At 66.8% G+C, this 56,445-nt stretch carries 52 protein-coding genes and 1 riboswitch (1 of these 53 only partly in view); of the genes, 22 read left to right on the top strand and 30 right to left on the bottom strand.

All coding sequences use genetic code 11. The annotated features are described in order from the left end of the window. Window positions 1-179 precede the first annotated feature (179 nt). Genes EJ903_RS11985 through EJ903_RS11975 form a run of 3 tightly spaced genes read left to right on the top strand, consistent with a single transcriptional unit; the run spans window position 180 to window position 3,007 of the window. A complete protein-coding gene (locus EJ903_RS11985; RefSeq protein WP_126615444.1) occupies window positions 180-1,283 on the top strand; it encodes a hypothetical protein in 1,104 nt (367 codons plus the stop codon). 4 nt (window positions 1,284-1,287) lie between these two features. Then, window positions 1,288-2,601, top strand: coding sequence for a hypothetical protein (locus EJ903_RS11980; RefSeq protein ID WP_126615442.1), 1,314 nt, complete (start codon window positions 1,288-1,290; stop codon window positions 2,599-2,601). Window positions 2,602-2,632: 31 nt separating this feature from the next. After that, window positions 2,633-3,007 (top strand): hypothetical protein, encoded by a 375-nt coding sequence (locus EJ903_RS11975; RefSeq protein ID WP_126615440.1) that lies wholly within the window; start codon window positions 2,633-2,635, stop codon window positions 3,005-3,007. Between the two features lie 18 nt (window positions 3,008-3,025). On the opposite strand, the gene EJ903_RS11970 is transcribed toward EJ903_RS11975, so the two are convergent. The 4 genes from EJ903_RS11970 to EJ903_RS11955 all read right to left on the bottom strand — a co-directional run bounded on the left by EJ903_RS11970 (window position 3,026) and on the right by EJ903_RS11955 (window position 6,722). Beyond that, window positions 3,026-3,910: a LysR substrate-binding domain-containing protein gene (locus EJ903_RS11970; protein ID WP_126615438.1), complete on the bottom strand. Its 885-nt coding sequence runs from the start codon at window positions 3,908-3,910 to the stop codon at window positions 3,026-3,028. A gap of 55 nt (window positions 3,911-3,965) precedes the next feature. After that, a complete protein-coding gene (locus EJ903_RS11965; protein WP_126615436.1) occupies window positions 3,966-4,991 on the bottom strand; it encodes a sodium-dependent bicarbonate transport family permease in 1,026 nt (341 codons plus the stop codon). Between the two features lie 146 nt (window positions 4,992-5,137). After that, window positions 5,138-6,040, bottom strand: a complete 903-nt coding sequence (locus tag EJ903_RS11960; protein ID WP_126615434.1) for a DMT family transporter — start codon at window positions 6,038-6,040, stop codon at window positions 5,138-5,140. Window positions 6,041-6,233: 193 nt separating this feature from the next. After that, complete coding sequence (locus EJ903_RS11955) at window positions 6,234-6,722, bottom strand: Lrp/AsnC family transcriptional regulator (RefSeq protein WP_126615432.1); 489 nt, start codon at window positions 6,720-6,722, stop codon at window positions 6,234-6,236. Between the two features lie 135 nt (window positions 6,723-6,857). Between EJ903_RS11955 and EJ903_RS11950 the strand changes: the two genes are divergently transcribed. Beyond that, complete coding sequence (locus tag EJ903_RS11950) at window positions 6,858-7,898, top strand: zinc-dependent alcohol dehydrogenase family protein (protein ID WP_126615430.1); 1,041 nt, start codon at window positions 6,858-6,860, stop codon at window positions 7,896-7,898. A 99-nt stretch (window positions 7,899-7,997) separates the two neighbouring features. Here EJ903_RS11950 and EJ903_RS11945 read toward each other — a convergent pair whose 3' ends face one another. From EJ903_RS11945 to EJ903_RS11935, 3 genes are all read right to left on the bottom strand, one after another. Then, on the bottom strand, window positions 7,998-9,200 hold the full coding sequence (locus EJ903_RS11945; RefSeq protein ID WP_126615427.1) for a CaiB/BaiF CoA transferase family protein: 1,203 nt from the start codon (window positions 9,198-9,200) through the stop codon (window positions 7,998-8,000). A gap of 96 nt (window positions 9,201-9,296) precedes the next feature. Beyond that, entirely contained in the window at window positions 9,297-10,583 is a 1,287-nt protein-coding gene (gabT, locus tag EJ903_RS11940; protein WP_126615425.1) for a 4-aminobutyrate--2-oxoglutarate transaminase, read from the bottom strand. Between the two features lie 26 nt (window positions 10,584-10,609). Continuing rightward, entirely contained in the window at window positions 10,610-12,070 is a 1,461-nt protein-coding gene (locus tag EJ903_RS11935) for an NAD-dependent succinate-semialdehyde dehydrogenase (protein WP_174237289.1), read from the bottom strand. Window positions 12,071-12,262: 192 nt separating this feature from the next. Between EJ903_RS11935 and EJ903_RS11930 the strand changes: the two genes are divergently transcribed. Further along, on the top strand, window positions 12,263-12,829 hold the full coding sequence (locus EJ903_RS11930) for a cupin domain-containing protein (RefSeq protein ID WP_126615423.1): 567 nt from the start codon (window positions 12,263-12,265) through the stop codon (window positions 12,827-12,829). Between the two features lie 46 nt (window positions 12,830-12,875). Here EJ903_RS11930 and EJ903_RS11925 read toward each other — a convergent pair whose 3' ends face one another. The 5 genes from EJ903_RS11925 to EJ903_RS11905 form a co-directional block, all read right to left on the bottom strand. After that, entirely contained in the window at window positions 12,876-13,706 is an 831-nt protein-coding gene (locus tag EJ903_RS11925) for an ABC transporter permease (protein ID WP_174237285.1), read from the bottom strand. Then, complete coding sequence (locus tag EJ903_RS11920) at window positions 13,703-14,953, bottom strand: ABC transporter permease (protein WP_126615421.1); 1,251 nt, start codon at window positions 14,951-14,953, stop codon at window positions 13,703-13,705. The genes EJ903_RS11925 and EJ903_RS11920 overlap by 4 nt, the downstream gene beginning before the upstream one ends. Window positions 14,954-15,146: 193 nt before the next feature. Further along, window positions 15,147-16,193, bottom strand: coding sequence for an ABC transporter substrate-binding protein (locus tag EJ903_RS11915; RefSeq protein ID WP_126615419.1), 1,047 nt, complete (start codon window positions 16,191-16,193; stop codon window positions 15,147-15,149). A gap of 84 nt (window positions 16,194-16,277) precedes the next feature. Continuing rightward, on the bottom strand, window positions 16,278-17,369 hold the full coding sequence (locus EJ903_RS11910; RefSeq protein WP_246015497.1) for an ABC transporter ATP-binding protein: 1,092 nt from the start codon (window positions 17,367-17,369) through the stop codon (window positions 16,278-16,280). 325 nt (window positions 17,370-17,694) lie between these two features. Beyond that, on the bottom strand, window positions 17,695-18,786 hold the full coding sequence (locus EJ903_RS11905; RefSeq protein WP_126615417.1) for a TRAP transporter substrate-binding protein: 1,092 nt from the start codon (window positions 18,784-18,786) through the stop codon (window positions 17,695-17,697). 433 nt (window positions 18,787-19,219) lie between these two features. On the opposite strand from EJ903_RS11905, the gene EJ903_RS11900 reads away from it, so the two are divergent. Further along, on the top strand, window positions 19,220-20,851 hold the full coding sequence (locus tag EJ903_RS11900; protein WP_126615415.1) for a diguanylate cyclase domain-containing protein: 1,632 nt from the start codon (window positions 19,220-19,222) through the stop codon (window positions 20,849-20,851). Here EJ903_RS11900 and EJ903_RS11895 read toward each other — a convergent pair. Next, window positions 20,848-21,780, bottom strand: coding sequence for a LysR substrate-binding domain-containing protein (locus EJ903_RS11895; protein WP_126615413.1), 933 nt, complete (start codon window positions 21,778-21,780; stop codon window positions 20,848-20,850). The two genes, EJ903_RS11900 and EJ903_RS11895, sit on opposite strands and share 4 nt — an antisense overlap. A gap of 148 nt (window positions 21,781-21,928) precedes the next feature. Here EJ903_RS11895 and EJ903_RS11890 point away from each other — a divergent pair, with 148 nt between their 5' ends. Continuing rightward, on the top strand, window positions 21,929-23,371 hold the full coding sequence (locus EJ903_RS11890) for a catalase (RefSeq protein WP_126615411.1): 1,443 nt from the start codon (window positions 21,929-21,931) through the stop codon (window positions 23,369-23,371). A gap of 73 nt (window positions 23,372-23,444) precedes the next feature. On the opposite strand, the gene EJ903_RS11885 is transcribed toward EJ903_RS11890, so the two are convergent. The 5 genes from EJ903_RS11885 to EJ903_RS11865 all read right to left on the bottom strand — a co-directional run bounded on the left by EJ903_RS11885 (window position 23,445) and on the right by EJ903_RS11865 (window position 27,157). Further along, window positions 23,445-24,143 (bottom strand): pirin family protein, encoded by a 699-nt coding sequence (locus tag EJ903_RS11885; protein ID WP_126615409.1) that lies wholly within the window; start codon window positions 24,141-24,143, stop codon window positions 23,445-23,447. 117 nt (window positions 24,144-24,260) lie between these two features. Continuing rightward, window positions 24,261-25,031, bottom strand: coding sequence for an amino acid ABC transporter ATP-binding protein (locus EJ903_RS11880; RefSeq protein WP_126615407.1), 771 nt, complete (start codon window positions 25,029-25,031; stop codon window positions 24,261-24,263). Continuing rightward, complete coding sequence (locus EJ903_RS11875; RefSeq protein WP_126615405.1) at window positions 25,018-25,668, bottom strand: amino acid ABC transporter permease; 651 nt, start codon at window positions 25,666-25,668, stop codon at window positions 25,018-25,020. The genes EJ903_RS11880 and EJ903_RS11875 overlap by 14 nt, the downstream gene beginning before the upstream one ends. Further along, window positions 25,661-26,332 carry an amino acid ABC transporter permease gene (locus EJ903_RS11870; protein ID WP_126615403.1) on the bottom strand — a complete coding sequence of 224 codons (672 nt, stop codon included), beginning with the start codon at window positions 26,330-26,332 and terminating at the stop codon, window positions 25,661-25,663. The genes EJ903_RS11875 and EJ903_RS11870 overlap by 8 nt, the downstream gene beginning before the upstream one ends. Window positions 26,333-26,365: 33 nt before the next feature. Beyond that, window positions 26,366-27,157, bottom strand: a complete 792-nt coding sequence (locus EJ903_RS11865) for a transporter substrate-binding domain-containing protein (RefSeq protein ID WP_126615401.1) — start codon at window positions 27,155-27,157, stop codon at window positions 26,366-26,368. A gap of 179 nt (window positions 27,158-27,336) precedes the next feature. Here EJ903_RS11865 and EJ903_RS11860 point away from each other — a divergent pair, with 179 nt between their 5' ends. Continuing rightward, a complete protein-coding gene (locus tag EJ903_RS11860; protein ID WP_126615399.1) occupies window positions 27,337-28,215 on the top strand; it encodes a MurR/RpiR family transcriptional regulator in 879 nt (292 codons plus the stop codon). Between the two features lie 18 nt (window positions 28,216-28,233). Here EJ903_RS11860 and EJ903_RS11855 read toward each other — a convergent pair whose 3' ends face one another. Together EJ903_RS11855 and EJ903_RS11850 are read right to left on the bottom strand one after the other, a co-directional pair. Continuing rightward, complete coding sequence (locus EJ903_RS11855; RefSeq protein ID WP_126615397.1) at window positions 28,234-30,291, bottom strand: putative bifunctional diguanylate cyclase/phosphodiesterase; 2,058 nt, start codon at window positions 30,289-30,291, stop codon at window positions 28,234-28,236. Between the two features lie 413 nt (window positions 30,292-30,704). Beyond that, window positions 30,705-30,893 (bottom strand): zinc-finger domain-containing protein, encoded by a 189-nt coding sequence (locus tag EJ903_RS11850; protein ID WP_126615395.1) that lies wholly within the window; start codon window positions 30,891-30,893, stop codon window positions 30,705-30,707. A 167-nt stretch (window positions 30,894-31,060) separates the two neighbouring features. On the opposite strand from EJ903_RS11850, the gene EJ903_RS11845 reads away from it, so the two are divergent. Beyond that, a complete protein-coding gene (locus EJ903_RS11845; protein WP_126615393.1) occupies window positions 31,061-32,062 on the top strand; it encodes an ABC transporter ATP-binding protein in 1,002 nt (333 codons plus the stop codon). Then, on the top strand, window positions 32,037-33,059 hold the full coding sequence (locus EJ903_RS11840; RefSeq protein WP_246015488.1) for an alpha/beta hydrolase: 1,023 nt from the start codon (window positions 32,037-32,039) through the stop codon (window positions 33,057-33,059). The genes EJ903_RS11845 and EJ903_RS11840 overlap by 26 nt, the downstream gene beginning before the upstream one ends. Before the next feature lie 9 nt (window positions 33,060-33,068). Here EJ903_RS11840 and EJ903_RS11835 read toward each other — a convergent pair whose 3' ends face one another. From EJ903_RS11835 to EJ903_RS11820, 4 genes are all read right to left on the bottom strand, one after another. After that, a complete protein-coding gene (locus tag EJ903_RS11835) occupies window positions 33,069-33,557 on the bottom strand; it encodes a hypothetical protein (RefSeq protein WP_126615391.1) in 489 nt (162 codons plus the stop codon). Between the two features lie 15 nt (window positions 33,558-33,572). Beyond that, window positions 33,573-35,606: a protein kinase family protein gene (locus tag EJ903_RS11830; RefSeq protein ID WP_126615389.1), complete on the bottom strand. Its 2,034-nt coding sequence runs from the start codon at window positions 35,604-35,606 to the stop codon at window positions 33,573-33,575. Window positions 35,607-35,781: 175 nt separating this feature from the next. Then, window positions 35,782-37,074: an adenylosuccinate synthase gene (locus EJ903_RS11825; RefSeq protein WP_126615387.1), complete on the bottom strand. Its 1,293-nt coding sequence runs from the start codon at window positions 37,072-37,074 to the stop codon at window positions 35,782-35,784. 71 nt (window positions 37,075-37,145) lie between these two features. After that, window positions 37,146-38,288, bottom strand: a complete 1,143-nt coding sequence (locus tag EJ903_RS11820) for an ATP phosphoribosyltransferase regulatory subunit (protein ID WP_126615385.1) — start codon at window positions 38,286-38,288, stop codon at window positions 37,146-37,148. A 258-nt stretch (window positions 38,289-38,546) separates the two neighbouring features. Here EJ903_RS11820 and EJ903_RS11815 point away from each other — a divergent pair, with 258 nt between their 5' ends. Then, window positions 38,547-40,256 (top strand): hypothetical protein, encoded by a 1,710-nt coding sequence (locus tag EJ903_RS11815; RefSeq protein ID WP_126615383.1) that lies wholly within the window; start codon window positions 38,547-38,549, stop codon window positions 40,254-40,256. Window positions 40,257-40,284: 28 nt separating this feature from the next. On the opposite strand, the gene EJ903_RS11810 is transcribed toward EJ903_RS11815, so the two are convergent. Both EJ903_RS11810 and uraH read right to left on the bottom strand, forming a co-directional pair. After that, window positions 40,285-41,205: a LysR family transcriptional regulator gene (locus tag EJ903_RS11810; protein ID WP_126615381.1), complete on the bottom strand. Its 921-nt coding sequence runs from the start codon at window positions 41,203-41,205 to the stop codon at window positions 40,285-40,287. Window positions 41,206-41,343: 138 nt separating this feature from the next. Continuing rightward, the gene (gene uraH, locus EJ903_RS11805) at window positions 41,344-41,694 is read right to left on the bottom strand and encodes a hydroxyisourate hydrolase (RefSeq protein ID WP_126615379.1); all 351 of its coding nucleotides are present in this window, start codon (window positions 41,692-41,694) and stop codon (window positions 41,344-41,346) included. A 180-nt stretch (window positions 41,695-41,874) separates the two neighbouring features. Here uraH and puuE point away from each other — a divergent pair, with 180 nt between their 5' ends. From puuE to EJ903_RS11780, 5 genes are all read left to right on the top strand, one after another. After that, window positions 41,875-42,789 carry an allantoinase PuuE gene (gene puuE / locus EJ903_RS11800; protein WP_126615377.1) on the top strand — a complete coding sequence of 305 codons (915 nt, stop codon included), beginning with the start codon at window positions 41,875-41,877 and terminating at the stop codon, window positions 42,787-42,789. 33 nt (window positions 42,790-42,822) lie between these two features. Beyond that, window positions 42,823-43,335, top strand: a complete 513-nt coding sequence (gene uraD, locus EJ903_RS11795) for a 2-oxo-4-hydroxy-4-carboxy-5-ureidoimidazoline decarboxylase (protein WP_126615375.1) — start codon at window positions 42,823-42,825, stop codon at window positions 43,333-43,335. A gap of 139 nt (window positions 43,336-43,474) precedes the next feature. Further along, entirely contained in the window at window positions 43,475-43,828 is a 354-nt protein-coding gene (locus EJ903_RS11790; protein ID WP_126615373.1) for a hypothetical protein, read from the top strand. Window positions 43,829-43,963: 135 nt separating this feature from the next. Further along, window positions 43,964-44,428, top strand: a complete 465-nt coding sequence (locus EJ903_RS11785) for a hypothetical protein (RefSeq protein WP_246015487.1) — start codon at window positions 43,964-43,966, stop codon at window positions 44,426-44,428. A 114-nt stretch (window positions 44,429-44,542) separates the two neighbouring features. Further along, on the top strand, window positions 44,543-45,706 hold the full coding sequence (locus EJ903_RS11780) for a phosphoserine transaminase (protein WP_126615371.1): 1,164 nt from the start codon (window positions 44,543-44,545) through the stop codon (window positions 45,704-45,706). Between the two features lie 68 nt (window positions 45,707-45,774). Here EJ903_RS11780 and EJ903_RS11775 read toward each other — a convergent pair whose 3' ends face one another. After that, complete coding sequence (locus EJ903_RS11775) at window positions 45,775-46,293, bottom strand: HPP family protein (protein WP_126615369.1); 519 nt, start codon at window positions 46,291-46,293, stop codon at window positions 45,775-45,777. A 120-nt stretch (window positions 46,294-46,413) separates the two neighbouring features. Continuing rightward, window positions 46,414-47,241: an IclR family transcriptional regulator gene (locus EJ903_RS11770; RefSeq protein WP_126615367.1), complete on the bottom strand. Its 828-nt coding sequence runs from the start codon at window positions 47,239-47,241 to the stop codon at window positions 46,414-46,416. 179 nt (window positions 47,242-47,420) lie between these two features. On the opposite strand from EJ903_RS11770, the gene EJ903_RS11765 reads away from it, so the two are divergent. Further along, window positions 47,421-48,197: an IclR family transcriptional regulator gene (locus tag EJ903_RS11765; protein ID WP_126615365.1), complete on the top strand. Its 777-nt coding sequence runs from the start codon at window positions 47,421-47,423 to the stop codon at window positions 48,195-48,197. Between the two features lie 110 nt (window positions 48,198-48,307). On the opposite strand, the gene EJ903_RS11760 is transcribed toward EJ903_RS11765, so the two are convergent. Beyond that, on the bottom strand, window positions 48,308-48,964 hold the full coding sequence (locus EJ903_RS11760) for an energy-coupling factor ABC transporter permease (protein ID WP_126615363.1): 657 nt from the start codon (window positions 48,962-48,964) through the stop codon (window positions 48,308-48,310). A 125-nt stretch (window positions 48,965-49,089) separates the two neighbouring features. Further along, window positions 49,090-49,300, bottom strand: a riboswitch (cobalamin riboswitch). 164 nt (window positions 49,301-49,464) lie between these two features. Between EJ903_RS11760 and EJ903_RS11755 the strand changes: the two genes are divergently transcribed. The 5 genes from EJ903_RS11755 (at window position 49,465) to EJ903_RS11735 (ending at window position 54,915) form a co-directional block, all read left to right on the top strand. Further along, the gene (locus EJ903_RS11755) at window positions 49,465-49,902 is read left to right on the top strand and encodes a DUF2946 family protein (protein ID WP_126615361.1); all 438 of its coding nucleotides are present in this window, start codon (window positions 49,465-49,467) and stop codon (window positions 49,900-49,902) included. Window positions 49,903-49,975: 73 nt separating this feature from the next. Continuing rightward, the gene (locus tag EJ903_RS11750) at window positions 49,976-50,617 is read left to right on the top strand and encodes a DUF2244 domain-containing protein (protein WP_126615359.1); all 642 of its coding nucleotides are present in this window, start codon (window positions 49,976-49,978) and stop codon (window positions 50,615-50,617) included. An 89-nt stretch (window positions 50,618-50,706) separates the two neighbouring features. Next, window positions 50,707-52,791: a TonB-dependent hemoglobin/transferrin/lactoferrin family receptor gene (locus EJ903_RS11745; RefSeq protein ID WP_246015485.1), complete on the top strand. Its 2,085-nt coding sequence runs from the start codon at window positions 50,707-50,709 to the stop codon at window positions 52,789-52,791. Window positions 52,792-52,834: 43 nt separating this feature from the next. After that, on the top strand, window positions 52,835-53,734 hold the full coding sequence (locus EJ903_RS11740; protein WP_126615357.1) for an MbnP family copper-binding protein: 900 nt from the start codon (window positions 52,835-52,837) through the stop codon (window positions 53,732-53,734). Beyond that, on the top strand, window positions 53,731-54,915 hold the full coding sequence (locus EJ903_RS11735) for a methanobactin export MATE transporter MbnM (RefSeq protein WP_246015482.1): 1,185 nt from the start codon (window positions 53,731-53,733) through the stop codon (window positions 54,913-54,915). The genes EJ903_RS11740 and EJ903_RS11735 overlap by 4 nt, the downstream gene beginning before the upstream one ends. Before the next feature lie 39 nt (window positions 54,916-54,954). Here the strand turns inward: EJ903_RS11735 and EJ903_RS11730 are convergent, their stop codons facing one another. After that, window positions 54,955-56,445, bottom strand: partial view of a UxaA family hydrolase gene (locus EJ903_RS11730; RefSeq protein ID WP_126615355.1) — the 3' portion only. 30 nt of this gene lie beyond the right edge of the window; the window shows 1,491 of its 1,521 coding nt (coding positions 31-1,521); the start codon falls outside the window, past its right edge — the gene reads right to left on this strand; it ends in the stop codon at window positions 54,955-54,957.

The following is a 56,445-nucleotide window of genomic DNA, read 5'->3' as shown; positions in this document are numbered from 1 at the left end:
ACACTGCCCCGCATATGGGGAGGATTGGTGGACGGAAAAGAGGCCGCGCGGTTGGGGCACGGGATTCCCGTGTTGCAGCGCCGCGATTTGGGTTGCCATGTAGATTGGATTTAACGCTAAATTCAGGTTAGCTTCGCCCTACTCATTGCATTCTCTTTCGCAGGCACGGCCGGGATCCCATGCGTTCGCTCACGAATTTCGCGCCGTCCACCTTCGAAGAACGCGGTGCCGCCGTGGCCTTCACCACCCCTGTTCTGGCACAAACCCGTGTGCGCAAGGACAGTCGCGAACAGTTGGAGGTCCTGATCCCCAACCTGTCGGAAGGGCGCGGCATCTATGTGGTCCCGTGGAAGTCGCTGCCGCTGGCCTTTCCAATGACCGCACACGACCGGATGCTGCACGATCTGATCGCCAAGGGGGAAGGCTGCTCGCCCGATGACATCCGCAAGGCCGTGCTGTCCGCCGCCCGTTGCGGGCTGGCTGGTCCCCACGCCGTGGAAGCCGCCGAAGCCGCCTTGGGAGACGACGAGGAGCAACGGCTTCTCATCAACTACCAGTTGATTGTCGAGGCCCTGAAATCCGCTGGTCTGGAATCCACCGACATTCTGCGCGCCGGTCTGGCCTCCGCCGAAGGGCAGAAGTTGACGCGCGACCTGATGTCCAAGGCGGCGAGCAAGCTGGGCATGGATCCGCCTGAACTCTACGCCCGCATCGCCGAATTGGCGGGTTACATGGAATCGATCGGCCTGTCCACCTCGCCCAAACCGGCCCGCTTGCGCCGTCTGATGCGCGACCTCAACGGGTTTCGCGACAGCATGACCGAATGGGCGACCGACAACGTGTCCGAAGCCGCCCCCATTGGCGGTTTTTGTGCCGAGGTGGCGGAACACACCGTCAACCACGCCCGCAACGTGATGACCCAACTCGACCAATCGGTCGCGTCCTTTGAAATCCTGCTGCGGCAATGGGATGTGAAACGGGGTGTCGTGCGCAAGGCGACCACACGTTTGTCGTGGTTGCTGGATGGGTGGGAATATCTGATTGTTCTGTGGTCCGACGCCATGACCCGCAGCCGTCACGAGCAGGACATGGCGGTGAACGAGATCTTCCGCGTCATCCCGTTGTTGCCACGGGATGAGGCGCGCGCCGATCTGGCCCTGGCGGCGGAAAAGCTGCAGTCGAACAACCGGCGCTCGGTTCGCGCCTATGTCGATTGGCGCAGCGGGCAGTTGGACGTCGATCTGGTGATGCGGATTGAAACGATCAAGGGAAGGGCGGCCTAGCATCATGGAGATCAAGGACCTGATCGCTCTGGGCGACAAGCTGCTCTACATCGACGAGGCAAAGTTCCGGCAGATCGTGGAGTTGCTGGAACAGATGGGCGACCACCCCGACATCCAGCGCACCATCGCCGTGATCCGCCCGCGCATGGTCGAATTGCGAATCCACCGTCGCCCGACGATGAAGCGGCTGTTCTGCGACCCGTTCGAGGATCTGTTCGAGGTTCTGGAGCAGGGTGCCCCCCTTCCCCTCAGCGTCATAGAGCGGGCGCTGATGAACAGCCTGTGGCCGGTGGTGGAAGCGAAGATGGGCCGGGCCAAGCTGAAGGGCTATCACGGGGCGTTGCAGGACGGCCCCCAGCGCGACAACATCGCCGACGCCTTTTGGACGGAAGCCGCCGAGGTGGTCGCCGCCCTATCCGCCAACTCCGAAGCCGGACGGTTTGAGGAAGGGATGGATTTGCGCCTGAACCCGGATCGCGTCCGGGCCATCGCGGACATCGCCACCATCCTGTCCATCGCACCGGAAATCCGCGACCTCAAGACCGTGCTGTCGCCCAAACCGGTGACGAAGCTGCACAAGGACCACATCGACGGTGTCCGCGATCTTGGCCGCAAGGTGGCTCGCACCCGCCCGGATGCGTTGAAGATCTTCGTTCTGGTCGCCGCCTCGCGCCTGAGCAATCCGTCGGTTCTGCTCGGTGGCCTGCACGACATGGATTTCGGCCAGAAACCGGCCGAACGCAGCAAGCTGCTGATGGAACTGACCGACACCGTGGTCGGCCAGATCGAGGACCGCTCCCGCTCGTTGAGGGCAACACCGGATGGCGTGCCGGACCGGCTGGCGGTGGCCGATCTCGCGGTCGATCTGGTCGCCAGCCTGGACGCCACCCGCAACGCCGTCGAACTCACCCGCAACAAGGCGTTCGACCAGCGGCTGAAGGAGGTGCGCAACTCCATCCACGACATGGTCAAGACCCAGGTGATCGCGGACGCCGACAACGGCATCGTCACGGCGGTGGCCGGTTTGACCGGCGGCACCAACGACAAACCCCAGCTTCTGGCGGCGGAAAACCAGGCGCGCGCGCTGCGCAAATGCGCCACCATCGCCGATTCCCTGGGCCTGCGCGGCGAGTTGAAGACGGTGACGCAAAAGGCCACCGGGTCGCTGACCGATCAGGCGCGCAAGGCGCTGGCGGCGGGACCGACCGGCAGCACCTCGCGCGCCGGTTTCACCGCCATCCGCATGATCGAACTGTTGTCAGGCCCGGCGGAAGCGAACAAGTTGATGGACGAGATCCTCAGCAAGGGTCCGCGTTGACGGAGCGACGGGACCGACGGAGTTGTGTGTCATGACCATGGGCTACACGGGCTGGGAATTGCCCGAAGCGGAACGCGCCCGCCTGCTGGCGCTGTTTCCCGCGCGCTACGCGTGCGTGATCGCCCACCACATCACGCTCGAACACGGCGTCCCCTATGGCCACCCGCTGCCCTACCCGGTGGGGGCGGAGGTGATCGCCACGGTGGACGACGAGGCCGGGATGCAGGCCCTGATCGTTGCCCTGAACGGCGCGACCGACCGGCCGGACGGATCAACCTTTCACATCACCTGGTCGCTGGAACCGGGGCGCCACCCGGTGGAGGCCAACACGGTGATCCATGAGTTCGGCTGGCGTCCGGTGGAGCCGGTGGCGATCCAGGTGTTTCCGAATTTCTTCTTTTCGTAGGCAACAAACCGGCGGGTGTCAGACCGGCGTGGTTTTTTCCAGTGACCGGATGATGTGCTCCGCCAGCAGTTCGACCGCTTTGGAGCCGGACTCCACCCGGCGGTGCAGGGCGATTTCGATGTCGTCCAGGTCGGGCAGGCCGTGTTCGCCGCCCACGATGTGGAAACCGCTCTCCAGCATCTCCTTGGGAAGGATGGTCACGCCCAACCCGGCGGAGACGGCGGCGGTGATCCCGGTCAGGCTGGGGCTGGTGTAGACGATGCGCCAGGGCCGCCCGACGCCGTCCAACGCCTCCAGCGCCCGCTTGCGGTGAATGTCGGGGGGCGGGGCCAGCACCAGGGGAATCGGCGCGCCGGGCGGCAGCAGCAGCCGGTCGGACGCCGCCCAGACCAGCGGCTCGCGCCAGACCTTCGTTCCCTCGCTGGCGGTTCCGCTGTGCGGCTCGCGCTTGCACAGCACCAGATCGAACTCGCCGCGTGAGAAGCCGTTCAGCAGGTTGAGCGTGAAGTCGCATTGGACCTCCAACGACACCTGCGGATGGGCGCGGGAGAAGCGCCACAGCACATCGGGCAGATGGGCGGTGGCGAAATCCTCCGGCGTGCCCAACCGCACGACTCCGCCCACCTCCGGCTCCATCAGCAACACGCAGGCCTCGTTGGCCATGCCCAGCAGACGGCGGGCGTAGGCCAACAGCACCTCCCCCTCCGGCGTCAGGTCCAGGCTGCGCCCGTCGCGCAGGAAGACCCGCTTGCCCAGCCCATCCTCCAGCCGCTTGATTTGCAGGCTGATGGTGGACTGGGTGCGCCCCAACCGATCCGCCGCGCGGGTGAAGCCGCCGTGATCGACGATGGTGACGAAGGTCCGCAACAAATCGAGATCGAAGGGGGGAAGCGGTGTCGGCATCGCGCGATCGGACCTTTCTCCTGCTTCACCCCATCGGTCAGCCCGTCGGTCAGGGTCAACCCAACAGCGCCCGCGTCAGGCCAAGATACAGCGGGATGCCGACCAGGATGTTGAAGGGAAAGGTAATACCCAGCGACAGCGGCAACGACAATCCCGGATTGGCCGTCGGCAACGCGTGGCTCATCGCCGCCGGAACCGCGATGTAGGACGCGCTGGCGCACAGGGTGACGAACAGCGCCGCGTCACCAACCCCCAGGCCCAGCCCCCAGGCCAAGGCCCCGCCAATCGCCGCCCCCAGCAGCGGCATGCCGATGCCGAAGGCGATCAGCCGCGCGTTCAAGGCCATGGCTTCCCGCAACCGCGAGGCGGCCAGACAGCCCATTTCCAGCAGGAACAGGCTCAGCACGCCATCCCACGGGGCGACGAACAGGCCGCCGAGCGCGGTGTATCCGGGCTTGCCGATGATGAAGCCGATCACCAGGGCACCGACCAGCAGCAGAACGGAGTTGTTGAGCAGCGCCTCCCGCACCGCCGCGCCGAAGGACACGCCCTTGCCGCCCGCACCACCGCCCAGCAGCACGGAAACGGTGCCACCGCCGCCGCCCGCCCCCGCGCCAACCCCGACCGTCGCCATCGCCCCGGTCGCCCCGGCCAGCAGCAGGCCGGTGATGATGGCCGGGGCCTCCATGATCGCCAGCGCGGCCACCATGTGCCCGCCAAAAGTGATGCCCTGGCTTTCCAGCAGCTTGGTGGCGGTGACGAACGTGACCAGACTGACCGAGCCGTAATGGGCGGCGATCGACGCCGCGTTGACCGCGTCCAGCCCAGCCGCCCGCCGCAGGATCAGAAAGGCCAGGACCGGCATCAGCAGGCTGGCCAGCGCGGCGGTCAGCAGCAGCGGCAGGACCGAGGCGGCGTGAACCGTGGTCAGGGCAACGCCGCCCTTCAGACCGATGGCGACCAGCAGATAGGCCGCCAGGCCCTTCGCCACCCCATCGGGAAAGGGCGTGCGCGCGCCCAACAGCGCGATCACCGCGCCAAGCCCAAAAAACAGAATGGGCGCGGACAACAGAACGTCCATCTCAACTCTCCTTCGCCATGGTTTGGGGGCGGGCGATGCGCCCAGCGACCGCGACCATAGCGACGGCGTGGATTTAGGAGAAATTGATATGTTTCAGACTATCCATTGAATTTTTCAATGATGAGCGCCGTCGGCTTTCCAGACCCTCAGATGTGATCGGAGGACACTCCGGCGGCGGTCTCCCGCTTCAACCGCTGTTCGCGGTGGAAGATGAACAGGCCGCTGCCAATGATGAGCGCGCCGCCCACGGCGATGCGCAGGCTGGGCTGCGTGCCCCACACCAGCAGGTCCAGGGCCACCGCCCACAGGATCGATACATACTGGAACGGGACCACCACCGCCGCCGGGCTGAGGTGCAGCGACCGGTTGATCAGCGAATGCCCGGCCAGCGCGGTGACGCCCAACAGCCCCAACAGCAGGAAATCCAGCCAACCGGGCGCGCTCCAGGCCAACGGCAAAGCCGCCCCGCCCATCACCAGCCCGCCCATGGTCTGGTAGCTGACCAGCGTCAGATTCCCGGCCTCCCGCAGCAAGCGGGTGAAGATCAGGCCGGAAGCGAAGATCGTCGCCCCCAACAGCGCCACCAACGACGGGACCAGATCGAATTGGCCGGTCGGGTTCAACACGATCACCACACCGACAAAACCGACCAGCACGGCCAACCAGCGCCGCCAGCCGACGGATTCCTTCAGGAACACCACCGACAGCGCGGTGACGATCAGCGGGGCCGACATGTAGATGGTCATCACATCGGCCAACGGCAGGTAATTCACCGCCCAATAGAAACAGGCGATGTCCACGGTGACGAGGACGACCCGGACCAGATGAACCGGCAAGCGCTGCACCGCAAAGACGCGCGCCACCCCTTCGCGCAAAATCCACGGCAACAGCACCGCCATGCCGAACAGGCTGCGCACCGCCAGCAGCATCGCCACCGGGTGTTCCGCGACCAGCCATTTGCCCAGCGCGTCGTTCACGGTGAAAAGCGTCATGCCGCCCAGCATCATGGCGATGCCCAGGCGGTTGTCGGTCGTGGCTGCCGTGGTCATGAACGGATCCGGGGGTTGGTGTGCCGGGAAAATGGCTGGGCCGCGCCGGGAAGACACGCGCGGCCGCTCTGTACTTTTGCGTGTGCCGATATGGCGGGAACAGCGAACAAACGCAAGCGTCACCCGATCCGCGCCCGGGCGGGGCGGCCCTGCACAAACGGAAGGCCACGCCCAACGCGCCGGGCGGCTGGTCTCAGCGCGGCGCGCGATACGGGGCCTCCAGAACGGGCAAGCGGTTCGTCGCCTTCATCTCCCGCAGGGACAGGTTGGATCGGATGCTGGCAACGCCCGGCAGCGTTCTCAACACCGTGTCCACGAAGCGGCTGTAGTCATCCAGGTCGCGCGCCACGACGATCAGCAGGAAATCCGCCTCTCCGGTCGTGTTGTGGCAACTGAGCACCGACGGGCAGGCCAGGATGATCCGCTCGAACGCCGCCGTCACCTCTTCGTCATGCTGGGCGCAGACGATCTGCACGAAGGCCATCACGCCAAAGCCGAGCTTGCGGCGGTCGAGCACCGCCTGATAGCCGGTGATGACCCCGGCCTCCTCCAACCGCTTCTGGCGGCGCCAGCACGACGCCTCGCTCATGGACAGCTGTTCGGCAAGCTTGGCGTTGGACAAACGGCCATCCCGTTGCAGCCGGTCCACCATCGCAGCATCCGTTTTATCAAGCGCGTCCATCGTGATGGAACCTTCCGAAAAGCAATCCGATTCCGATGGACTCTTTCATAGCGTCCGACCGCTCCCCCTTCAATTGAAAGCCCATTTCACGGCGTTTCCCCTATCCTGTCGGTCCCATCCCCATGGAGAAGCCTGATGAAAGCGGTGGTCTACGAAGCCTTTTCCTCCCCGCCCCGGTTGATGACCGTGCCAGACCCGACGCCCGAGGCGCACGGCGTCGTCCTGCGGGTGATGGCGACCGGCGTGTGCCGCAGCGATTGGCATGGGTGGGTCGGCCATGATCCCGACATCCAGCTTCCCCATGTGCCCGGTCACGAGTTGGCCGGAATCGTCGAGGCGGTGGGCAAGGACGTGACCAAATGGCGGGTCGGCGACCGGGTGACGGTTCCGTTCGTCGGCGGCTGCGGGGCCTGCCCGGAATGCCACGCCGGTCATCATCAGGTGTGCGACCGGCAGTTCCAGCCCGGATTCACCCATTGGGGATCCTTCGCCCAATATGTCGGGCTGCATCAGGCGGACCTCAATCTGGTGCGCCTGCCCGACAGCATGGCGTTCGACACCGCCGCCAGCCTGGGTTGCCGCTTCGTCACCTCCTTCCGCGCCGTCGTCGATCAGGGCAGGACCTCGGCCGGGCAGTGGGTGGCGGTGCATGGCTGCGGCGGGGTCGGCCTGTCGGCGATCATGATCGCCAACGCGGTGGGGGCCAACGTCGTCGCCATCGACATCGCCGACGACAAGCTCGCCCTGGCCCGCAGCCTGGGCGCGGTCGCCAGCGTGAACGCCACCCAGGTGACGAACGTCGCCGACGCGGTCATCGAGATCACCGGCGGCGGCGCGCATGTCTCGCTCGACGCGCTGGGCCACCCGACCACCTGTTTCAACTCCGTCAGCAGCCTGCGCAAGCGGGGCAAGCATGTTCAGGTCGGGCTGATGCTGGGCGACCACAGCGCCCCCGCCATCCCGATGAGCCGGGTCATCGCGCTGGAGCTGGAAATCCTCGGCAGCCACGGCATGCAGGCCCACCGCTACGACGCGATGCTGGCGATGATGCGGTCGGGAAAGCTGGCCCCGGAAAAGCTGATCGGCCAGCGGATCACGCTGGAACAATCCATCGACGCCCTGATGACGATGGACCGTTTCGCCGGAACCGGGGTTACCGTGGTGACGGAGTTCTGAAACGGCGCGGAGGAATGGGGGGCGTTCCGCCCCCTCCCCCAACCCTCTCCCCGGTGGGGGCGAGGGCCTTTCAGATCACTTCGCCCGGATCACACCCTTTCAGATCACACCCTTGTCGCGCAGGGCCGCGATGGCGGCCTCGTCCAGCCCCAGCGCCTGCGTCAGCACCGCGTCGGTGTGCTGGCCCAGCGTCGGCGGGGCGGTGTCGTGGACCAGCGGGGTGCCGCTGTAGCGGATCGGGCTGGCCACAGTCGGGACGGTGCCTTGCGTCGGGTGCGGCAGATCCTGGCGGATGTTGCGGGCCTGGACCTGCGGGTCGGCGAAGACCGCCGCCAGATCGTTGATCGGGCCGCAGGGCACGCCCACCGCTTCCAGCGCGCTCAACCAATCCTGGCTGTCGCGGTTGCGGATCAGCTCCTCCAGCACCGCGACCAGCTCCTTGCGGTTGGCGACGCGGGCCGGGTTGGTGGCGTAACGGTCATCCGTCGCCAGATCGGGGCGACCGGCCACGCCGCAGAATTTGGCGAACTGGCCGTCGTTGCCCACCGCCAGAATGATGTGGCCGTCGCGGGTGGCGAAGGCCTGATAGGGCACGATGTTCGGGTGCGCGTTGCCCAGCCGTTGCGGCGCGGTCCCGCCGACCAGACAATTCATCGCCTGATTGGCCAAAACCGCCACCTGGACGTCCAACAGGGCCAAATCGACCTGCTGCCCCTCGCCGGTGCGGTCGCGGTGGGCCAGCGCGCCCAGGATGCCGATGGTGGCGTAGAGACCGGTGAAAATATCGGTCACGGCGACGCCGACCTTGACCGGCCCGGCCCCCGGTTCGCCATCGGGTTGGCCGGTGACGCTCATCAGCCCGCCCATGCCCTGGATCATGAAATCATAACCCGCACGGCTGCGGTACGGCCCGGTCTGCCCGAATCCGGTGATGGAGCCATAGACAAGGCGCGGGTTGATCGCCTTCAGGCTGTCATAGTCCAGGCCATATTTGACCAGACCGCCGACCTTGAAATTCTCGATGACGACATCGGCCTGCGCGGCCAGCTTGCGGACCAGCTCCTGGCCTTCGGGGCGTTCGAAATCGATGGTGATCGACCGCTTGCCCCGGTTGGTGGAGAGGAAATAGGCGGATTGGTCGCCCGCCCAGGGCGGCCCCCAGGCGCGGGTGTCGTCCCCCGCCCCCGGCCGCTCCACCTTGATGACATCCGCGCCCAGATCGGCCAGCGTCTGCGCCGCCCACGGGCCAGCCAGCACGCGCGACAGCTCCAACACCCGGATGTGCGACAAGGGTCCGGCCAATTTTCTCTCCTCCCGAGGGGTGTCCTGTTTGTTGTTCTCCCGCTCTCCGCCCCTCCCCCGGCGCGGGGGAAAGGGCAGGAAAGCCGGATGCGTGCGTTACGCCGCCAACAGTTCTTCCAGAGAACGTTCGATGATGTCCAGACCTTCATCGAGCACGGCGTCCGACACGGTCAGCGGCACCAGCACGCGGATGACGTTGGCGTAGGTGCCGCAGGACAGCAGGATCAGGCCCTTTTCCGCCGCCTTGGCGACCAGCGCCTTGGTCAGATCGGCGGCGGGTTCCTTGGTCTCCCGGTTCGTCACCAGCTCCATGGCGACCATGGCCCCCAGGTTGCGGACGTCGCCCACCACCGGGATGCTGTTGCGCTGGCCCATGGCGCGGAAACGGTCGGCGATGCGCTCACCGATCACGCTGGCGCGCTCGCACAGCTTTTCCTCTTCGATCACGTCGATCACCGCCAGGGCGGCGGTGGTGGCCAGCGGGCTGCCCGCGTAGGTGCCGCCCAGACCGCCGGGAACCGGCGCGTCCATCATCACCGCCTTGCCGGTCAGCGCCGACAGCGGGAAGCCGCCCGCCAGGCTCTTGGCCATGGTGATCAGGTCCGGCTCGACGCCCGCATGCTCAACCGCGAACATCTTGCCGGTGCGGGCGAAGCCGGTCTGGATCTCGTCGGCGATCATGACGATGCCGTGCTTGTCGCACACCGCGCGGATGGCCTGGAGGAACTCGGTCGAGGCGATGTTGAAGCCGCCCTCGCCCTGCACCGGCTCGACGATGATGGCGGCCACGCGGGCCGGATCGACGTCCGACTTGAACAGGGTGTCCAGCGCCTTCAGGCTGTCAGCGACCGAAATGTCGCGGTAGGCGTTGGGGAACGGCACATGGTAGATGTCCGCCGGGAAGGGGCCGAAGCCGACCTTGTAGGGCACGACCTTGCCGGTCAGCGCCATGCCCAGCAGGGTGCGGCCGTGGAAGCCGCCGGAGAAGGCGACGACCGCCGGACGGCCGGTGAAGGCGCGGGCGACCTTCACGGCGTTTTCCACCGCTTCCGCCCCGGTGGTGAAGAAGGCGGTCTTCTTCGGCGTCGGGCCGGGAACCAGCGCGTTCAGCTTTTCCGCCAGCTCGACGAGGCTGTCGTACGGCGTGACCATGGCGCAGGTGTGGGTGAAGCGGTCCAGCTGGGCCTTGACCGCGTCCATGATCTTGGGGTGACGGTGGCCGGTGTTCAGCACGGCGATGCCGCTGCCGAAATCAATGTAACGCTTGCCCTCGACGTCCCACAGCTCCGAATTCTCGGCGCGCTCGACATAGATCGGCAGACCGGCGGAAATCCCACGGGAGACGGCGGCCTCGCGCCGGGCGACGAAAGACTGGTTGCTCATCTGTCTGTTCCTTGATGCTGGGAGCGTCACGCGCCGAGGCCGACGCACAGGTATTTGACTTCCATGAAGTCATCCAGGCCGTATTTGGAGCCTTCGCGGCCGATGCCGGATTCCTTCACACCGCCGAAGGGGGCGACTTCGGTCGAAATGATGCCTTCGTTGATGCCGACCATGCCGTATTCCAGCTTTTCCGCCACGCGCCAGACGCGGCCGATGTCGCGGCTGTAGAAATAGGCGGCCAGACCGAATTCGGTGTCGTTGGCCATGCGGATGGCGTCCTCTTCCGTTTCAAAGCGGAAGAGCGGGGCGACCGGGCCGAAGATCTCCTCGCGGGCGACGCGCATCGCGCTGGTGACGCCGGTCAGGATCGTCGGTTCGAAGAAGGTGCCGCCCAGCGCGTGGCGCTTGCCGCCCAACGCGACCTTGGCCCCCTTCTCCACCGCGTCGCCCATCAGCTCTTCCACCTTGGCGATGGCGTCGTCGTTGATGAGCGGCCCCTGGGTGACACCGGCGTCGGCCCCGTTGCCAACCTGCAATTGGCTCACCGCCTCGGCCAGCTTGGCGGCGAAGGCGTCATAGACACCGGCCTGGACCAGCAGGCGGTTCGCACAGACGCAGGTTTGCCCGGCGTTGCGGTATTTGGAGGCCATCGCGCCCTTGACCGCCTCGTCCAAATCGGCGTCGTCGAACACGATGAAGGGGGCGTTGCCGCCCAGCTCCAGCGACACCTTCTTGACCGTGCTGGCGGCCTGCCGCATCAGCAGCTTGCCGACCTCGGTCGAGCCGGTGAAGCTGACCTTGCGCACGATGGGGCTGGCGGTCAGCTCGCCACCGATGGCCGCCGGGTTGGATCCCATGACGATGTTGAACACACCGGCGGGAACCCCGGCGCGCTGCGCCAGTTCGGCCAGCGCCAGGGCCGACAGCGGCGTGTCTTCCGCCGGTTTCACCACCACGGTGCAGCCCGCCGCCAGCGCCGGGGCGCATTTGCGGGTGATCATGGCGATCGGGAAATTCCACGGGGTGATCGCCGCAACGACACCGATCGGCTCCTTCAGAACCACGATGCGCTTGTTGCTGGCAAAGGTCGGGATGACGTCGCCATAGGCGCGCTTGCCCTCTTCGGCGAACCATTCGATGAAGGACGCGCCATAGGCGACCTCGCCGCGCGATTCGGTCAGCGGCTTGCCCTGTTCGGCGGTCATCAGCCGGGCCAGATCCTCTTGATTGGCGAGGATCAGGTCGTACCAGCGGCGCAGGATCGCCGCGCGCTCCTTGGCGGTCTTGGCGCGCCAGCCCGGCAGGGCGGCGTCGGCGGCGGCGATGGCCTCGCGCGTTTCGGCGGCCCCCAGATCGGCCACCTCGACGATCACCGCGCCGGTCGCCGGGTTGGTGACGGGGAAGCTCTTGCCGGAGTCGGCGGCGCGCCACGCGCCGTTCACATAGCCCTTGGACTGAAGAAGGCTCTGGTCGTTCAGCGACAGCATGTTCGATCCGCCCTGGATTGAAAGTGTGGTGACAATGCGGCCCGCCCGCTTGGGGGCACCGACCGTTGGGATCACGAAAGAAACCCTACCATGTTTAATAAATTAAACAACCCCTGTTTAGCTGTCCATATTTTGATGACGGGATTGCTGGAATCGGGTATTGCCTGGAGTTGAGGTTTCAGGAGTCGGGTGATGGATTTCGACGTTGGCACACGGTTGAAGCAAATTCGCGAACAGCATGGCCTGTCGCAACGGGCGCTGGCGCAACGGGCCGGTGTGACCAACGGAACCATCTCGCTGATCGAACAGAACCGCAGCAGCCCGTCGGTGTCCTCCCTGCGCAAGGTGTTGCAGGGCATCCCGATGTCCCTGGCCGAATTCTTCTCCTCCGACGATCTGCCCCCGCCCGAACAGATCTTTTTCAAGAACACCGAACTGATCGAACTGGCCGACGAGCTGAAGGGCGCGGTCGGTCAGGTCTCGTTCCGGCAGGTGGGCGATCTGCGCGGGCGCAACCTGCAAATCCTGCACGAACGCTACGCCCCCGGGGCCGACACCGGCCGGACGATGCTGCAGCACGAGTCCGAAGAGGGTGGCATCGTCGTGAAGGGTCAGATCGAACTGACGGTCGGCGACCGCAAACAGCTCCTTGGCCCCGGCGACGCCTATCTCTTCGACAGCCGCATTCCCCACCGCTTCCGCAACATCGGCGATGAGGATTGCGAACTCATCAGCGCCTGCACCCCGCCCTATCTGTAACCGCCCTCCCCCGCGCCGGGCGGGGAAGGTGGTTCACCGTTTGCGCTCAGGCCACGTTCCCTTTCAGGCGCTCGTTGCGGCGGCGCAGCAACTCGATCATCGTCAGCAGGCCGACGGAGATCACCGTCAGCACCACCGCCACGGCGGTGATGGTCGGGCTGATGTTCTCGCGGATGCCGCTGAACATTTCGCGCGGCAGGGTGCGTTGCTCCGGCCCGGCCAGGAACAGCACCGTCACCACCTCGTCAAAGCTGGTGGCGAAGGCGAACAGCGCGCCCGAGGCCAGACCCGGCAGGATCAGGGGCAGGATCACCCGGCGGAAGGTCATCAGCGGCGGCGCGCCCAGCGAGGCGGCGGCGCGCGCCAGCGTCATGTCAAAGCCCTGCAGGGTCGCCGACACGGTGATGACGACAAAGGGCGTGGCGAGCGCGGTGTGCACCAGGATGAGGCCGAGGAAATTGCCGGTCAGCCCCAGCGGCGCGAAGAAGAAATAGACGCCCACCGCCGTGATGACGACCGGAACCACCATCGGCGACAGCACCAGCGCCAGCACCAGCGGTTTCCATTTGCTCTTCCACGCCGCCAGCCCCAGCGAGGCCAGCGTGCCCAGCGCCATCGACAGCAGGGCCGAGGCCACGCCGATGATCGCACTGTTCTTCAGCGACAGCATCCAGCGCGGGGAGTTGAGGAAATCCTCGTACCAGCGCAGCGAGAAGCCGGGCAGCGGGTAGGTCAGATAGGCCCCGGAGCTGAAGGACAGCGGCACGATCGCCAGGATCGGGGCCATCAGGAAGACGAACACCAGGGTCGCCGCGACGACCGTCGCCATCCAGGCAAAGCGCTGGCTGGCGGTTTGCGGGGAGTGATTCGCGCTCAATTCTTCAGACCTCCGGTCGTCTGGCGGCCCAGCGCCAGCTTGCCATAGACCAGCGCCAGCAGCAGCGTGGACAGCAGCAGCACCGCCCCCAACGCCGAGGCCAGGCCCCAATTGACGGTTTCCGTGGTGTAAAAGGCGATGAAGGCCGAAATCATCTGATCGCCCGCCCCGCCGACCAGCGCCGGGGTGATGTAATAACCAATCGCCAGAATGAAGACCAACAGGCACCCGGCCCCGATCCCCGGAATGGTCTGCGGCAGATAAATGCGCAGGAAGGCCGTGGCCGGTGGCGCGCCCAGCGACGCCGCCGCCCGCATGTAGGCCGGGGAGATCGAGCGCATGACGCTGTAGAGCGGCAGGATCATGAAGGGCAGCAGCACATGGGTCATCGCCATGTAGACGCCGAAGCGGTTGTAGATCAGCCGCAGCGGTTCGTCGATCACGCCCATCCACTGCAAGGCGCCGTTCACGATGCCCTCACCCTGGAGGATCACGATCCAGGCGCAGGTCCGCACCAAAAGCGAGGTCCAGAAGGGCAGCAGCACGAAGATCATCAGCAGGTTGGATTGGGCGACCGGCAGATTGGCCAGCAGATAGGCCACCGGAAAGCCCAGCACCAGACACAGCGCGGTGACGCCGAAGCCGATGGAGAAGGTCCGGCCGAACACATCGCGGTAGATCGCCTGATCGGGCGGGGTGGCGACGATGGACCCGTTGACGTCGCGCGTCAGATCGACCGCGCCCAACAGGTAATAATCGGTCACGGGGCCGCTGGCGCGCTTGATCGCCGCCCAGGTGGCGCGGTCGCCCCAGGCCGGGTTCAAGCCGATCAGGGTGGCCTTGGCCGTGCCCGGTTCCGGCGCGGTCTTCAGGTTCCGCGCGGTGGAGGTCAGGATCGTGCGGTAGCCGTTGATGATGTAGTTCAACCGCTTGCCCGCCACCGCCACCGTCCCGGCGGCGCGCGCCGCCTGGAGATCACCGGCCAGCGCGGCAAAGGCGGTTTCGCTGGGCAGATCCTGGCCGTTCCAATCGGCCAGCGCGGCCACCGTGTGGGGCAGCACCTGCGGGACCTCCCAATCCTCCACCGAGCGCCAGATCATGCCGCCGATGGGGATGACGAAGGTGAAGACCAGGAAAAGGAAAAGCGGCAGCACGAGGCCCAGCGCGCGCAACTGCCGGGCGCGTTCGGCCCGCCTCAATCGGCGCTTCAACGGCATTTCGGCACCGTCAGCGAATGCGGCTGTCATCGGCGATGTCCTGTAGGAAAGGGTCCGTCACGCATGCGAAAACGGGGCGCAGCGATGGCCCCGGCTTTGCGGGCGCGGCGATGGCGGCAAAGCGTGAGCGAACGGGGACGGTAGACCGGTGTCGGCGGGACGCAACCACGCGAAGCCCCGCCGACACCGGCCCAACACCGCAAAACGCGGCTTGGTCAGACCGTTACTTGGCCGCCCACTTGTTGAAGCGTTCGGTCAGACGGTCGATGTTTTCCAGCCAGAAGTTCACGTCGATTTCGGCGGCGTTCTTCAGGTTGGCCGGAGAGGTCGGCAGATCGGCCAGGATCGCCGGAGACAGCTTGGACGGCGCGTTCTTGTTCGAGGTGCCGTAGGCGATGCCTTCCGACAGCTTGGCCTGAGTCTCGGCCTTGCCGACGAAGTTCAGGAACTTGTGCGCGGCTTCGACGTTCGGGCTGCCCTTCAGGATGACCCAGCTGTCGATGGTGAACAGCGCGCCGTTCCACACCATGCCGAAGTTCTTCTTTTCCTTCTTGTTGGCGGCGTCGATGCGGCCGTTGTAGACCGAGGTCATGACGACTTCGCCGGAGGCCAGCAGCTGCGGCGGCTGCGCGCCCGCCTTCCACCACACCAAATCGCCCTTGATGGTGTCGAGCTTCTTGAAGGCGCGGTCGATGCCGGCTTCGGTCGCGAGCACCTTGTAGACATCCGCCGGGGCCACACCGTCGGCCATCAGGGCGATTTCCAGCGTGGTCTTGGCACCCTGGCGCAGGGCACGCTTGCCCGGATACTTCTTGGTGTCGAAGAAGTCGGCCCAGCCCTTCGGCGCGTCCTTCAGCTTGTCCTTGTCATAGCCCAGGACGAAGTCATAGACGATGGCGCCGACGCCGCAGGCGTTGACGGTGGCGGGCAGATAGGCTTCCTCGCCGCCGATCTTCGAATAGTTGATCTTTTCGAACAGACCTTCGTCGCAACCCAGGGCGAGTTCATCGCTTTCGACCTGGACCACGTCCCAGGTGGACGCCCCGCCCTGCACCTTGGCGCGCAGAACGCCGACGCCGCCGTCCCACGATTCATCGTTCATCGCGGTGCCGGTCGCCTTGAACGGCTCGAAATAGACCTTTTTCTGAACGTCCTGATACGCCCCGCCCCACGACACGACGGTCAGGTCGCGCGCGCTGGCGACCGACGCCAGGGCGGTGACGGCGGTGAAGGTCGCGGCGAAACCAAGAGCCAGCTTAAACTTCGACATGATCCCCGTCCTATGTCTTGTGGTCGTTGTTCTTCGAGAAAGACCGGGCCAAAGCCGCAGGGCGTCCACCGACGCCCCGCCGGTTCAGACCGGATCCAGCGCCCGGCAATCTTCGGGGCGGAAGGCGATGGTCACGGCCTGCCCCTGCGTCAGCCCGGCATGGGCACCGGCGGGCAGCTTGACCATGAATTCGTTGTTGCCGGGGGTGGCCAGCACCGCCAGCGTGTGATCCCCCAGGTAGATCAGATCCTTCAGCGTGGCGGGCAGGCGGTTGAGCGACGCGTCGCCCTCCCCGGTCAGCAGCGCCACCCGTTCCGGGCGCACCGACAGCGAGGTGCGCGACCCGACACCGCCAACATTGACCGCCGTGGCCGTCACCGCCCCACCGGCGGCCAGCGCCACACGGCAGAAGCCCTGTTCGATATTTTCGACGGTCCCGGCCAACACGTTGCTTTCGCCGATGAAGTTGGCGACGAAGCTGTTGACCGGCCGCTCATACAGCGCGTCCGGGCGGTCGATCTGCTGGACGATGCCGTCGTTGAAGACCGCGATGCGGTCGGACATGGTCAGCGCTTCGCCCTGGTCGTGCGTGACATAGACGACGGTGATGCCCATCGTTTCGTGCAGGCGCTTGATTTCCAACTGCATGTGCTCGCGCAGCCGCTTGTCCAGCGCGCCCAGCGGCTCGTCCATCAGGACCAGCGCCGGTTTGAACACCAGGGCGCGGGCCAGCGCCACGCGCTGCTGCTGCCCGCCCGACAATTGGCCGGGGTGGCGGTTGGCCACATGCTCCAGCTTGATCATCTGCAGGGCGGCGGTGACGCGCTCCTTGACCTCCGCCTTGTTCACGCCGCGCACCGTCAGCGGAAACGCGACGTTTTCCTCGATGGTCAGGTGGGGGAACAGGGCGTAGTTCTGGAACACCATGCCGATGTCGCGCTTGTGCGGCGGCATGTTCTTGATCGGGCGGTCGCCCAGGAAAATCTCACCGTGGGTGGGAACCTCGAACCCGGCGAGCATCATCAAGGTGGTGGTCTTGCCCGACCCGGAGGGGCCGAGCAAGGTCAGGAACTCGCCCTTGCGGATGTCGAGATCCAGGCTTTTCACGACCAAATGTTCGCCGTCGTAGGTTTTTTGCACCCCGACGAACCGCACCAACGCCTGCGTCGTCGCCATCATCCCGCCGTCCATCATCCTCTCCCGTCAGAGGGGACGCCGACCCCCGTGGCCGTTGCGCGGCCATGCCCGGATCGCGTCCGTCTTGCTGGCCCAGACGGTAGCCGCGTTTAAGAAAATAGACAAGAGGAATGCTTATGTCGCGATCATTTCAACACTGTGCCGAATTATTGTGCACCTGCGAAGGCCTTGCCCACAATCCGAACAGCAGTTTGCGCCATCCGCAGGCGATTGAGAAGGCCAATGATGGGCCGTGCGGACGACATACCGTCGCACGTCCCATCACCCGCCCGGCGACTCGCCAGAGACTCGCCGACTCCGCCGATCAACGGCGTTGGGACGATTGGCTGTAGACGAAGCTGTCAAAGCCGTTTTCGGCCACGCGGAACCACAGCCGCTCTTCCTCCAGGAAGGGCTTCCACGCCTCGTACACCTTCTTGAAGCGCGGGTTGCTGGTGGCGATCTGGTCGTACAGGTCGAAGGCCGCCTTTTCACAGGCCTGCATCATCTCGCGCGGGAACACGCGCAGGGTGGCCCCGCCGCCGACCAGCCGCTTCAGCGCCGCCGCGTTCAAGGTGTCGTATTTCGCCAGCATCCAGCTGTTGGCTTCCCAACAGGCCATTTCCAGCACGGTGCGGTAGGAGGCCGGAAGCTGTTCCCAGGCTTGCAGATTGAACAGCAGCGGGATTTGCGCCGACCCTTCCCACCAGCCGGGGTAATAGTAGTTCTTGGCGACCTTGTGGAAGCCAAGCTTTTCATCGTCGTAGGGGCCGACGAACTCCGCCGCATCGATGGTCCCGCGTTCCAGCGCCGGATAGATGTCAGCACCGCCCAACTGCTGCGGAACCAACCCCAGCGGGGTCAGCACCTGACCGGCCAGCCCGCCGATGCGCATCTTCAGACCCTTCAGATCCTCGACGCCCTTGATCTCCTTGCGGAACCAGCCGCCCATCTGCGCGCCGGTGTTGCCCGCCGGGATGTTGTGGATGTTGTACTCCTTGAACTGCTCCCGCATCAGCTCCAGCCCGCCGCCGTGCATCATCCAGGCGATGTGCTGGCGGGTGTTCAGGCCGAACGGCATCGCCGTGTCAAAGCAGAAGGTCGGATCCTTGCCGACGTAGAAATAGGCGGCGGACTGGCCGCATTCGACCGTACCGTTCTGCACCGCGTCGAGCACCTGCAGGGCCGGGACGATTTCACCGGCGGCGAAGGTGCGGATCTGGAACTTGTTGTCGGTGGCGGCGGCCACCCGCTTGGCGATGAACTCCACCGCGCCATAAATGGTGTCCAGGCTTTTGGGGTAGCTGGAGGCCAGACGCCATTTGATCTCGGGCTGGCTCTGGGCGATGGCGGGAGCGGCCACGGTACTGGCGGCCAGGCCAACCCCGGCGGTGGTGAGGAACGCGCGCCGTTTCATGATGGTGTGACTTCCCGGAGCTGTCGTGAATGATGGCGCTATCATAGCGCGCCCACCGTTCCGGGCGACCATCGTATGCATCCGCTTTCGGAATGTCAGAGTCCCGAACAAACGTCGCCGGGCAGCGCTATCCGCACAAACGAAAAATCCAGCCCTGGGGCTGGATTTTCTGCGACGCAGCATTATCGTTTTTTCGTCGCCTTTCCAGGCGTTTCCTCCCCAAACTCGGGTCGCGGGGGTATAGCTACCGACCTTTTTCCGTTAATGCAATATGCAGATCGTCAGTGGTTCGAACTTTTTTGACATTCCCCCTTCTCCCCACGGCCAAACAGCATAGGTGTTAACCTTCCGTTTGCATCATACGCCTACAAATCGGTTCACACCCTCACCCGCCGCTGCGTTGCAACCAGGGCGTTGGCCACAGGACACGCCCATGCCGCTTGCCACCCTGCGCCCGCTGGAATTCCGCGCCACCGCCGCCGCGACGATGGCCGTTCTGGTGATGGGGCTGGCGCTGGCCAACGGGCTGTTTGTCGGCACCCAATCCGAACAGGTGCTGAACCGCGAGGTCGGCAATTCGATGATGGGGGTGGCGCAATCGCTGGCCCACCAGCTCGACGCCACCATGTGGGCGCGCGCCAACCAGATCGCCTCGCTGGCGCGCATCGACGCGCTCAAGGATCCCAGCGTCGCCCAGGCCACCATTGAAGAGCTGAAGCGGCGCGACCCGACCATCGCCTGGATCGGCATGACCAACCTGTCCGGCACGGTGCTGACCGCCAGCAACGGGCTGTTGGTCGGCCTGAACATCGCCAGCCGCCCGGTGCACGCCGAAGGGCTGAAGGGGTTGTTCGTCGGCGATGTGCACGAGGCCGTCGCCCTGAAGGGCAAGATTCCCCATCTGCCGGGCGAAAACCCGAAATTCGTCGACGTCTCCGCCCCGCTGCTGGGGGCGGACGGCAAGCCGGTCGGCGTGCTGGCCGTTCATTACAGTTGGGAATGGACCCGCACCACCATGCGGGAGTTGACCGACCCGCTGCGCGATCGCGACGGCCTGACCGTCTACATCCTGGCCGCCGACGGCACCGTGCTGCTGGGGCCGGAGGACGCCATCGGCAAACCGCTGCCCCACGCCACCCTCGCGTTCCGGGATGGGTGGGAATCCGGGCTTTGGTCCGACGGCGTCCGGTACGTCACCGGCATCGCCCACGGCAAGGGTGTGCACGACTACGCCGGGTTGGGCTGGACCGTGCTGGCCCGCCAACCGGCCAGCGTCGTCCACGCCGAGGCTGACCGGCTGCGTCGCTCGATCATCGGATCGGGTGCAGCGCTGGCCTTGCTGTTCAGCGCGTTGGGCTGGTTCGCCGCCGGGCGGATCACCCGCCCGTTGACCGCCATCGCCAGCGCCGCCAAGCGGATCGGTCAAGGCGAAAGCGGTGTGGAAATCCCCGAGGTCGGCGGGCAGACCGAGGTGGGACACCTGTCGCGCACCCTGCGCGACCTGATCGACAGCCTGACCCACAAGGACGCCGCCCTGATGCGGTTGGAGGACATCGCCTATCAGGATCGGCTGACCACCCTGCCCAACCGCCGCTATTTCGAACAGTATCTGGAAGCCTGCACCCACGGGACCGGGGCGGCGGCGATGATGTACATCGACCTCGACGGCTTCAAACCGATCAACGACCGCTTGGGCCACGACGCAGGCGACACCGTGCTGCGGCAGGTCGGGCAACGCCTGACCACCCTGTTCCGCAACGACGACATCGTCGCCCGGCTGGGCGGCGACGAGTTTGCCGCCATCCTGCCGCGTTCGGCCAACCAGCAACCGCCCGACGCCGCCGCGCTTGCCGCCCGCGTGATCGAAGCGGTCAACGAGCCGGTGTCCATCGGCGGCCAGATGGTGCGGGTGGGCTGCTCCATCGGCATCGCCCGCTGGCCGGAGGATTCGCCCGACGTCGCCACCGTCCTGCGTCGCGCCGACGAGGCGCTCTATCAGGCCAAGCGCGACGGGCGCAACCGCGCCGTGGTGTGGTCGCCCCGCGCCGACAACGACACCGCTTAACCGTTGATCAAAGCAACCGGCACGCACCCCATTCCCGTCGGGAACACCCCGCGAAACAGCGCTGCAAGCTCGCGCAAGCCCCGGTCGCGTGGATCGCTCGCCCGCCAGGCCAGCCCGACCACCCGGCCCGGCCGCTCCGCGTCAAAGGGGCGGTAGCCGACCAGGCCGCCAACCGTCGCCGTGGCCCCGGTGGCCAACACCGGCATCAGCGTGCAGCCCGCCCCCGCCGCCACCATGTGGCGCAGGGTTTCCAGCCCGGTGGCGTGGCGGCCCGCCGGAGCGGTCAGGCCGCAGACCGCCAGCGCCTGATCGCGCAGACAATGCCCTTCCTCCAGCAGCAGCAGGTCGGCGGGGTCGATGTCGGCCAGGGCCAGCGTCGGACCTTGTCCAAGCGGATGACCGACCGGGTGCGCCAGCACGAAGGGTTCAAAGAACAAGGGCGCGGACGCCACCCCGTCGGCCTCCACCGGCAGGGCGAGCAGGACCGCGTCGATCCGGCCGTCGCGCAAATCCTCCAGCAGTCCATCCGTCCGCCCTTCCGACAGAACCAGCGTCAGATCGGGGTGGTGCGTCCGCAGCAGCGGCAACAGGTGGGGAAACAGATACGGCCCCACGGTCTGAATCGCCGCCAGTCGGAACCGGCCCGACAGCGCGCCGTCCCGCCCCGCCGCCAGGGCCAGCAGCCGTTGCGCCTCCGCCAACACAACGCGCGCCTGCCGGATGATCGGTTCCCCGGCCTGGGTGGTCAGCACCCGGCGGCTGGTGCGTTCGAACAGCGCCACCCCCAGGCTGTCTTCCAGTTTGCGGATCTGCGCGCTCAAGGATGGCTGGCTGACGCCGCAGCGCTCCGCCGCCTTGCCGAAATGCCGCAACTCGGCCACCGCCACCACATAATCCAGATCGCGCAGGGACAGACCGGCGATGTTCATAGCTGTTACCTATCGACATGTTCGGAACGATGTCTTGGATATATCAACGCCAGCGGGGGATAACCAGAGCCACGCAGCCGACACCCAAACGGCCACAGTCAAACGACCACTGCCAAAACGGCCCGACCCCACAGCGGAGATCCCGATCATGAGCGTCCTGACCACCAGCTTCGGCCAACCGGTCGCCGACAACCAGAACTCCTTGAGCGCCGGGCCACGCGGCCCGCTGCTGTTGCAGGATTTCCACCTGATCGAAAAGCTGGCCCATTTCAACCGCGAACGCATCCCCGAACGGGTGGTGCACGCCAAGGGGGCCGGGGCCTATGGCGTCTTCCGCGTCACCCGCGACGTGACCGGCTGGACCAAGGCGGCCTTCCTGTCGGCGGTGGGCAAGGAAACGCCGGTTTTCCTGCGCTTTTCCACCGTGGGCGGGGAAAAGGGATCGGCCGACGCCGACCGCGACCCGCGCGGATTCGCCGTGAAGTTCTACACCGAAGAGGGAAATTACGATCTGGTCGGCAACAACACCCCGGTGTTCTTCCTGCGCGATCCCCTGAAATTCCCCGACTTCATCCACACGCAAAAGCGCAACCCGGCCACCAACCTGAAGGATCCGACGGCGATGTGGGATTTCTTCTCGCTGTCGCCGGAAACCCTGCACCAATTGACCATCCTGTTCAGCGACCGGGGCACCCCGCGCGGCTACCGCCACATGGACGGCTTTTCCAGCCACACCTTTTCGTGGATCAACGCGGCGGGTGAGCGGTTCTGGGTGAAGTACCACTTCAAGACCCGCCAGGGGATCCAGAACTTCACCGCCGAACAGGCCGTGACCATGGCCGGGGTGGACCCCGATCACGCCACCCGCGACCTGTACGCCGCGATCCAGGACGGCGATTTCCCGGCCTGGACCGTGTCGGTGCAGATCATGCCGGAGGCCGAGGCCGAGACCTACGCCATCAACCCATTCGACCTGACCAAGGTGTGGCCGCACGCCGATTACCCGCTGGTGGAGTTCGGCGAGTTGATCCTGAACCGCAACCCGGAGAATTTCTTCGCCGAGACCGAACAGTCGGCCTTCAGCCCGGCCAGCGTCGTTCCCGGCATCTCCTTCAGCCCCGACAAGATGCTGCAAGGCCGCCTGTTCGCCTACGCCGACGCCCACCGTTACCGGTTGGGGGCCAATTACGCCCATCTGCCGGTGAACCGGCCGCAGGGTTGCCCGGTCCACAGCCACCAGCGCGACGGGGCGATGCGTTTTGACGGCAACGGCGGCGGTGCGCCCAACTACGAACCCAACAGCTTCGGCGGGCCGACGCAAAGCGCCGCCGCCGCCGAACCGCCCCTGCGCATCAGCGGCGACGCCGACCGCTACAGCCACCGCGAGGGGAACGACGATTACGCCCAGGCCGGTGCGCTGTTCCGCCTGATCGGGGAGGAGGCGCAAGCCCGTCTGATGGACGCCATCGCCGGGTCGCTGGCCAAGGCCCCGCGCGCCATCCAGGAGCGCCAGTTGGCCCATTTCCACGCCGCCGACGCCCGGTATGGCGCTGGCATCGCCGCCCGGCTGAGCCTGACCGCAACAGCCTGACCGTTGCGGCCTGACGCCATCAGCTCAACAGGCCACGGGCCGGGGAAACCTCCCCCGGCCCGTGGCTGTCGCGTCACGCCAGATCGAAAACCAGGACTTCCGCCGCCGTCGCGCGGTCCAGCGTCACCGCCGCCTCGTCGCTCAGGGCCGCGCCGTCGCCTTCCTGCAACCGCACACCGTTGACGTGCACCTCGCCGCGCGCCACCTGCACCCAGGCGTGACGGCCCGGACGCAGCGGCAGTTGGGCGCTCTCGTCCCCGTCCAGCAAGGTGGCGTACAGATCAACGTCCTGGTGGATGGTGACGCTGCCGTTGCGGCCATCACGCGAACCGACCAGACGCAGCGCCCCGCGCTTCTCCTCGTCGGCGAAGGCCGATTGCTCGTAGCCAGCGGCCAACCCGTGGGCTTCCGGCAAAATCCAGATTTGCAGAAAGTGGACCGGGTCGGTCTGCGAGGCGTTGTATTCGCTGTGGCGGATGCCGCGCCCGGCGCTCATCCGCTGCACCTCGCCGGGGCGGATGATCGAGCCGGTTCCCAGCGAGTCCTTGTGCTCCAACGCGCCCGACAGGACGTAGGACACGATTTCCATGTTGGCGTGGCCATGGGTGGGAAAGCCCGCGCCCGGAATCACCCGATCCTCGTTGATGACGCGCAGGGCGCGGAAACCCATCTGGTCGGGATCATGGTAATGGCCGAACGAGAAGCTGTGCTGGCTGTTCAGCCAACCCATGTTGACCGCGCCGCGTTCGTTGCGATGACGAATGGTGATCATGATCGAAACCCTCCTGTGCCGCTTGGGCTTGCCTCGTTGACCCAAGACTGCGCCCAAGAAGGCTTCGAAACAATCCGGTGCATCAGAACATGATTGTCACGTCATGCACAACAACCTTCACCGCGCCTCCACCATGCCGACGAACTGGGCCAGTTCCGGCGTTTGCGGACGGTCGAACAGCTCAGCGGGCGGCCCGTGTTCGATGATACGACCTCCGTGCATGAACACCAGGGAATCGCAGACCTCGCGGGCGAAGCGCATTTCGTGCGTGACCAGCAGCAGGGTCATGCCCTCTTCCGCCAGTTGGCGCACGACGGACAGCACCTCGTTCACCAGTTCAGGGTCCAGGGCCGAGGTGATTTCATCGCACAGCAGCACCTTGGGGGCCATGGCGAGCGAACGGGCGATGGCCACGCGCTGCTGCTGCCCGCCGGAGAGCTGCGAGGGGTAGGCGTCGAACTTGTGGCCCAGCCCGACCTTGGACAGCGCGGCTTCCGCCGCCGCGCGGCAGGCGGCCTTGTCCTGCTTCTTCACCACCTTCAACGCCAGCATGACGTTTTCCCCGGCGGTCAGGTGCGGGAACAGGTTGAATTGCTGGAACACCATGCCGACCTTCAAGCGCAGCGCCCGCAAATCGATCTGGCTGGGATCGACGCATTCGCCGTCCACCTCGATCACGCCATCGTCGATGCGTTCCAGCCCGTTGATGCTGCGCAGCAGGGTGCTTTTGCCCGAGCCGCTGCGCCCGATCATGGCGACGACCTGCCCCTCCTGCACCGCCATGTCCACCCCCTTCAGCACCTCCACCGAGCCGAAGGATTTGCGGATGTTCGACAGCTTGACCAGCGGGCGGGCCGACGGGGACACCGATTGATCAGCGAGCGACATTGAGCTTCCTTTCCAGCGCCTTGGCCGAGAGCGACAACGGGTAGCAGAGGGCGAAATAGATCAACCCGACGAGGCCATAGACCAGGAAGGGTTGGAAGGTGGCGTTGGTGATCATGGTTCCGGCCTTCGTCACCTCGACAAAGCCGATGATCGAGGTGACGGCGGTCCCCTTCACCACCTGCACCGAAAAGCCGACGGTCGGCGGCACCGCGATGCGCAGGGCCTGCGGCAGCACGACGTAGCGCATCTGCTCGCCATAGCTCATCGCCAGGCTGGCCGACGCCTCCCACTGGCCCCTCGGCACCGCCTCCACGCAGCCGCGCCAGATCTCGGCGAGGTAGGCGCTGGTGAACAGGGTCAGCGCCACCGCCGCCGCCGTCCAGGGCGAGGTTTCGATGCCGGTCAGCGGCAGGGCGAAGAAGACGATGAAGAGCTGCATCAGCAGCGGCGTGCCCTGAAACAGCTCGATGTAGAGTTTCATGGCCGTTTGCAGGGGGCGCAGCGGGGCCACACGGGCCAGCAGCACCAGGACCCCGGCGATCCCACCGCAAACAAAGGCGATGGCCGACAGCAGCACGGTCCAGCGCGCCGCCAACAGCAGGTTGGACAGGATGTCCCACAGGGTGAAGTTATACACGGGCACCTCCCCGGAACATCCGATCGCCCAGCCGGGCCAGCAACCAGCGCAGCGCGATGGCCAAGGCCAGATACAGCGCGGTCGCGAGGAAATAGACCTCGAAGGGGCGGAAATTGCGGGATTGGATGAAGTTGGCGGCGAAGCTCAGCTCCTCCACCGCGATCTGCGAACAGACCGACGACCCCAGCATCACGATGATGATCTGGCTGGTCAGGGCGGGCCAAATCTTGCCCATCGCCGGGCCAAGGATGATGTAGCGGAAGATCTGCGGCCCGGTCATGCCCAGGCTCGCCCCCGCTTCGATCTGCCCCTTGGGCGTGGCGTCGATGCCCGCGCGGATGATCTCGGTGGCGTAGGCCCCGAGATTGATGACCATCGCCAGAACCGCCGCCTGCCATTCCGGCAAGCGGACGCCCAGCGACGGCAATCCGAAAAAGATGAAGAACAGCTGGACCAGGAACGGCGTGTTGCGGATCAGCTCGACGTAGGAGCCGACCGCGAACCGCACCGGCGCGTTGCCGGAGGAGCGGGCCGCCGCCCCGGCGATGCCGATGCCCACACCCAGCACGCCGCCGATCAGGGTGAGGCCGACCGTGGTGGCCACCCCCTGCACCAGCACGGGCGTGTAATCCGCCAGGGATGAAAAATCAAACCGATAGGCCATGGAAACGCCCGCGCTGGTGATGGGAAGGGACGGTTACAGATCCTTGGACAGCGGTGTCCCCAGCCACTTCTTGGAAATGGCGCTGAGCGAACCGTCGGCTTTCGCCTTGGCCAGGATCGCGTTCACCTTCTCCAGCAGCGGGCCTTCGTCCTTGTTCAGGCCGATGAAGCAGGGCGAGTTCTTGATCAGGAACTTCAGGATCGGCAGGCGCGGCGGGTTGCGTTCGATGATGGCGGCGGCCACCACATTGCCGGTGGCGACCAATTCGACCTGACCCGACAGGAAGGCCGAAATCGTCCCGTTGTTGTCCTCGTAGCGGCGGACCGTGACCTTGTCGCTGACGATCTTCGACAGCTCGATGTCCTCCACCGATCCACGGGTGACGCCGACCGTCTTGCCGTTCAGATCCTCGGCCTTTTCAACCGTGCTGGCTTCCGGGCCGAAGACGCCGTTGAAGAAGGGGGCGTAGGCCGCCGAGAAATCGATGACCTTTTCGCGCTCGGCATTCTTGCCCAGGCTGGAGATGACCAGATCGACCTTGCCGGTGGTCAGATAGGGAATGCGGTTGGAGCTGCTGACCGGAACCAGTTCGACCTTGGCCCCCAGCTCCTTGCCGATCAGGTTGGCGGTGTCGATGTCATAGCCCAGCGGCTTCAGATCGGGACCGACCGAACCGAAGGGCGGGAAATCCTGCGGCACGGCCACGCGCAGAACCTTTTCCTTGGTGATCCGGTCCAGCGCGTCGGCCTGCGCCGCGCCGGTCAAGCCACCCACCAGAACAGCCGTGGCAAAGCCGACAGCACCGAGTATCGTTGCAAACCGCATGGTGTTCGATCTCCATCCAGAAGGACATTCCCATGCATTTCAAACGCCGTGCCACCCACTGAAACGGCGTGCGCCGGGATCTCAAAGGGCTGAAAATGATACGATTATCCCAAGTTCTCCCTATGATGTTACATGTGTAACGTTGGCCCCGCAAACCATATTGCTTGAAATTTGCGCAGATGACCGACCAAAAAAACAGCACCTTGCCCGATCAAGCGCTCACCACGCGCATCCACGCCCGCTACGCCGATTTGAGCCGCAGCGAGAAGCGCTTGGCCGACGTGATTCTCGCCTGTCCGGGGGAGGTGTCGGGCTACACCGCGACAGAATTGGCGCAAAACGCCGGCGTGTCGAAAATGACGGTGTCGCGGTTGGTCCGCCGCCTGGGCTACGCCAATTTCGACGAGGCCCGCCGCGCCGCCCGCCGTGGCACCGAATGGGGATCGCCGCTCCATCTGCTCGACCAGACGGCAGCCGCCGACGGGAATGGCAGCGTCCCGCCAACGGTGGAGGCGCATTTCCAACGCAGCCTGGACAGCGTGGCCGCCACCGCCCGCCTGATCGACCCGGACGCGTTGCGGAGCGCCGCACGGCTTCTGCATGGCGCTCGCCGGGTCTGGGTGTGCGGCGCCCGCAACAGCGCCTTTCTGGCCGGTTACGCCCGCTGGCAGTTCATCCAGGTCCGCCCGGAGGTTCATCACATGGTCGCGGCGGGGGAAACGCTGGCGGAAACCTTCGCCGATCTGGATGACCGCGACGTTCTGCTCTTGGTTGGCATCCGCCGCCGCACGCCCGGCATCATCGAATTGCTGCGGGCCACGCAGACGCGCGGCATCCCCACGATTCTGTTGACCGATAGCCATTCCCCCTTGGAAGGCCCGGCCCCGCCCCTGACCTTCCGCTGCGAAACGCGCAGCCTGGCGGCACTGGACAACCATGTGGCGGTGATGGCGGTGATTCACGCCCTGACGGCGGAACTCATTCAATTGTGCGGTCAGGCTGGCCGCGAGCGCATCAAAACCATCGAAGCGCTGCACGAATCGTTGGGCGAGTTCTGAACGCCGGACGAGGGGCGATCAGGCGGCCTGCGACCGACCGGCCATGAAGGCGGCGAAGCTGTCCGGGGGAAGCGGACGGCTGATGAGGTAGCCCTGGATGCGGTTGCAGCGCTGTTCGCGCAGGCGGGCCGCCTGTTCCCAGGTTTCCACCCCTTCGGCGATGGTGTCGAACCCCAGGCTCTCCGCCAGGGTCACAATGGTGCCGACGATCGCCGGATCGGTCGAGGATTTGACGATGTCGCGCACGAAGCTGCGGTCGATCTTCAGCGTGTCGATGGGAAAACGCTTCAAATACGCCAACGACGAATAGCCCGTCCCGAAATCGTCGATGGACAGGCGGACGCCGATGTCCTTCAGATCGTTCAGGATCGTCACCGCCTTTTCGATGTCGCCGATCATCGCCCCTTCGGTCAGTTCCAATTCCAACCGGTCCGGCGCAATGCCGGAGGATTCGACGACGCTGCGGACAAAGCCGACCAGACGCGCATCCTGGAATTGGCGCGGCGACAGATTGACCGACACCGACGGGACCATCACCCCGGCCTGCGTCCAGGCCGCCAACTGGCGGCAGGCCTCCATGAAGGTCCAGGCCCCGACCTCCCAGATCAGGCCGGTTTCTTCGGCCAGCGGGATGAACTCCGCCGGGCTGACCATGCCGCGCACTGGGTGACGCCAGCGCACCAGCGCTTCCGCCCCGATGATCCGGTCGGTCGCCAGATCGATCTTGGGCTGGTAATGCAACTCGAACTCTTCACCGCCGCTGGCCCGCCGCAGGTCGCTTTCCAGCCCCAGCGAAAAACCGGAGCGTTCGCGCATGCCGCCGTCGTAAAAGACGAAACGGTGCTCCGGGTTGCGCTTGGCGTGGTACATCGCCAGATCGGCGTTGCGCAGCAGCTGGTCGGCGGTTTCGCCATCGTCGGGGTAAAAGGCCACACCGATGGACGCGCCGCAGAAGAGTTCCTGATTGTGGACGCCAAACGGCTCGTCCATCGAATAGAGGATCTTTTCAACCAGCCGCGCGCCCGCCGACCGGTCGGCGGCGTCGGGGGCCACCACCAGAAACTCATCGCCGCCCAACCGCCCCACCGTGTCGGTCATGCGGGTGCAGTTGCGCAGACGCCGCGCCACCAGCTTCAACAGATCGTCCCCGGCGTGGTGGCCGAGCGTGTCGTTGACCTGCTTGAACCGGTTGAGGTCGAGGAAGGCGACGGCGACCTTGCTCTGGTTGCGCTGGGCGCGGGCGATCGCCTCCTCCAGCCGTTCGCACACCAGCCAACGGTTCGGCAGGTCGGTCAGCCGGTCGAAGCTGGCCTGATAGCGGATCTGGTGTTCCTGGGATTTGCGCTGGCTGATGTCGGCGATGGTCAGAACATAATGCTCCAACACGCCGTTGGGTGCCCGCACCGACGTCACCGACAGGGCGGCGGCAAAGGCCTCGCCCGTGTTGCGGAAGCTGGTGATTTCGCCCTGCCAGCGTCCGGCCTTTTGCGCGGTGGTCCAAATGCCGTCGATGAAGGCCCGCTCGTGCGACCCCGGCGCGAACAGCACCAACGGACGGCGCAGCAGTTCGTCGCGCAGAAAGCCGGTGGTGACTTCATAGGCCGGGTTGATCGCCTGCACGATCAAATCGGGATCGACGATCAGGATGCCGTCGGCCACGCTGTCGAACACCGTCGCCAGCAGGCGGATCTTCTCCTCATGCTGCTTGCGTTCGGTGATGTCCTGGACGGTGCCTTCGTAATACCGGATGCGCCCGGCGGCGTCGCGCACGCAGCGCGCGCTTTCCGCGATCCAGATGATCGTTCCGTCGCGGCGGAAGACGCGCGCCTCGAACGAGTGGACCGTGTCCTTGCGCGCCATCAGATCGGCAAAGGCCTCGCGCTTGCCGGGATCGACGTAGAGTTGCTCGGCGATGTCGGTCAGGTTGGCGATCAGATCGTCGGGGGAGCTGTAGCCGTAGATTTCGGCCAGGGCGGGGTTCACGCGCAGGTAACGACCGTCGGTCGTCGTCTGGTAAATACCCTCGACGGCGTTTTCGAAGATGCTGCGGTACTGTTCTTCCGTCTCTTGACTCATCGTCCGCGCCTCTTCCGACGCCAAGCCTGCACCGCCTGGGAACACCATCTCGTTACTCAAGCCAACAAAGAAAAACGGTCCATCTTGCCGCGACGCAGCAAAGCAGACGCCCGACCAACGGTGTCCGTCAAGCCCAAGCCACAGGACTGTGACACACCTTGCCGCATTTCATAACAGAAATGTAATCTTGGTCAGAAATGCCGACCAAACCATTGATATAAATAATATCTTCTAAATTGACCGAAAAATAGGCAGAAAAACAGGATGAAAAGCGGGCGCTCACACGGTTCTTTTCATCCTGCCATTCAGGGCGCACACGACATGTTCGTGCGCGCGCTTGTTGTGGACGCCCGACGCATCACACTTTCGACCCAACGCTTTGGGCCGAGTCGCAATCAATCAGCCGCACACAATCAATGGCCGTGGCCCAGCTTCGCGCCTTCCTTCAACACATAGGTGCGCGAGCAATAGGGGCATTCGACCCGGCCGTTCTGATCCAAGGTCAGATACACCAGCGGATGGCCCAGCGCGCCCCCGCCGCCGTCGCACCCAACGGTCGCGGTTTCCACGGTAATCGTCTCGGTCGGCTGCATGGCGGTCATCCTCTGTTTTGACAGGCGCGCGCGATCGCGCCATCGTGGGGTTGCCCGTTGCGGCGGGCGTCGGACACGGGACGGCCCGCGCGGGCCGGATGATACCCATCGTGCGGCGCGGATCAACGGGATTGACACGGTTTCCTGCAACTCCACCACAATGGTCGTGAAGACGAATGGTCGCGCACTCCACCCCCTCGGACCTTCCCACCCCCGCCGGGCTTCCGGCCAACGCGGTTGAACTGCGGGGCTTGACGAAGATCTACCAGCCCACCGGCAAGGCGGGACCGAAACACGCGCTGAAGGGGATCGATCTGGCCATCCCACGCGGCTCCCTGTTCGGCCTGCTCGGTCCCAACGGGGCGGGCAAATCGACGATGATCAACATCCTGGCCGGGCTGGTGAACAAGACCGGCGGGACCGCCCGCATCTGGGGGCACGAGGTGGCGGACAACCCGCGCCACGCCCGCGCCTCCATCGGCGTGGTTCCGCAGGAACTCAACATGGATCCCTTCTTCACCCCGCGCGAGATGCTGGAGCTGCAAGCCGGCCTCTACGGCGTGCCGAAACGCGAACGCCGCACCGATGAATTGCTGGCGGCGGTCGGGCTGGCCGACAAGGCCGACGCCCACGCCCGTTCGCTGTCGGGCGGCATGAAGCGCCGTCTGATGGTGGCCAAGGCGATGGTCCACACCCCGCCGGTGCTGATCCTGGACGAGCCGACCGCCGGGGTGGACGTGGAGCTGCGCCGCCAATTGTGGGACTACGTCCGCTCGCTGAACCGGGCGGGCACCACGGTGCTGCTGACCACCCACTATCTGCAGGAGGCCGAGGAGCTGTGCGACACCATCGCCATCATCAACCATGGTCAGGTGGTGGCCTGTGAGCCGACGCAGACCCTGCTGCGCCGCATCGACAACAAGGCGCTGTGCCTGACGCTGGACCGCGACCTGACCGCGGTTCCTCCGGCGCTGGCGGGATTCACGGTGGAGCTGCCCACCCCCCGGCGTCTGGTGGTCCGTTACCAGCCCAGCCGCCAGCGGGCCGACGCGATCCTCACCGCGCTTGCGGCGGCGGGCTTGAGCATCGTCGATGTCTCCACCGAGGAATCGAATCTGGAGGATATCTTCCTGCAACTGACCGGCGGCGCGCATGGTGGGGACAGCCACGCGGCGTGACCGGTGGGGGCTGGTCCGTCCGGCGTGTCTGGCGCTGTTGCTTCTGCTCACCGGCTGCGCCAGCGCGTTGCAGCCGATGGGACCGGCGGTGACAGCCCCCGATCTCGACGACCAACGCCTGCGCGCCGCCGACGGTTACAGCCTGCCGCTGCGCGCCTGGACGCCGGAAATCGCGCCGCCGCGCGCGGTCATCCTGGCCCTGCACGGCTTCAACGATTACTCCAACGCCTTCGACGGTCCTGGAAAGCGCTGGGCCGCACGGGGGATCGCCACCTACGCCTATGACCAGCGCGGCTTTGGAGCCAGCGCCAACACCGGCATTTGGCCGGGAACGCCGACGCTGGTGGCCGACCTGCGCATGGCCGTTGCCCAACTGCGCCGCCGCCACCCGCAACAGCCGCTGTTTTTGTTGGGGGAAAGCATGGGTGGAGCGGTGGTTCTCAGCGCCCTGAGCGATCCCGCGGCCCCGTTGGCGGTCGATGGGGCCATCCTGGTGGCTCCCGCCGTCTGGGGCCGGGAGACGATGGGGGTTGTTCCGCGTGTGGCGTTGTGGCTGTCCGACAGCCTGGTGCCGGGGTTCGTGGTGCACCCGCCGCGCGAGCTGGGGATCGAACCGTCGGACAACCTCCCGATGCTGCGCGCCTTGGGCCGTGATCCGCTGGTCATCAAAGGGGCGCGGGTGGACGCGCTGGCGGGCTTGACCGACCTGATGGACCGCGCGCTGGCGGCCTGCCCACAGCTGGACACGCCCGCCCTGGTGCTGTTCGGCGCGCACGAGCAGGTGTTGCCCCCCGGCCCGGTGCAACGCGCCCTGAGCACGCTGGAGAGCAACCCACGGCACCGGCTGGCGGTCTACCCCAAGGGCTATCACATGCTGCTGCGCGACCTTGCCGCCACAACCGTCATCGACGACATCGCCGCATGGATCAGCGATCCCGCCGCCCCTCTGCCCAGCGGGGCGGACCGCACTCCGCGCCGTTTGCTGGCCGAACCGTGACCGACCGGATCACCCCTCGTCCGGTTCCTGGCCCGGTTCGAAGCCGCCGGACTCATCAAAGTAATCACCCGCCACATCCGGCCCCCATTCCTGGACCAGCGCGACCTTCTTTTGCTTGAGAACGTCCACACGCTTTTCCGCGCGCGACACCTCCATCCCGGCCACCAGCGGCGGGATGCCGTAATACAGGCCCCAGCCAACCGCCGCCGCGCCGTACATGACCATCCACGACAGCGGATCGGCCAGCAGCTTGCCCGCCGCGCTCAAGGTGTGCTGGTGCTTCCAAAGATCGATGGCAAAGGGCATGCAGCCGCAGAAATTGACGCCGCCCACCGTGATCGGTGCGGATTTTTCCGGGTCGCGGTCAACGATGTAGGCGACGATGGTCGGGACCATCCCCACCGCGAACAGGATGGAGGTGGGCAGCACGATCAGCCCCGCTGGGATCACCAGCAGCAGCAGCGTCATCATGCCGCCCTTTTTCCGCTTCCGCGCCATCGGACCGTCTCCCCGTCAGAACGCGAACAACAGAATGATGCCCGCCACCAGCACCGTGGACAGCAGGCTGGACACGATGGCGGCCACCTGCCGCCCCGAGGATTCCACGATGCTGTTGCGGTCGGCGATGGTGTGGCGGATTTTTTCCATCTCCGCGTCGGCCTCGCGATACTCGATCTGGGCCGCTTCGAACTCCAGACGGTCGCGACGCAACGACTCAGGATCGTCCACCACCTTCAACAATTCGGTCAGACGTCCGTTGTGCGCGGCGGTGTCGGCCTGCTTGCGGACCTGCTCCTGGGTTTTGCGGTTGTGAAACCGGCGGAAGACCGGGTCGAGCATCGCCTGCACCCAGGTTGCCAGATGGGTCAAGCCATCCACCCCGGTGCGCGCCTGCACGTCCGACAGGATGGTCAGCATGGCGATGACCCGGCGGGTGGGTTCGATCCCGCTGCCAAGCTGGGTGAACAGCAGATCATCCGCCCGCTTGTGCCGCGCCGCCAGGAAGGCGGCAACCTGTCGGTCGATCGGGTCCTTGTGCCGCTCGCCGCCCGCCCCCAGCCAATCCAGCGCGCGCAGCAATTCCGCCGTGGTGGTCGGCAGTTGCTTAACCACCAGACTGCTCATGCAGGGCATGGTCGGGTTCATCTCGTACAGCACCCGCTCCACCCCCAGCCCATAGGCCGAGCGTTCCAGAAAACCGCGCAACTGGTCGTACATCTGGACCAACGGCACGAATTCCGGCTTGAAATCGGTCTGGACGTTCACCCAGAACATCGGCAACTGATTGCCGATCACCTCGGCCACCGCCTGGGGTGATTCGTTGCGCAGAAAGCTCTCGGCCAGCATGGTGGCCACGCCGTCCGGCATCATCGCCCGCCCGCGATAGCGGATCGGGGCCGCCGGGTCCAGCGCCATGCACACCCGCGCAACCAGCCGGTCGCCCTGGCTGCCGCCCTTGCCGCTGGAGGCGGTCTGGATGGCGTTGTTCACCGCCTCCGCCCGCACCTCGTCACCCAGTGACCGGCGCAGCCATTTGTCGAGTTCGCCGCTTTCGATCACGGTCGCCGCCGCCGGGACATGGCGGGCGAAACCGCGCGCCAGGGTCCGGCAGTGCCAATATTCCTGTCCCTGGAACTCCAACGGGCGGGCGGCCCGGCGGGAGATCTGCGGCTGCTTGGGGCTGAGCCGTCGCCCCGCCACCCACAAATCCAGATCGTTCAGGGTCCAGCGCTGCTTGGGATCGTCCACCAGCAGGCCGCGCACCACCTCGTTGATCGCCAAGGGCAGGCGGAATTGCTGGACAAGGGCCGGGTAGGATCCGCGTTCGATCTTGGCCTGCAACAGCGCTTCATCGTCCAACCCCGACACCGGGTTGCGCCCCAGCGCCAACATCAGCAGGGTCACGCCCAGCGAATACAGATCGTCCATCACCGTGCCGCTGCCACGACCGGCGGGCGCGCACATGCCCCGTTCGATGGTTTCGAACAGCACGGGTTGGCCATAGCCGGGTTGGGTCGAGACGCATTCGCCCAGCATCAACCCGCCCGAAGCCAGATCGCGGAAATACAGGTTGTTCGGGCGGATCGCACCATGAACCACCCCACGGCTCGACATCTCCTTCAGCGCCGACACCAGCGGGTGAACGATCTGCCGGGTCAACTGGTCTTCCGGCATCGGATCGATGCTGTCGGTCAGCGCGTTCATCAGACGGCGGCCACCGGGCCGCTCGAACACCAGGCAATAGCGCCGCCCCCGGTCCTGCGGCCAATCGACCACGCCCCAATCGAGCAACCGCATGTGGGTCCCGTTGTCCATGCTGGCCACAGTGGAGCACACATCCGTGCGCGGCAGGATCGACGGATGACAGATGATCGCGAAGGGTTCGAGGCGCTTTTCGCGCAGGGATTTGGCGACGTACGCGTTGCCGCCCACCGTGTTCAGGGTGGGGATGGGGCCGGCGGGTTGGATTTCATAGCGTTCCGCCAGCTTGACAGCGTCGGCGTTGGCCATCGCCCCAACGGCGGCGGTCTGAGCGTCGGACGGCATGAGCGGCGTATCCCCGAGACAAGCGAACCTGCGCAAGCCCTAGGTGGCGCGAAAAGGGCAAACAAAGTCTTAACGCGCGCGCTTGCCACTCGGCAAGCGGTTGATGATGAACCTTTTCGCATAGCCCTTTCGGCCCAGCCGCCGCAGCGGCGACCGGGCCGAAAGCGTCTTGCGATCAATCCGCGAACGGATCGGTCATCAGGATGGTGTCGTCGCGCTCGGGGCTGGTGGACAGCAGGGCGACCGGGGCCTGGATCAGCTCTTCGATGTGACGGACATATTTGACCGCCTGCGCGGGCAGTTCGGCCCACGAACGCGCCCCGCGCGTCGTATCCTTCCAGCCTTCGAAGGTTTCATAGATCGGCTCGACGCGGGCCTGGGCACCGGCGTTGGCCGGGAAGTAATCCAGTTCCTGGCCGTCCAGACGGTAGCCGACGCAGACCTTGATTTCGTCAAAGCCGTCCAGCACGTCCAGCTTGGTCAGCGCGATGCCGTCGATGCCGCCGGTCTTGATGGCTTGGCGGACCATGACGGCGTCGAACCAGCCGCAGCGGCGCTTGCGCCCGGTGACGACGCCGAACTCCTTGCCCTTCTGACCGATCAGTTCGCCGATCTCGTCCGTCAGCTCGGTCGGGAAGGGGCCGGAACCGACGCGGGTGGTGTAGGCCTTGCTGATGCCCAGCACATAGCCGACGGCGCGCGGCCCCATGCCGCTGCCCGCCGCCGCGTTGCCCGCCACAGTGTTGGACGAGGTGACGAACGGATAGGTGCCGTGATCGATGTCGAGCATCGAGCCTTGCGCGCCTTCGAACAGGATGCGCTTGCCCGCGCGGCGCAGCTCGTCCAGGCGCTTCCACACCACGGCGGCGTAGGGCAGCACCTGCGGGGCGATTTCGCGCAGCGGCTCCAGCAGGTCGGCCGGGGTCATTTCCGGCGCGCCCAGGGCGCGGAACAGGGCGTTGTGGTGGGCCAGCAGGGCGTCCACCTTTTCCACCAGCACGGCGTCGTCGGTCAGATCGCACAGGCGGATGGCGCGGCGGGCGACCTTGTCCTCGTAAGCGGGTCCGATGCCGCGCCCGGTGGTCCCGATCTTCGACGCGCCCTTGGACTCCTCGCGCGCCTTGTCGAGCGCGCTGTGGACCGGCAGGATCAGCGGGACGTTTTCGGCGACGATCAGGTTTTCCGGGGTGACGGACACGCCCTTGTCCTTGATCGCGTTGACTTCGCGGATGAAGGCCCAGGGGTCGAACACCACGCCGTTGCCGATGACCGACAGCTTGTTCTGACGCACGACGCCCGACGGCAGCAGGCTGAGCTTGTACTCAACCCCGTTGATGACCAGCGTGTGGCCCGCGTTGTGACCGCCCTGGAAGCGCACCACCACATCGGCACGGCTGGAGAGCCAGTCGACGATCTTGCCCTTGCCCTCGTCGCCCCATTGGGCGCCGACCACCGCCACGTTGGCCATCTCTTCAATCTCCGCAAAACAGAAGGATCCGCACACCCCCTCGCCCCGGAGGGGGGAGGGACCGAAACGCGCTACTCAACCGGATGGACGACGCCATCCGCCAGACGATGGCCGCACTGAAGCCGCTTGGCCTCGGCCACCGCATCCGTCACCGGGGCCAACCCGGCCACCGTCACCCATCCATCGGCGCGCAGGCCCGCCGCCACCGTCCACGGCGTGCCATGCGGCACGAACACCCGCGTGGGCGCGGCGGCGACCGGAATCGCCGGCAGGATGTAATCCATGTACAGGGTGAAGCCGGTGGAGCGTTCCTTGCCCACCCCGGCCTGATAGCGTCCGCCCTGCCCGACCTCGCCCACATCGCGCGAAAAAACGGTGAAGCTGAGGCCGGTCTGATAGCCAAAGCCGCGATGCTCGACCAGATCGATGGTCACGGTCAGCGTCGGCATGGCCGCGCGGATCACCGCCAGCGCGCTGGTCAGGCGGCGGCGGTCCAACTCCGCCTCTTCCGGCAGTTCCACCGCCGTCAGGGCGCGGATGGCGCGGTCGGCCGGGCCGGAGGCGCTCATCAACGTTTCCAGCAGCGCGGCCGCCGGGCCGCCAACCTCGGCCACCGCCGCCACGTCCTTGCGGTCCAGGGCGGCGCGCAGCGCGCGGATCTCGTCGTCGGGCAGGCCCAGACCGGCGCAAATGCGCTCCACCATCTTGGGCACGCACAGATCGACCGACAGGTGCGGCACGCCGATCGCCGACAGCGCCTGCACCGCCAGCAGCACGACCTCGGCGTCGGAGTCCGGCTCCGACGCACCGATCAGCTCGACACCGACCTGGGTGAACTGGCGTTCCGGGCGCAATTGCGACCCGTTCACGCGCAGCACCGGACCGGCGTAGCACAGGCGCAGCGGGCGCGGTTCGTTGGCCAGACGGGTGGTGGCGATGCGGACGATCTGCGGCGTGATGTCGGCGCGCACCGCCATCATGCGTTGGGAATGGGGGTCCATCACCCGGAAGGTCTGCTTGGCCATGGCCGCACCGGCCCCGGACAGCAGGTTTTCCTCGAACTCCACCAGCGGCGGATCGACCCGGCGATAGCCATGGGCCGCGAATTCCGCCAGCAGGCGTTCGACGGCGACCGCCTCATGCGCCGCTTCGGACGGCAGCACATCGTGCAATCCGGCGGGCAGAAGAGCGGCGTTCAGAGCGTCGGCGGGCATGGCCACAATCGTTTCGTCAGGGGGAAGGCAAATGTCGGGCACACGGGGCGGGCTAATACCCGACCATGGCCCGCCATGCAAATGGAAAAGCCCCGGCGGCCCCTGCGCGCGGGTGTCATCTCCCCTGCGTCCTTGCCGGGTCGGTGTTGTCCGGGCAAGCAATCAAGCCGGTTTGGACAGAAAACGCCGTTGAATTTGTCAGAAAAATACCTCAAACCTGAATCGTTCAGGCTCCGACATTTTGGGTGTTCCCGTCGCATGGCCCTGGCGAGCAGCAGTTACGAAGTCCAGATCTATCAGGCGGATCACTGGGTTCTCGATTCCTGTTTCGAGAGCGAGGCCGAGGCGCGCGCTTATGGCAAGCGCATCCTGTCCGCCGGACGGATCGAGGGGATCCGGGTGGTGCGCGACTGGGCCAGACCCGACGGCCGCCATGTCGAAACCGAAATCCATCAGGAATTCCGCAGCAACTCCAACAGCATCACCATCGCGCCGCTGGACGAGACGCCGCCGCTGTGCCACAGCCCGGCGGAGATGTTCGGCGTCGATGGCCGCATGGTGATGAACCGGCTGCTGAAGAACTACATCGAGCGACTCGTCGTCACCCCCACCGAGATTCTGCACAACCACACCGAACTGAAACGGCTGCTCGACAAGGACAACCTGATGCCGACCGCCGTCGGGCGGGTCGCCGCGCTTCAGGCGGAAAAGGCCGGGCTGGACACCCGCGCCCGCCGGGACGAGCTGTACAGCGTCATCAACGGAGTGAGCGAACGCGCTCGCGCCGCCGCCGCGCGCAGCGATCTGCCCTCGCTGGACAGCGCCGGGTTCCGCCCGATCTACGAACGGCTCGACGCGCGGGAAGATCCGGAAAGCCGCGATTTCCTGGCGCGCGCCCTGCTGTCCCGCGATCTGGTGCAGATGCGCAACTGGCTGGCCAAGCTGGATTTCCTGGGCGAATTGGTGCGGCAGGAGGGCGGACTCACCGACAACCCGCTGACGTTGGTCGATGGCGTCATCGCCGACGTTCTCGGCGCGCCTTCGGTGGTGCAAGAGCTGCTGGGAATGCAGGGCAGCCTGCTGGAGGCGCTGTGCAACCTGCTCGACCTGTCGCGCGGTCGCCTGGATGTGAGCCGCCGGGCGGAGGAGGACCGCATCGTTCACCTGAACGAGCTGCTGGCCTTCCACGATCTGGACGAATCCCGTCGCGTGATGATCGATCTCGTCCGCCGTCAGGTGAAGAGCGCCCAACCGCTCTACCGCGCCGATCCGGGGCAGGAGCGCGACGCCTACCAGCGGCTGTTGCAGCGCGTCACCACCCCCAACGGCGTGATCGGCGGCGGCGGCATGGCCGAGGCGCTGGTCCTGCGCTACCTGCGCTTCCTGGAGGGCGGCGGGGCGGCCGGACGGCGGCGGGCGATGGAGGAGGTCTGCGGCCTGCACAGCGACCCCAAGGACGCCGTGCGGTTCCTGATGGCTCTCTCCCAATCGGAGACGGGCCGCCAGCACGCCGACGATGTGGACCGGCTGTTGAGCGGCCTGACCGGCGACCCGCGCGGCTTCGGCCGCTTCGTCGACCGTGCCCAGCCGATCAAGACCAACGTCGAGGCGCTGACCCAGCTTTACACCCACGCCCGCGACTCGGGCCTGGCCGACCCGCTGAAAGGCCGCCTGACCGACCGCATCGACGATCTGCTGGTCGCCTACATCCACGATTGCCGACTGGTCGAGCGCATCGACAACCCCAACGACCCGCTGCGCCTGCGCGCCAACCGGCTGATGCAGCTCTGCGCGCCGGGAACCCTGCAAAGCCGCAAGGCGCTGGCCGTGGTGCGCGAACGGGTGGTGTCCCACCTGCGCCAGCCCCAGTTCGAACAGAAATACATCGCCGATCTGGCCGACCCCACCCTGCAACAGGGCGCGCTGCGCGAGTTCTACCGGCTGTTGGCGCAAGCAGGCCTGACCTGACCCGACCAGCCCAGCCCTGCGCGCGGGGTCACAGCAGCGCGTCGGGTGACAGGCTGGTCAGGGACGCGCGCACGCGCGGGATCATGTGGTCGGCGAAGGCCCGCACCTTGGCCGGAACCAGGGCGCGATGGGGGTAGAGCACGGCCAGCGTGATCGGTTCGGGCGGGTGATTGGGCAGGATCGGGACCAGCGCGCCGCTGCGGATGTGCGCCGCCACCTCCCACAGCGGTTTCAGGGCGATGCCGCGCCCGTCCAGCGCCCAGCCGGTCAGCACATCGCCGTCGTCGGCGTCGAATTTGCCCGACACCGGGGCCTTGACCGGCTCACCGCCATCCAACAGCGACCATTGATATTGCTGGGTTCCGGGAAAGCGCAGCAGCAGGCAATTGTGGCCCGCCAGATCGGCGGGTCTGGTCGGCTGGCCATGGGCCGACAGATAGGCGGGGGACGCCACCAGCACGCGGCGCAGATCGGCGATCTTGCGGACGACGAAGCTGGAATCCTTCAGCGCCGCCATCCGCACCGCCACATCCACCGCCTCGCGCAGCAGATCCAGCAGATGGTCGGACAGGCGCAGGCGCAGTTCCACCAGCGGGTGTTCGGCGCAGAAATCGGGAATCAGCGGGGCCAGCACCGCCCGGCCAAAGCCCAGCGGTGCGGTGACGCGGATGCTGCCCGACGGCACGCCCGACCCGGCGGTGATGCCGCTGTGCGCGCGCTCCACCGCCTCCAGCACCTCCAGGCAGCTTTGGTAATAATCCATCCCGGTTTCGGTCGCCTGCAACTGCCGCGTCGTGCGGTTGAGCAGGCGCACGCCCAGATGGGCTTCCAACTGCTGGATCCGGTGGCTGACCATGGCGGGCGACATGCGCAGATTGCGCCCGGCGGCGGACAGGCTGCCCAGCTCGACGACGCGCACAAAAATACGCATGTTTTCCAGCAACGCCATGCTTGCGGGTCTTTCCGGTCGGGATCGGGGAATCGGGTCGGGTGAATGCTGCTGGTGCGAAGGCTATCACCGGGCGCGCCGGAAAAACCAGACTCCGCTGAAAACCCGTGCCGCAACCCTTCCCCCGGCAGGGCCGATTCAGCTTCCGCGATAGGTCGAGAAGGCCCAGGGCGAGACCAGCAGCGGCACATGGTAATGCTGGCTGGCGTCGGCGATGCCGAAACGGATCGGCACCTCGTCCAGGAACGGCACGCCATCGCCGTCCACCGCCCCGCTGGCGCGGAAATAGGCGGCGACCGCGAACAGCAGCTCGTAGCGGCCCGGTTGGAAGGCGTCGCCCTGCAAGGCGGGCGCGTCGAGCCGCCCGTCGGCGTTGGTCACGAAATCGCCCAGCACCACGCCCCGGTCCAGATCGGTCAGGCGCACGGCCATGCCCGCCGCCGGGCGGCCCGAAGCGATGTCGAGAACATGCGTGGTCAGGCGTCCCATGGCGCGGTCCTTTCCGTGGCCGGGTGGCGAAGGGGGCGGAAGGCCAGCCTAACGCGCGCCGGGGCGGCTTGACGAGACAGGGAAATTTGAAACTGTCTCCACCCACGCGATGGATTGCCGCCGCCGCCGTTGCTGGATTAGCGTGGTGGGGTCTTGGCCCCTGCACGAAGGACGCGCGCGATGACCCAGCCCTACCCCCGCGACATGATCGGCTATGGCGCGCAGCCGCCGCACGCCCAATGGCCGGGCGGCGCGCGGGTGGCGGTCCAGTTCGTCATCAATTACGAGGAGGGCGGGGAAAACTGCGTCCTGCACGGCGACGCGGCGTCCGAAGCCTTCCTGTCGGAGATCGTCGGGGCGCAGCCGATCCCCGGCGCGCGCCACATGAACATGGAGTCGATCTACGAATACGGGTCGCGCGCCGGGTTCTGGCGGCTGCACCGGATGTTCACCGAACGCAACCTGCCCGTCACCGTCTATGGCGTCGCCATGGCGCTGGAGCGCAACCCGGAGGTCGTCGCCGCCATGAAGGACGCCGGGTGGGAGATCGCGACCCACGGCTGGCGCTGGATCGATTACCAGCATCTGCCCATCGCGGTGGAGCGCGAGCACATGATGCGCGCGATCGATCTGCACAGCCGCGTCACCGGCAGCCGCCCGTTGGGCTGGTATCTGGGCCGGTGCAGCCCCAACACCTGGCAACTGGTGGCCGAGGAGGGCGGCTTTCTCTACAACGCCGATTCCTACGCCGACGATCTGCCCTATTGGGACGACCGCCATGGCCGCCCGCAACTGATCGTGCCCTACACGCTCGACGCCAACGACATGCGCTTCGCCACCAACCAGGGTTTCAACAGCGGCGACCAGTTCTTCGCCTACCTCAAGGACAGCTTCGACACGCTCTATGCGGAGGGGGAAACCCAACCGAAGATGCTGTCGGTCGGGCTTCATTGCCGTCTGGTCGGGCGTCCGGGCCGGGCGGCGTCGCTGGCGCGCTTCCTCGATTACGTGCGCGGCCATGACCGGGTGTGGGTGGCGACCCGGCTGGACATCGCCCGCCATTGGATCGAGCGGCACCCCTACCGCGCCGCCTGACCCCCCATCGGATTTTCCGTGAAAGACGCCGCCATGCCGCACCGCCTTGCCGATCTGAACGCGATGGACCGCGACGCTTTCGTCGCCGCGCTGGGCGCGGTGTTCGAGGACAGCTCGTGGGTGGCCGCCGCCGCCTGGGACCAGCGCCCCTTCGCCGACACCGACGCCCTGCACGCGGCGATGTGCGGCGTGGTGCGCGCGGCGGGGGAGGAACGCCAGCGCGCCTTGATCCTGGCCCATCCCGATCTGGCCGACAAGGCGACCCGCCCGGCCAGCCTGACCGCCTTTTCTCAAACCGAACAGGCCCGCGCCGGTCTGAACGAGCTGTCGGAGGAGGAGGTGCAGGAACAGCGTGCCTTGAACCGCGCCTACCGCGCGCGCTTCGGCTTTCCCTTCATCATGGCGGTGCGCTTCAGCACCCGTCACCAGATCCTCGACGCCATGCGCGCCCGCGTCCAGAACGCGCCGGAGGTGGAGTTCCTGCGCGCCCTGGACGAGATCGACAAGATCGCCGGGTTCCGTCTGGCCGATCTGGTCGCCGCCTGACCGTTTCCCCCCAGCGGTTCACCCCCGGCAGCCGTTTTTTGTCCCATCTTTTTTGGGCCGGGCGTGGAATGACGCGCGCGGCGCGGCTGTTGGTGTCTGTGTCGGGGCGAGCGTGCCCCGCCAACAGGAGGACGCCGGAATGTCGGGCCGTTTGTTCAAACTCATGTGGACCGTTGCGGGTGGGTTGGTGATCGCCAGTGCGTTTGCCGGATTGACCGCAGGCACGGCGTTGGCCCATGGCGACGACTGGCGCGGCTATGAACGCCGGGATGAACGCCGGGATGAACGCGATTGGCGCGGCCCCGGCCGGGACTGGCCGGAGCATTGGCACCACCGCCGTCACTGGCGGGAACCCCGCGTCATCTATGTGCCGCCGCCCCCGCCGCCGCGCGTGATCTACGCGCCGCCGCCGGTCCTCTACGCCCCGCCCGCCGTGTCCTACCCGGAACCGACGTTCGGCTTTGGTTTCAGCGCCAACATCCCCATCCGCTGACGCCGCCCCCGGCGCGGCGCTGGCCGCACGCGGCCAACGCGCACAGGACCGCTTCCGGCTTTCCCCCGGTGACGCTATGGTGTCGCCCGTTTCGGGAACCGCCCGGTGTTGAGCGGGCAGCGGAGGAGGGACATCGTGCGTCTTGGTCTGATCGGCGCGGCGGCGCTTGCGATGGGTGCGGTGTTGACCGTTGGCAGCGCCAACGCGGCGGACGAACCGCGCCTGACCGCCGCCCTGGGCGACGAGGTGCTGAAGCTGATCGACATCGCGCCGAAGGGCACGAAGGTTCTGGTCAACGACGCGATGGTGCTGGAGGACCGCGACAGCGCCCTGGTGTCCTTCGTCAACGCCTACACCCTGGATGGCCGCTGGCTGCTGCTGCTGAAGGCGGAAAGCGACGCCAAGGACTGCCCCGCCCGCTTCCGCGTGCTGGAGCTGTCGTCCCCCAAGCCGCGCGTCTCCCCGCCCTTCGGTTCGTGCAGCGACGCGGCGGAGGTCGCCACCGACGGCGGCGTGATGACGGTGACGATGCCGGTTCCCGCCAGCAAGGACATAGCCGCCTGGACCTACCGCGACGGCCGGATCGCCCGCACCCGCTGACGGGCGCATGGCTGGCGGTCGTTCCGCACCGGCACCGGCTTGGTTGACGGGGTGGGGGGCAGCTTTTAAGGTCGCTGCCTTCGCACAACCCCGTTTCCGGGCAGGACATCCGCCATGAAGCCGACGCGCCGTCCCTCCACCCCGCTCTTTTCGTCCGGTCCCTGCGCCAAGCGTCCGGGCTGGTCGCTGGACGCGCTGGAAGGCGCGCTGCTCGGTCGGTCGCACCGCTCCAAACCCGGCAAGGCCAAGCTGAAGGAGGTCATCGACCTCACCCGCGCGGTGCTGGCGATCCCGGGCGACTATCGCATCGGCATCGTTCCGGCCTCGGACACCGGGGCGGTGGAAATGGCGCTGTGGTCGATGCTGGGCGCGCGCGGCGTGGACATGCTGGCGTGGGAAAGCTTCGGCAAGGAATGGGTGACGGACGTCGTCAAGCAACTGAAGCTGCCCGACGTGCGCACGATGATCGCCGATTACGGATCGCTGCCCGATCTGGCGGCGGTCGATTTCGCGCGCGACGTGGTGTTCGCCTGGAACGGGACCACCGCCGGGGTCCGCGTGCCCAACGGCGATTGGATCCCCGATGACCGCGTCGGCTTGTCGATCTGCGACGCCACCTCCGCCGCCTTCGCCATGGATCTGCCCTGGTCGAAGATCGACGTGGCGACCTGGTCCTGGCAGAAGGTGTTGGGCGGAGAGGCCGCGCACGGCATGCTCGTCCTCAGCCCGCGCGCGGTGGCCCGGCTGGAAAGCTACCAGCCCGACCGGCCCCTGCCGAAAATCTTCCGCATGACCAAGAACGGCAAGCTGATCGAGGGCATCTTTGAAGGCGACACCATCAACACGCCCTCGATGCTGTGCGTGGAGGACGCCATTGACGGCCTGCGTTGGGCCTTGTCGGTCGGCGGTCTGCCGCAACTGATCCGCCGGTCGGAGCAGAATCTCCGCCTCGTCGCCGATTGGGTCAAGGACAGCCGCTGGGCCGCCTTCCTGGCCGGGGAGGAGGCCACCCGCTCCTGCACCGCCATTTGCCTGCGCTTCACCGATCCCGACGTTCTGGCCCTGCCCGCCGACGCGCAGGCGGCCTTCGCCAAGAAGCTGTCCGCCCTGCTGGAACAGGAAGAGGCCGCGTTTGACGCCGGGTCCTACCGCGACGCCCCGCCGGGCCTGCGCCTGTGGGGCGGGGCCACGGTGGAGAATGAGGACATGGAAGCCCTGCTGCCCTGGCTCGACTGGGCCTTCGCCACCGTGAAGGCCGAAGTTCTCGGGGCCAAGTGACCGTCATCCACGTCCCGCGCGGCCGGAAACACCGGTCGCGCGGGACGTGGAGCCTCACACCCAGACAATCACACCCAGTAACGCGGATAGGCGCGGTCGCTGCGCAAATTGTTGACCAGCAGGCCGATGCCGACCAGCGTCAGCGCTCCTGTCAGGGCCGTCGGCAGCAGCATCGCCGTGTCGGTGCCGGGGGCCAGCGCCAGCAGCGGCATCGCCCCGGCGGGCGCGTGCAGGGTCCGGGTCAGTTGCATCACGGCGATGGCGGTCCCGACCGACAGAGCCACCACCCACGGGGCGTTGCCAAACAGCGCCAGCCCGATCACCCCGACCAGGGCCGACACCAGATAACCGCCCAGAACGCTGCGCGGCTGGGCCAGATGGCTGTCGGTGGCGGCGAAAATCAGCACGCAGGTCGCCCCGAACGGGGCCATCAGCAGCGGCAGCTTGCTGAGGAGAGAAATCACGCTGATCGCGCCGATTCCAGCGCTGCCGCCCACCCACGACCACAGGATTTCGCGCAGATGCGGGCGGGTCGGAGCCTGTTCCGTGCCCTTCATTTTGCCGAAGAACGCGCCCACCCGTTTCATGCCCGACCCCCTCGCCAAGAGCGGAGAGGATGGTAGGGTTGGGTCAAAAAAACGTCAAGCTGTGCAAAATTTCATCACAGGATGGTCAGCCCTGCGCCACCGTCAGGCTCCCCAACCGCCTCATATCCCACGCGACCGGACCAGAAGGACGCGCGCCTCCTCCGCCGCGCGGTGCAGGCGGGGCAGGAATTGCGTTTCCATTTCCGGGCAGGTGACGCGGGCGGCCTGGGCGCTGACGTTGACGGAGGCGACCACCCCGCCCGACGCGGTGCGGATCGGCACGGCGATGGAGCGCAACCCCAACTCCAGCTCTTGATCCACCAGAGAGAACCCGCGCTCGCGCACGCGCTCCAACTCGCGTTTCAGCGCGTCGGTGGCGGTGATGGTGCGTTCGGTGAAGGGTTTCAGCGGGACCCGCGCCAGATAGGCGTTCAACTCCGCCTCCGGCATCGCCGCCAGCAGCACCCGCCCCATGGAGGTGCAATAGGCGGGCAGACGGCTGCCGACGTTCAGCCCCACCGACATGATCCGCTTGGTCGCCGCGCGGGCGATGTACACCACGTCATCCTCGTCCAGCACCGCCGCCGAACAGGATTCCTGCACCGCCGCGCTGACCTGCTCGATCAGCGGATCCAGGATGGTCGCCAGCGGGGCCGACGACAGGAAGGAATAGCCCAGCGCCAGAATCTTGGGTTTCAGATAGAAAATCCGCCCGTCCGTTCCGGCATAGCCCAATTGGGTCAGCGTCAGCAGGCAGCGCCGCGCCGCCGCGCGCGGCAGGCCGGTGATCTTGGCGATGTCGGCGATGGTCAGGGTCGGGTCGCGTTCGGTGAACGCCCGGATCACCGACAGGCCGCGCGCCAGCGAGGTCATGAAATTGGGATCGGCGGTGTCCTCGTCCGGCCCGGCTTGCCGGTCCTGGCCCTGCGGATGCGCGGTGTCCACCATGCTCGACTCCCCCCATAACCCCACCGCTCTCCCAACCGGGCGGCGCTTGTAAGTGCGATTATCGCGCAAATTACTCAAAAACGCACAAATTTCCAGCGCTCGGCCCCCCGATGTTTATGGACCATCGGTCCACATCGTGCAATCGTTCGCCCGACATCCACGCAACAGGGGCATTGGCAATGACCGAGCGGCGAACCAGCGGGGCAAAACCGGTCAACGCCCTGGTGCGCGGCCTGCGGGTGCTGGCGGTGGCCAACGAGATCCAGGCCCCGACGGTGGCGGAGGTGGTCCGCCGCTCCCGCCTGCCAAAAGCCACGGCGATCCGGCTGCTGCAAACGCTGGTGCACGAGGGCTATCTCGACGATCTGGGCGAGGCGGAGGGCTATCAGGTGACGGCCAAGGTGCGCAACCTGTCGCGCGCCCTGCTGGACCGCACCCCCATCGCCCAACTGGTGCAACCGCTGCTGGACGATCTGGCCGCCCGCGTCAAATGGCCGTCGGAGTTCTTTTTGGCCGAAGGGCGCTCGGTGGTGATCGAGGTGTCGAACCGCAGCGCCGCGCCGATCAAGCTGAACCTGTTCGAACACCGCCGGTTCCCGATGGTCGCGTCCGCCACCGGGTTGGCCTATCTGTCAGCGCTGCCGCCGGGGGAGGCCGAACGGATTGTCCAGGACTCCGTCGCCGACGGCACGCTGACGCGCCCGCCCGACGCCTGTCTGGAGGAGGTGGCCGCCGCCCGCCGCAACGGCTACGCCCTGTGGGAATATCCCAGCCTGTCGCCCGGCCTGCGCATGGCCTCGATCCCGGTGCGGTCCGGCGGGCGGGTGATCGGCGGGCTGTCACTGGTCCATTTCCGCGATCTGGTGCCGATCCCGCTGCTGGAATCGCTGTTCCTGCCCGACATGCGCGGCGTGGCGGACCGGATCGGCGCGGTGCTGGCCGACCATCGGGACTGAGGCGTCACCACAACCGCCCAAACACAAACCCTCATGAAAAAGCCCACCAGCCCGGCGCGCACGCCAAACCGATGGGCTTTTCCGTCACACACCCAAATGAACCGATCCGATCAGGCCAGCGCCAGACGGTCCAGCGCGGTGACGCGGCGCAGCGGGCTGGCCGCCGTCAGACGGTTCACCCCCTTCAACGCGACGAAGGTGAAGACCGGCTCGCACAGCACCAGCGGCAGATAGGACGCGGCGAACAGCGCCCAATCGGCCAGCGGGGTGGCTTCTTCGCCCCAAAACAGCCAGAAACCGACCATGGCGACGACGCCCGCGTAATAGGCGGCGTCGAAGGCCATGATGCGGCCCCAGGTGACGGCGGTCTTGGCGACCCCCTCAGCGAAAAAGCGCTTGCCGACGGTTTCGTGCACGGCGACCAGCGGCACGATCAGGGACAGGCTGTTGACGCCCAGATGCAGCAGATCCTGCGGCTCGAACAGCGCCCCTTGCAGCAGCAGGCCAACGGCGAAGCCGAACAGGGTGGGCAGGAAACCAAAGGTGAAATAGACCGCCGACGCGCCGATGAAGTGCAATTCCGACGGGCCGACCGGCAGATGGTAAATCTCCATGAAAACGGAGAAGAACAGGGCGGCGAACACCGCCTTGACCAGTTCCACCGGCTGGCGGACCAGGGCCGGGCTGTAGACGGCCAGGGTGGCGAGTGCCGCACCGTTGGCGGCGGTGACTTTGACGGCGTCGAGAACGCCGGGTTCGATGTGCATGGTGTGTACGCCTTGCGCGCAGAAAGAAAATCAAGGGTTGCGGGACCGGTCACGGCCAGCCCGGCGCTCAACCCGATGCGCGGAATGTCATCGCCACCTCCGGGCCGTCCCACCGACGGCCTGCTGGGGTTGTTGGGTTGGTGGCAGGTCTCCTGGCTTGCGGCGTCACGCGGCGGATCGCCTTCCCGGTCGTTCGACCCGTGGCTTTTTGATCCGACGCACGCCGTTCACAGTTGCGGGGGCAGCCCCGGATTGGACCCTGATCGGGTCGCACCGGATTCCCATTTTCACACGCTGTCGTTGCCAACGGCGCGCACCACCACACGCACGCTAAACCGGCTTGCGGATCCAAACCAAGGTTTTTTTGCGCCGCAACGTCCGCGCTGCGGCTCCGGACCTGCGTGAAAATGCCGCTCGCACGGGCTGCGCGGGCTGGGCTATGGTGCAGCGGTGCGCGTGTGCGCTGTGGGCGTGTCGGCGCTGGGGACATTGGGCGGGGCATGATCGGAACCGGGAACAAGGGGCTGCGGACGCGGCGGGTCAGCCTGTTGGCTGGCGCGGTGGCGTTGCTGCTGCAAATTGTCGCCTGGGCCTGGATGCCCGCGATGGCGGCCCCGCTGCCCGGGGCCGGTGGGGGCGATGGTCCCAGCCGGATCGTCATCTGCACCCCCGACGGTTTCAAAACGGTTCTGCTCGACGCGCAGGGCGCGCCGATCCAGACCGACGCGGACCGCAACGCCGACACCGACACGGCCATGTCGGGCGGGTCCTGCCCCTTGTGTCCGTTGATCGGTGGCTTGGCGTTGCCGCCACCGCTGGCGCTGCTGACCCCTGACGATGTGGGTCGTCATGGGCCGGAAGCGCTGCCGGGCGACCGCATCGCCGCCGGTTGGTTCCTGTCCACCCTTCAGGCGCGCGCCCCCCCCTCCCTGGGTTGATTCCCGTCGCGGCGAAACCGGATGACCTCCGGCGTCGCCATGCGCTGAAATCCCCCCTGCGGAGAGTCTCTCCATGCCCGGACTGCCCCCCGGTGTATCACCGATCCTTGCGGATTCGGCCCCACGCGGCCTTGCCGAATCCCCGTCCCTGGCCCCATCCCAGGTCGAATCCGCGCCCGCCACCGACGCCGCCCCCCTGTTCGACGCCCTGCTGACCCCCAACGACAGCGGGACCCGCCACGGTCGCGTGATCTTCGCCGCCGTCGTGGCGGCCTATGCGGCCATCACCCTGACCGCGTGGCTGTGGTTGGGGGCCTGGCCGATGGCGGCCTATGGGCTGGTGGTCGCCGCCTTCGTCGGGTGGTCGCTGCTGGGCGACGCCCACCGCCGCCGCCAGAGCGAGCGGATCCAGGTCTGGCCCGACCGCACGCGGGTGGAGCAGACCGATTCCGCCGGGCGCACGGCGGTCAGCGATTGGCAAACCCCCTGGCTGCGCGTGACGGTCGAGCCGAACGGTTCCGCCGGTCCGCGCCTGACCTTGGGCAGCCATGGCCGCCGGATCACCGTCGGCGCGTTCCTGACCGTCGAGGAGCGGCAGGCGTTGGCCGACGTGCTGAAACGCGAATTGGCCCGCGCGTCCAACCGTCTGAGCGACGCGTGGCCGGTCCCGACCCCGGCGGGTCTGCCCGACGCCGCCCTGCCCCTGCCGAAATAAGACCAAACCGGCACAGGCCACCGGACGGCTGGCGCGCGCGCCGCCATCCCGCGTCGGCTTCTGCCCTCCATCCGATAAGGACACCACCCGTGCCCCGTCTGTCGACACGTCTGCGCGCCTCCTGGCTTGCGCTTCCGGGCCTGCTGCTCTGCCCGCTGGTCCCTGCCGCCGCTCAACAAACGGCCGACACCGCCGCCGCGCACAGCGACGCGGGCAGCCACACCGCCGCGCCGATTTTCCAGTTGGACGCGGTGACGGTCACGGCCACCCGCACCGCCAACAGCGGCTTCGATCTGCCCGCCTCGGTTTCCACCGTCGGGCGGGAGCAATTGGACGACGCGCAGGCCAACACCCTGTCCACCGTCCTGCGCACCCTGCCCAACGTCAATTTCGGCGGCGGTCCGCGTCCGCCGTCGCAAAGCCCAGCCATTCGCGGCCTGCTCGGCCCGCGCATCATCCTGTCGGTCGATGGCGCGCGGCGGAACAACGACGGCGGGGTGAACACGCCGCTGCTGCTTGACCCCGACCTGATCAAACAGGTGGATGTGGTGCGCGGCCCGATGTCGGCGGCCTATGGCAGCGGCGGCCTGGGCGGCGTCATGGCGTTCGAAACCATCGGGGTGGACGATGTGCTGGCCCCCGGCAAGACGGTGGGCGGGCGCGTCAAGGCGGGCTACCGCAGCGCCAACGAGGAGCTGTCCACCAACCTGACGGCGGCGGCGCGGGCCAGCGGCGTCGATCTGCTCGCCAGCGCCACCTACCGCGATTACAACACCGTCCACACCGGCACCGGCGGTTCCGGCTCCACCCTGCCCAACGACGGCCAACTGAAAAGCGCGCTGGTCAAAAGCACGATCACCCCGAACGACACCAACCAGTTCCGTTTGGGCTACCAGAAATTCGCCGACGATCTGACCGGGCCGAACAACCCCGGCGGCAACCTGCTGTTCCCCTTCTCGCAAAAGCTCAAGCGGCGGCAGGAGCAGTACAACGCCGCTTGGGCCTTCCGCGACGCCGACAAGCGGCTGTTGGACGGGTCGCTGTCGGCCTATTACACCAAATTCAAGCTGGACACCGAAAGCCGGGTCGTCCCGGCGCTCGATCCCACCTCGGCGATGACGGCCACCTTCGGGGCCAGCCTGCAAAACAGCAGCACGTTCGACACCGGGTCGTGGATTCACCACCGCGTCACCTATGGGCTGGATTTTTACCGCGACACCGCCAAGAACCAATCGGCGGGTTCCCCCAACAGCGTGCTGCCGGACGGCGCGCTGCAATCCTTCGGCGGCTTCATCCAGGATGAAATCCGCGTTCTGTCGGATTGGACGCTGACCGCCGCGCTGCGCCAGGACAGCTACCGCCTGACTCCGTCGGGGCAATCCGCGTCCAGCAACGACCGTCTGTCGCCGAAGATCGCGTTGAAATACCAGCCCATCCCCGCCCTGGGAGTCTTCGTCGGCTATGGCGAGGCGTTCCGCGCCCCGACCCTGACGGAGATGTTTGGCAATCTGAACACCACCCGCGCCCTGTTCAACTTCCGCCCCAACCCGGCGCTGAAACCGGAAACCAGCAAAACCAAGGAGGCGGGCGTCACGCTGGCCCTGGACGATCTGCTGGCCAAGGGCGACAGCCTGCGCGCCAAGGCAACCATCTTCAGCGAGGATGTGAAGGACCTCATCAGCCAACAGACCGTTGGCACCTACCGCCGCGTCGCCCCCTTCTCCGGGACCGGCCTGATCTTCCAACAGCGCAACGTCGCCAACGCCGAACGCTGGGGCGGGGAAGCGGAGATGACCTACAGCGTCGGCGATCTGACGGTCGGGCTGGCCTACGCCCGGTTGCGGTCCAAGGACGTGGCGACCGGGGCCAACCTCTACGCCCCGCCGGACAAGGCGTCGCTCGGCCTGCAATACCGGGTGGGCGAGAATTGGACGCTGCGCTACGTCGGCCAGTTCGCCGCCGCCCAGCATTATGATTCCACCGCGCTCCGCCGCCGCGACGGTTACACCGTCCACGACATCGGCGTGTCCTATGACCGCGATTGGTACCGTCTCGACCTTGGCGTCACCAACCTGTTCGACAAGGGGTACGTGACCTACCAGCAGTCGCAGACCGAAACCTACAGCTACGAGGAAGGGCGCAGCGTCAACCTGACCCTGACCGCGCGCTTCTGATCCTGATCCGCCCATCCCCGTCTTGCCCGCACAGGAGACCCCGATGCGTCTGTTGCCCGCCCTTCTCACCCTGACCGCCGCCGCCGGGTTGGCCGGTTGCGCCACCACCGCGCCGGACACGGCCCAGCCCGTGCCGCAGCAACCCTTGTCCATCAGCTTCGCCCTGACCGCCAACGGCAAGCCCGCCCGCTGCAGCGCGCCGCTGGGGCCGTTGGGGGTCGGCAAGACGGCCGCGACGCTGCGCGACGCCCGTTTCTATGTGCAGGATGTCGCCGTGATCGATGCGGCGGGCAAGACGGTTCCGCTGGCGCTGACGGTCAACGCGTGGCAAACCGCCAACGTCGCCCTGCTGGATTTCGAAGACGGCAGCGGCGGTTGCGTCGGCGGGACCAAGGCCACCAACGGCGCGGTGACGGGCACGGTGCCGGTCGGCACGACGGTTGCCGGCCTGTCCTTCACGGTCGGCGTTCCGCCCGCCCTCAACCACAGCAGCACGGAAAAGGCCCCGGCCCCGCTGGACAGCGCCGCCCTGGGCTGGAGCTGGCAGGCCGGGCGCAAATTCATCAAGGTGGAGGTCGATCCGGCGGGCGGCGTGGCCAAGCCCGACGGCGGCAAGGCCCCGAGCTGGTACGTGCATCTCGGCTCCACCGGCTGCGTGGGCAACCCGGCCAACGGCGACAGCGTGGCCTGCGCCCGTTCCAACCGAGTGCCGGTGACGATCGCCGCCTTCGATCCCAGCCGTCAGGCGGTGGCGCTCGATCTGTCGTCGCTGTTCCAGGGCAGCGCCCTGACCAAGGACCAGGGCGGGGCCATCGGCTGTATGAGCGGCCCGACCGACGCCGATTGCGGCCCGACCTTCGCCCGCCTCGGCCTGTCGCTGGCCGATGGCAAGCCGGTGGAGCCGGGCCGCTCCCCGGCCTTCGCCGTGGTCGCCAAGCCGTGAGGGGGCGGGCGTCGATCCGGCGGACGGTGGCGGCGCTGTCCGCCGCCGCGTCCATCCTGGTGATGGCGGGGGCGGTGGTGGCGGTGTCCATCACCGTTGCCGATCCGGCGCGGGCGGAGGGCTGGGCGTGGCGTTTGCCCGCGCATGTCCCCGAACCGCGCCTGCCCGCCGACAACCCGATGTCGGTGGACAAGGTGGAGCTGGGTCGGCGCCTGTTTTACGACACCCGCCTGTCGGGCAACGGAACCATGGCCTGCGCGTCCTGCCACCGGCAGGACCGTGCCTTCACCGACGGGCGGGCGCGGTCGCCGGGATCCACCGGTGGCCTGACCCACCGCAACGCGCAGGGGCTGGCCAACAGCGCCTGGAACGCGACCTACACCTGGGCGAACCCGGCGCTGGTGTCGCTGGAACGGCAGATGGAGGTTCCGCTGTTCGGCGACGACCCCATCGAAATGGGCGTCACCGACGCCAACCGGGCGGCCATCCTCGACCGGCTGCGGGCCGAACCGCTCTATCCGCCGCTGTTCCGCGCCGCCTTCCCGGAGGAGGCGGAGCCGCTGACGATGGCGACGGTCATCAAGGCCATCGCCGCCTTTCAGCGCAGCATCCTGTCGGTGGACAGCCGGTACGACCGCTATCTGTTGGGAACCGCCCGCCTGACCGACGCAGAGGAACGCGGCATGGCCCTGTTTTTCGGCGAACGGGCCGAATGCCACCATTGCCATGGCAGCTTCAATTTCAACGATCAGGTCGTGCACGCCCAAAGCCGGGAGGTGGAAACCCCTTTCCACAACACCGGGCTTTACAACATCGGCAAGACCGGGGCCTTTCCCTTTCCCAACCGGGGCCTGTTCGAATTCACCGGCGCGCCCGCCGACATGGGGGCGTTCCGCGCGCCCAGCCTGCGCAACGTCGCCGTCACCGCGCCCTACATGCACGATGGCAGCGTCGCCACGCTGGCCGAGGTGATTGATCTCTATTCCGAGGGCGGGCGGCGGATCATGTCCGGGCCGAACCGGGGCGACGGGCGCTTGAATCCGCACAAAAGCGGCCTCATCACCCGCATCGGCCTGACGGCGGCGGAAAAACGCGATCTGCTGGCCTTTCTCGGCACCCTGACCGACGAGACGCTGCTGACCGATCCGCGCTGGTCGAACCCGTGGGAAGCCCGCCGGTGAGGCCCCCGCCGGGAGGACCCCACCGACGCCCTTGGCGCGTCACATGACCGCGCCCAACTGCCAGGGCACGAACTCGTTGTCGCCCAGGCCGTGGGATTCGCTGCGGGTGGGGGTCCCGGACGCGGTGTCGAGCATCAGACGGAACAGCGCCTCGCCCGCCGCCTCCACGCTGATGCCGTCGTCCAGGATCACCCCGGCGTTGAAATCCATGTCCATGCTCATGCGTTTGAACAGGGACCCGTTGGTGGCGATCTTCAGCGACGGGGTGGGCTTGCAGCCATAGGTCGATCCACGCCCGGTGGTGAAGCAGATCAGCGTCGCCCCGCCCGCCACCTGCCCGGTGGCCGACACCGGGTCGTAGCCTGGCGTGTCCATGAAGACCAGACCACGCGTTTCCACCGGGTCGGCGTAGCCGACGACGTCCATCAGCCCGGTCCCGCCCGCCTTGGCCACCGCCCCGAGTGATTTTTCCAGGATGGTGGTGATGCCCCCCGCCTTGTTGCCGGGGGACGGGTTGTTGTTCATGTCGCCCTTGTGCTGGCGGGTGTACTCCTCCCACCAGCGGATTTGCCCCAACAGCGTGTCGGCCACCGCCGGGGCGCAGGCCCGCGCCGTCAACAGATGCTCGGCCCCATAGATTTCGGGCGTTTCCGACAGGATGGCGGTCCCGCCCGCCCGCACCAGCCGGTCCACCGCCGCGCCCAAGGCCGGGTTGGCGGTGATGCCGGAATAGCCGTCCGACCCGCCGCATTGCAGCCCGACGGTCAGATGCCGGGCCGACACCGCTTGCCGGGTGATGGCGTTGGCGGCGGGCAGCATGGCCTTGACCAGCGCGATGCCGCGATCGACGGTTTCGCGGGTTCCGCCCTCCTCCTGGATGGTCATGCGGGCGAGCAGCCCGTCGCCGCGCGCGGCGAGGCTGTCGGCCAGCGGGGCGACCTGATTGACCTCGCAGCCCAGCCCGATCAGCAGGATGCCCGCAAAGTTGGGATGATCGGCGTAGCCGCGCAGGGTGCGGCGCAGAAGGGTCAGCCCCTCGCCGCTGCCGCTCATGCCGCAGCCGCTGCCGTGGGTGATGGCGACGACGCCGTCCACGTTGGGAAAATCGGCAAGCGCGTTGCCCTTGAAGGCTTCGGCGATGTAGCGGCAGACGGTGGCGGAGCAATTCACGCTGGCGATGATGCCGATGTAATTGCGCGTCCCGACCTTGCCCGACGGGCGGACGATGCCCTGGAAGGTCGCGTCCTCCGTCACCGCCGTCGGGCGGTAGGCCGATCCGATCACGGAATCAATCCGGGCGTCGCCCATGTCCAGATTGTGGACGTGGACATGCGCGCCCGCCGCAATCGGCTGGGTCGCCGCCCCGATCACCTGCCCGTATTTCAGCACCGGATCGCCCAGCGCCAGCGCGCGGATGGCAATCTTGTGGCCGCTGGGGATGGGGTCCAGCGCGGTCCCGGACCAATCCCCGGCGCGCAAGACCGCCCCGGCCTCCAGGGCGCGGGTGGCGACGGCGACGGAATCGGCGGG

Origin of the sequence: Azospirillum griseum, from assembly GCF_003966125.1 — a bacterium.
In the GTDB taxonomy this organism is placed as follows: Bacteria; Pseudomonadota; Alphaproteobacteria; order Azospirillales; family Azospirillaceae; genus Azospirillum; species Azospirillum griseum.
This window is presented reverse-complemented; position numbering and strand designations above follow the sequence as displayed.

Bases quoted from the DNA above. Each gene is read 5' to 3' on its own strand.
- uraH (WP_126615379.1), bottom strand. From the start codon at position 41,694: ATGGGACGCCTGACCACGCATGTTCTCGACATCGCTTCGGGCCGCCCG.
- EJ903_RS11905 (WP_126615417.1), bottom strand. From the start codon at position 18,786: ATGAAACGGCGCGCGTTCCTCACCACCGCCGGGGTTGGCCTGGCCGCC.
- EJ903_RS11935 (WP_174237289.1), bottom strand. From the start codon at position 12,070: ATGCTGTCGCTGAACGACCAGAGCCTTCTTCAGTCCAAGGGCTATGTG.
- EJ903_RS11930 (WP_126615423.1), top strand. From the start codon at position 12,263: ATGGATTTCGACGTTGGCACACGGTTGAAGCAAATTCGCGAACAGCAT.
- EJ903_RS11770 (WP_126615367.1), bottom strand. From the start codon at position 47,241: ATGGTGGACACCGCGCATCCGCAGGGCCAGGACCGGCAAGCCGGGCCG.
- EJ903_RS11865 (WP_126615401.1), bottom strand. From the start codon at position 27,157: ATGCGGTTTGCAACGATACTCGGTGCTGTCGGCTTTGCCACGGCTGTT.
- EJ903_RS11980 (WP_126615442.1), top strand. From the start codon at position 1,288: ATGGAGATCAAGGACCTGATCGCTCTGGGCGACAAGCTGCTCTACATC.
- EJ903_RS11895 (WP_126615413.1), bottom strand. From the start codon at position 21,780: ATGAACATCGCCGGTCTGTCCCTGCGCGATCTGGATTATGTGGTGGCG.
- EJ903_RS11790 (WP_126615373.1), top strand. From the start codon at position 43,475: ATGTCGGGCCGTTTGTTCAAACTCATGTGGACCGTTGCGGGTGGGTTG.
- EJ903_RS11920 (WP_126615421.1), bottom strand. From the start codon at position 14,953: ATGACAGCCGCATTCGCTGACGGTGCCGAAATGCCGTTGAAGCGCCGA.
- EJ903_RS11870 (WP_126615403.1), bottom strand. From the start codon at position 26,332: ATGGCCTATCGGTTTGATTTTTCATCCCTGGCGGATTACACGCCCGTG.
- EJ903_RS11885 (WP_126615409.1), bottom strand. From the start codon at position 24,143: ATGATCACCATTCGTCATCGCAACGAACGCGGCGCGGTCAACATGGGT.
- EJ903_RS11755 (WP_126615361.1), top strand. From the start codon at position 49,465: ATGATCGGAACCGGGAACAAGGGGCTGCGGACGCGGCGGGTCAGCCTG.
- EJ903_RS11845 (WP_126615393.1), top strand. From the start codon at position 31,061: ATGGTCGCGCACTCCACCCCCTCGGACCTTCCCACCCCCGCCGGGCTT.
- EJ903_RS11815 (WP_126615383.1), top strand. From the start codon at position 38,547: ATGGCCCTGGCGAGCAGCAGTTACGAAGTCCAGATCTATCAGGCGGAT.
- EJ903_RS11750 (WP_126615359.1), top strand. From the start codon at position 49,976: ATGCCCGGACTGCCCCCCGGTGTATCACCGATCCTTGCGGATTCGGCC.
- EJ903_RS11910 (WP_246015497.1), bottom strand. From the start codon at position 17,369: ATGGCGACGACGCAGGCGTTGGTGCGGTTCGTCGGGGTGCAAAAAACC.
- EJ903_RS11975 (WP_126615440.1), top strand. From the start codon at position 2,633: ATGACCATGGGCTACACGGGCTGGGAATTGCCCGAAGCGGAACGCGCC.
- EJ903_RS11915 (WP_126615419.1), bottom strand. From the start codon at position 16,193: ATGTCGAAGTTTAAGCTGGCTCTTGGTTTCGCCGCGACCTTCACCGCC.
- EJ903_RS11820 (WP_126615385.1), bottom strand. From the start codon at position 38,288: ATGCCCGCCGACGCTCTGAACGCCGCTCTTCTGCCCGCCGGATTGCAC.
- EJ903_RS11835 (WP_126615391.1), bottom strand. From the start codon at position 33,557: ATGGCGCGGAAGCGGAAAAAGGGCGGCATGATGACGCTGCTGCTGCTG.
- EJ903_RS11775 (WP_126615369.1), bottom strand. From the start codon at position 46,293: ATGAAACGGGTGGGCGCGTTCTTCGGCAAAATGAAGGGCACGGAACAG.
- EJ903_RS11780 (WP_126615371.1), top strand. From the start codon at position 44,543: ATGAAGCCGACGCGCCGTCCCTCCACCCCGCTCTTTTCGTCCGGTCCC.
- EJ903_RS11850 (WP_126615395.1), bottom strand. From the start codon at position 30,893: ATGACCGCCATGCAGCCGACCGAGACGATTACCGTGGAAACCGCGACC.
- EJ903_RS11955 (WP_126615432.1), bottom strand. From the start codon at position 6,722: ATGGACGCGCTTGATAAAACGGATGCTGCGATGGTGGACCGGCTGCAA.
- EJ903_RS11740 (WP_126615357.1), top strand. From the start codon at position 52,835: ATGCGTCTGTTGCCCGCCCTTCTCACCCTGACCGCCGCCGCCGGGTTG.
- EJ903_RS11900 (WP_126615415.1), top strand. From the start codon at position 19,220: ATGCCGCTTGCCACCCTGCGCCCGCTGGAATTCCGCGCCACCGCCGCC.
- EJ903_RS11985 (WP_126615444.1), top strand. From the start codon at position 180: ATGCGTTCGCTCACGAATTTCGCGCCGTCCACCTTCGAAGAACGCGGT.
- EJ903_RS11840 (WP_246015488.1), top strand. From the start codon at position 32,037: ATGGTGGGGACAGCCACGCGGCGTGACCGGTGGGGGCTGGTCCGTCCG.
- EJ903_RS11765 (WP_126615365.1), top strand. From the start codon at position 47,421: ATGACCGAGCGGCGAACCAGCGGGGCAAAACCGGTCAACGCCCTGGTG.
- puuE (WP_126615377.1), top strand. From the start codon at position 41,875: ATGACCCAGCCCTACCCCCGCGACATGATCGGCTATGGCGCGCAGCCG.
- uraD (WP_126615375.1), top strand. From the start codon at position 42,823: ATGCCGCACCGCCTTGCCGATCTGAACGCGATGGACCGCGACGCTTTC.
- gabT (WP_126615425.1), bottom strand. From the start codon at position 10,583: ATGAGCAACCAGTCTTTCGTCGCCCGGCGCGAGGCCGCCGTCTCCCGT.
- EJ903_RS11860 (WP_126615399.1), top strand. From the start codon at position 27,337: ATGACCGACCAAAAAAACAGCACCTTGCCCGATCAAGCGCTCACCACG.
- EJ903_RS11810 (WP_126615381.1), bottom strand. From the start codon at position 41,205: ATGGCGTTGCTGGAAAACATGCGTATTTTTGTGCGCGTCGTCGAGCTG.
- EJ903_RS11855 (WP_126615397.1), bottom strand. From the start codon at position 30,291: ATGAGTCAAGAGACGGAAGAACAGTACCGCAGCATCTTCGAAAACGCC.
- EJ903_RS11950 (WP_126615430.1), top strand. From the start codon at position 6,858: ATGAAAGCGGTGGTCTACGAAGCCTTTTCCTCCCCGCCCCGGTTGATG.
- EJ903_RS11970 (WP_126615438.1), bottom strand. From the start codon at position 3,910: ATGCCGACACCGCTTCCCCCCTTCGATCTCGATTTGTTGCGGACCTTC.
- EJ903_RS11830 (WP_126615389.1), bottom strand. From the start codon at position 35,606: ATGCCGTCCGACGCTCAGACCGCCGCCGTTGGGGCGATGGCCAACGCC.
- EJ903_RS11965 (WP_126615436.1), bottom strand. From the start codon at position 4,991: ATGGACGTTCTGTTGTCCGCGCCCATTCTGTTTTTTGGGCTTGGCGCG.
- EJ903_RS11760 (WP_126615363.1), bottom strand. From the start codon at position 48,964: ATGCACATCGAACCCGGCGTTCTCGACGCCGTCAAAGTCACCGCCGCC.
- EJ903_RS11890 (WP_126615411.1), top strand. From the start codon at position 21,929: ATGAGCGTCCTGACCACCAGCTTCGGCCAACCGGTCGCCGACAACCAG.
- EJ903_RS11960 (WP_126615434.1), bottom strand. From the start codon at position 6,040: ATGACCACGGCAGCCACGACCGACAACCGCCTGGGCATCGCCATGATG.
- EJ903_RS11880 (WP_126615407.1), bottom strand. From the start codon at position 25,031: ATGTCGCTCGCTGATCAATCGGTGTCCCCGTCGGCCCGCCCGCTGGTC.
- EJ903_RS11825 (WP_126615387.1), bottom strand. From the start codon at position 37,074: ATGGCCAACGTGGCGGTGGTCGGCGCCCAATGGGGCGACGAGGGCAAG.